General features: G+C 44.3%; 64 protein-coding genes (2 of these 64 only partly in view). 30 read left to right on the forward strand and 34 right to left on the reverse strand.

Going from position 1 to position 54,747, the window contains the following annotated elements; translation table 11 throughout:
• Nucleotides 1-309, forward strand: partial view of a hypothetical protein gene (locus AZI86_RS05280; RefSeq protein ID WP_061834023.1) — the 3' portion only. The gene continues 642 nt to the left of window position 1, outside the view; 309 of the gene's 951 nt are visible here — the last part of the coding sequence; its start codon lies beyond the left edge, outside the window; the stop codon is at nt 307-309.
• Between the two features lie 51 nt (nt 310-360).
• Here the strand turns inward: AZI86_RS05280 and AZI86_RS05285 are convergent, their stop codons facing one another.
• Nucleotides 361-1,110 carry an SDR family oxidoreductase gene (locus tag AZI86_RS05285; protein WP_061834024.1) on the reverse strand — a complete coding sequence of 250 codons (750 nt, stop codon included), beginning with the start codon at nt 1,108-1,110 and terminating at the stop codon, nt 361-363.
• 104 nt (nt 1,111-1,214) lie between these two features.
• Between AZI86_RS05285 and AZI86_RS05290 the strand changes: the two genes are divergently transcribed.
• A complete protein-coding gene (locus AZI86_RS05290) occupies nt 1,215-1,871 on the forward strand; it encodes a TetR/AcrR family transcriptional regulator (protein ID WP_172797997.1) in 657 nt (218 codons plus the stop codon).
• 104 nt (nt 1,872-1,975) lie between these two features.
• On the opposite strand, the gene AZI86_RS05295 is transcribed toward AZI86_RS05290, so the two are convergent.
• Together AZI86_RS05295 and AZI86_RS05300 are read right to left on the reverse strand one after the other, a co-directional pair.
• Nucleotides 1,976-2,677 (reverse strand): VIT1/CCC1 transporter family protein, encoded by a 702-nt coding sequence (locus AZI86_RS05295; RefSeq protein ID WP_061834026.1) that lies wholly within the window; start codon nt 2,675-2,677, stop codon nt 1,976-1,978.
• Nucleotides 2,678-2,680: 3 nt separating this feature from the next.
• Nucleotides 2,681-2,938, reverse strand: a complete 258-nt coding sequence (locus AZI86_RS05300) for a PepSY domain-containing protein (protein ID WP_061834027.1) — start codon at nt 2,936-2,938, stop codon at nt 2,681-2,683.
• 90 nt (nt 2,939-3,028) lie between these two features.
• Between AZI86_RS05300 and AZI86_RS05305 the strand changes: the two genes are divergently transcribed.
• Nucleotides 3,029-3,724 (forward strand): cytochrome b/b6 domain-containing protein, encoded by a 696-nt coding sequence (locus AZI86_RS05305; protein ID WP_061834028.1) that lies wholly within the window; start codon nt 3,029-3,031, stop codon nt 3,722-3,724.
• Nucleotides 3,725-3,763: 39 nt separating this feature from the next.
• On the opposite strand, the gene AZI86_RS05310 is transcribed toward AZI86_RS05305, so the two are convergent.
• Entirely contained in the window at nt 3,764-4,141 is a 378-nt protein-coding gene (locus AZI86_RS05310; RefSeq protein WP_061834029.1) for a VOC family protein, read from the reverse strand.
• A gap of 51 nt (nt 4,142-4,192) precedes the next feature.
• The gene (locus AZI86_RS05315; RefSeq protein ID WP_061834030.1) at nt 4,193-4,990 is read right to left on the reverse strand and encodes an SDR family oxidoreductase; all 798 of its coding nucleotides are present in this window, start codon (nt 4,988-4,990) and stop codon (nt 4,193-4,195) included.
• 142 nt (nt 4,991-5,132) lie between these two features.
• On the opposite strand from AZI86_RS05315, the gene AZI86_RS05320 reads away from it, so the two are divergent.
• A complete protein-coding gene (locus AZI86_RS05320; RefSeq protein ID WP_061834031.1) occupies nt 5,133-5,741 on the forward strand; it encodes a TetR/AcrR family transcriptional regulator in 609 nt (202 codons plus the stop codon).
• An 11-nt stretch (nt 5,742-5,752) separates the two neighbouring features.
• Here the strand turns inward: AZI86_RS05320 and AZI86_RS05325 are convergent, their stop codons facing one another.
• Nucleotides 5,753-6,580: an SDR family oxidoreductase gene (locus AZI86_RS05325; protein WP_061834032.1), complete on the reverse strand. Its 828-nt coding sequence runs from the start codon at nt 6,578-6,580 to the stop codon at nt 5,753-5,755.
• Nucleotides 6,581-6,682: 102 nt separating this feature from the next.
• Between AZI86_RS05325 and AZI86_RS05330 the strand changes: the two genes are divergently transcribed.
• On the forward strand, nt 6,683-7,591 hold the full coding sequence (locus AZI86_RS05330) for a LysR family transcriptional regulator (protein ID WP_061834033.1): 909 nt from the start codon (nt 6,683-6,685) through the stop codon (nt 7,589-7,591).
• A 30-nt stretch (nt 7,592-7,621) separates the two neighbouring features.
• On the opposite strand, the gene AZI86_RS05335 is transcribed toward AZI86_RS05330, so the two are convergent.
• The 3 genes from AZI86_RS05335 to AZI86_RS05345 form a co-directional block, all read right to left on the reverse strand.
• Nucleotides 7,622-8,767, reverse strand: coding sequence for an AI-2E family transporter (locus tag AZI86_RS05335; protein WP_061834034.1), 1,146 nt, complete (start codon nt 8,765-8,767; stop codon nt 7,622-7,624).
• Between the two features lie 43 nt (nt 8,768-8,810).
• A complete protein-coding gene (gene katG / locus AZI86_RS05340; protein WP_061834035.1) occupies nt 8,811-11,000 on the reverse strand; it encodes a catalase/peroxidase HPI in 2,190 nt (729 codons plus the stop codon).
• Nucleotides 11,001-11,094: 94 nt separating this feature from the next.
• The gene (locus tag AZI86_RS05345) at nt 11,095-12,015 is read right to left on the reverse strand and encodes a LysR family transcriptional regulator (protein ID WP_061834036.1); all 921 of its coding nucleotides are present in this window, start codon (nt 12,013-12,015) and stop codon (nt 11,095-11,097) included.
• Between the two features lie 83 nt (nt 12,016-12,098).
• On the opposite strand from AZI86_RS05345, the gene AZI86_RS05350 reads away from it, so the two are divergent.
• The 3 genes from AZI86_RS05350 (at nt 12,099) to AZI86_RS05360 (ending at nt 14,659) form a co-directional block, all read left to right on the forward strand.
• Nucleotides 12,099-12,791, forward strand: a complete 693-nt coding sequence (locus AZI86_RS05350) for a type 1 glutamine amidotransferase domain-containing protein (RefSeq protein WP_061834037.1) — start codon at nt 12,099-12,101, stop codon at nt 12,789-12,791.
• 9 nt (nt 12,792-12,800) lie between these two features.
• Nucleotides 12,801-13,595, forward strand: coding sequence for an SDR family NAD(P)-dependent oxidoreductase (locus tag AZI86_RS05355; protein WP_061834038.1), 795 nt, complete (start codon nt 12,801-12,803; stop codon nt 13,593-13,595).
• A 146-nt stretch (nt 13,596-13,741) separates the two neighbouring features.
• Nucleotides 13,742-14,659: a PAS domain-containing protein gene (locus AZI86_RS05360; protein ID WP_081111861.1), complete on the forward strand. Its 918-nt coding sequence runs from the start codon at nt 13,742-13,744 to the stop codon at nt 14,657-14,659.
• Between the two features lie 143 nt (nt 14,660-14,802).
• Here AZI86_RS05360 and AZI86_RS05365 read toward each other — a convergent pair whose 3' ends face one another.
• Nucleotides 14,803-15,552, reverse strand: a complete 750-nt coding sequence (locus tag AZI86_RS05365; RefSeq protein WP_061834040.1) for an SDR family NAD(P)-dependent oxidoreductase — start codon at nt 15,550-15,552, stop codon at nt 14,803-14,805.
• Nucleotides 15,553-15,747: 195 nt separating this feature from the next.
• Nucleotides 15,748-16,047, reverse strand: a complete 300-nt coding sequence (locus AZI86_RS05370; RefSeq protein ID WP_061834041.1) for an ArsR/SmtB family transcription factor — start codon at nt 16,045-16,047, stop codon at nt 15,748-15,750.
• Between the two features lie 239 nt (nt 16,048-16,286).
• Here AZI86_RS05370 and AZI86_RS05375 point away from each other — a divergent pair, with 239 nt between their 5' ends.
• Both AZI86_RS05375 and AZI86_RS05380 read left to right on the forward strand, forming a co-directional pair.
• Nucleotides 16,287-17,162 carry a hypothetical protein gene (locus AZI86_RS05375; protein ID WP_216635888.1) on the forward strand — a complete coding sequence of 292 codons (876 nt, stop codon included), beginning with the start codon at nt 16,287-16,289 and terminating at the stop codon, nt 17,160-17,162.
• Between the two features lie 75 nt (nt 17,163-17,237).
• Entirely contained in the window at nt 17,238-18,608 is a 1,371-nt protein-coding gene (locus tag AZI86_RS05380) for an acyl-CoA dehydrogenase family protein (RefSeq protein WP_061834043.1), read from the forward strand.
• A gap of 2 nt (nt 18,609-18,610) precedes the next feature.
• On the opposite strand, the gene AZI86_RS05385 is transcribed toward AZI86_RS05380, so the two are convergent.
• Complete coding sequence (locus AZI86_RS05385; RefSeq protein ID WP_061834044.1) at nt 18,611-19,690, reverse strand: Rieske 2Fe-2S domain-containing protein; 1,080 nt, start codon at nt 19,688-19,690, stop codon at nt 18,611-18,613.
• A gap of 100 nt (nt 19,691-19,790) precedes the next feature.
• Between AZI86_RS05385 and AZI86_RS05390 the strand changes: the two genes are divergently transcribed.
• The gene (locus tag AZI86_RS05390; RefSeq protein ID WP_061834045.1) at nt 19,791-20,285 is read left to right on the forward strand and encodes a hypothetical protein; all 495 of its coding nucleotides are present in this window, start codon (nt 19,791-19,793) and stop codon (nt 20,283-20,285) included.
• Here AZI86_RS05390 and AZI86_RS05395 read toward each other — a convergent pair.
• Nucleotides 20,282-20,872 carry a YdeI/OmpD-associated family protein gene (locus tag AZI86_RS05395; RefSeq protein ID WP_061834046.1) on the reverse strand — a complete coding sequence of 197 codons (591 nt, stop codon included), beginning with the start codon at nt 20,870-20,872 and terminating at the stop codon, nt 20,282-20,284. The genes AZI86_RS05390 and AZI86_RS05395 overlap by 4 nt on opposite strands.
• 194 nt (nt 20,873-21,066) lie before the next feature.
• On the opposite strand from AZI86_RS05395, the gene AZI86_RS19440 reads away from it, so the two are divergent.
• The 4 genes from AZI86_RS19440 to AZI86_RS05410 are packed head-to-tail and all read left to right on the forward strand — an operon-like array spanning nt 21,067 to nt 24,576.
• Nucleotides 21,067-21,195: a hypothetical protein gene (locus AZI86_RS19440; RefSeq protein WP_301335741.1), complete on the forward strand. Its 129-nt coding sequence runs from the start codon at nt 21,067-21,069 to the stop codon at nt 21,193-21,195.
• Nucleotides 21,196-21,250: 55 nt separating this feature from the next.
• The gene (locus AZI86_RS05400) at nt 21,251-22,123 is read left to right on the forward strand and encodes an aKG-HExxH-type peptide beta-hydroxylase (protein WP_061834047.1); all 873 of its coding nucleotides are present in this window, start codon (nt 21,251-21,253) and stop codon (nt 22,121-22,123) included.
• Between the two features lies 1 nt (nt 22,124).
• Nucleotides 22,125-23,213, forward strand: coding sequence for a hypothetical protein (locus AZI86_RS05405; protein WP_061834048.1), 1,089 nt, complete (start codon nt 22,125-22,127; stop codon nt 23,211-23,213).
• Complete coding sequence (locus AZI86_RS05410) at nt 23,200-24,576, forward strand: hypothetical protein (protein ID WP_061834049.1); 1,377 nt, start codon at nt 23,200-23,202, stop codon at nt 24,574-24,576. Before AZI86_RS05405 ends, AZI86_RS05410 begins: the two co-directional genes overlap by 14 nt.
• Before the next feature lie 34 nt (nt 24,577-24,610).
• Here AZI86_RS05410 and AZI86_RS05415 read toward each other — a convergent pair whose 3' ends face one another.
• Together AZI86_RS05415 and AZI86_RS05420 are read right to left on the reverse strand one after the other, a co-directional pair.
• A complete protein-coding gene (locus tag AZI86_RS05415; RefSeq protein ID WP_061834050.1) occupies nt 24,611-25,150 on the reverse strand; it encodes a carboxymuconolactone decarboxylase family protein in 540 nt (179 codons plus the stop codon).
• 10 nt (nt 25,151-25,160) lie between these two features.
• Nucleotides 25,161-25,637 carry a peroxiredoxin family protein gene (locus AZI86_RS05420; protein ID WP_061834051.1) on the reverse strand — a complete coding sequence of 159 codons (477 nt, stop codon included), beginning with the start codon at nt 25,635-25,637 and terminating at the stop codon, nt 25,161-25,163.
• A gap of 102 nt (nt 25,638-25,739) precedes the next feature.
• Between AZI86_RS05420 and AZI86_RS05425 the strand changes: the two genes are divergently transcribed.
• The 4 genes from AZI86_RS05425 (at nt 25,740) to AZI86_RS05440 (ending at nt 29,824) form a co-directional block, all read left to right on the forward strand.
• Complete coding sequence (locus AZI86_RS05425; protein WP_061834052.1) at nt 25,740-26,054, forward strand: winged helix-turn-helix transcriptional regulator; 315 nt, start codon at nt 25,740-25,742, stop codon at nt 26,052-26,054.
• 162 nt (nt 26,055-26,216) lie between these two features.
• Complete coding sequence (locus AZI86_RS05430) at nt 26,217-27,281, forward strand: serine hydrolase (RefSeq protein WP_061834053.1); 1,065 nt, start codon at nt 26,217-26,219, stop codon at nt 27,279-27,281.
• 53 nt (nt 27,282-27,334) lie between these two features.
• Complete coding sequence (locus AZI86_RS05435; RefSeq protein ID WP_157684636.1) at nt 27,335-28,303, forward strand: hypothetical protein; 969 nt, start codon at nt 27,335-27,337, stop codon at nt 28,301-28,303.
• A 111-nt stretch (nt 28,304-28,414) separates the two neighbouring features.
• The gene (locus AZI86_RS05440) at nt 28,415-29,824 is read left to right on the forward strand and encodes a CotH kinase family protein (RefSeq protein ID WP_061834055.1); all 1,410 of its coding nucleotides are present in this window, start codon (nt 28,415-28,417) and stop codon (nt 29,822-29,824) included.
• Here AZI86_RS05440 and AZI86_RS05445 read toward each other — a convergent pair.
• Complete coding sequence (locus tag AZI86_RS05445; RefSeq protein WP_061834056.1) at nt 29,821-31,176, reverse strand: UdgX family uracil-DNA binding protein; 1,356 nt, start codon at nt 31,174-31,176, stop codon at nt 29,821-29,823. The two genes, AZI86_RS05440 and AZI86_RS05445, sit on opposite strands and share 4 nt — an antisense overlap.
• Complete coding sequence (locus AZI86_RS05450) at nt 31,173-32,447, reverse strand: putative DNA modification/repair radical SAM protein (RefSeq protein WP_061834057.1); 1,275 nt, start codon at nt 32,445-32,447, stop codon at nt 31,173-31,175. Before AZI86_RS05450 ends, AZI86_RS05445 begins: the two co-directional genes overlap by 4 nt.
• 198 nt (nt 32,448-32,645) lie before the next feature.
• Between AZI86_RS05450 and AZI86_RS19175 the strand changes: the two genes are divergently transcribed.
• Nucleotides 32,646-32,804 (forward strand): hypothetical protein, encoded by a 159-nt coding sequence (locus AZI86_RS19175; RefSeq protein WP_157684637.1) that lies wholly within the window; start codon nt 32,646-32,648, stop codon nt 32,802-32,804.
• Here the strand turns inward: AZI86_RS19175 and AZI86_RS05455 are convergent.
• Entirely contained in the window at nt 32,801-33,127 is a 327-nt protein-coding gene (locus AZI86_RS05455) for a hypothetical protein (protein WP_061834058.1), read from the reverse strand. The genes AZI86_RS19175 and AZI86_RS05455 overlap by 4 nt on opposite strands.
• A gap of 65 nt (nt 33,128-33,192) precedes the next feature.
• Here AZI86_RS05455 and AZI86_RS05460 point away from each other — a divergent pair, with 65 nt between their 5' ends.
• The gene (locus AZI86_RS05460) at nt 33,193-33,462 is read left to right on the forward strand and encodes a DUF2945 domain-containing protein (protein ID WP_061834059.1); all 270 of its coding nucleotides are present in this window, start codon (nt 33,193-33,195) and stop codon (nt 33,460-33,462) included.
• Here the strand turns inward: AZI86_RS05460 and AZI86_RS05465 are convergent.
• Together AZI86_RS05465 and AZI86_RS05470 are read right to left on the reverse strand one after the other, a co-directional pair.
• Nucleotides 33,459-35,009 (reverse strand): glucoamylase family protein, encoded by a 1,551-nt coding sequence (locus AZI86_RS05465; RefSeq protein WP_061834060.1) that lies wholly within the window; start codon nt 35,007-35,009, stop codon nt 33,459-33,461. The two genes, AZI86_RS05460 and AZI86_RS05465, sit on opposite strands and share 4 nt — an antisense overlap.
• A 44-nt stretch (nt 35,010-35,053) precedes the next feature.
• Complete coding sequence (locus tag AZI86_RS05470; RefSeq protein ID WP_061834061.1) at nt 35,054-36,796, reverse strand: MFS transporter; 1,743 nt, start codon at nt 36,794-36,796, stop codon at nt 35,054-35,056.
• A 91-nt stretch (nt 36,797-36,887) separates the two neighbouring features.
• Here AZI86_RS05470 and AZI86_RS05475 point away from each other — a divergent pair, with 91 nt between their 5' ends.
• Nucleotides 36,888-37,364: a GNAT family N-acetyltransferase gene (locus AZI86_RS05475; RefSeq protein ID WP_061834062.1), complete on the forward strand. Its 477-nt coding sequence runs from the start codon at nt 36,888-36,890 to the stop codon at nt 37,362-37,364.
• On the opposite strand, the gene AZI86_RS19370 is transcribed toward AZI86_RS05475, so the two are convergent.
• The 4 genes from AZI86_RS19370 to AZI86_RS05490 form a co-directional block, all read right to left on the reverse strand.
• The gene (locus AZI86_RS19370; protein ID WP_216635900.1) at nt 37,361-37,672 is read right to left on the reverse strand and encodes a dihydrofolate reductase family protein; all 312 of its coding nucleotides are present in this window, start codon (nt 37,670-37,672) and stop codon (nt 37,361-37,363) included. The genes AZI86_RS05475 and AZI86_RS19370 overlap by 4 nt on opposite strands.
• The gene (locus tag AZI86_RS19375; RefSeq protein ID WP_216635889.1) at nt 37,642-38,019 is read right to left on the reverse strand and encodes a dihydrofolate reductase family protein; all 378 of its coding nucleotides are present in this window, start codon (nt 38,017-38,019) and stop codon (nt 37,642-37,644) included. The genes AZI86_RS19370 and AZI86_RS19375 overlap by 31 nt, the downstream gene beginning before the upstream one ends.
• Nucleotides 38,020-38,092: 73 nt before the next feature.
• Nucleotides 38,093-38,695: a thioredoxin family protein gene (locus tag AZI86_RS05485; RefSeq protein ID WP_061834063.1), complete on the reverse strand. Its 603-nt coding sequence runs from the start codon at nt 38,693-38,695 to the stop codon at nt 38,093-38,095.
• A complete protein-coding gene (locus tag AZI86_RS05490; protein WP_157684638.1) occupies nt 38,692-40,713 on the reverse strand; it encodes a protein-disulfide reductase DsbD family protein in 2,022 nt (673 codons plus the stop codon). The genes AZI86_RS05485 and AZI86_RS05490 overlap by 4 nt, the downstream gene beginning before the upstream one ends.
• Nucleotides 40,714-40,834: 121 nt before the next feature.
• On the opposite strand from AZI86_RS05490, the gene AZI86_RS05495 reads away from it, so the two are divergent.
• The 3 genes from AZI86_RS05495 to AZI86_RS05505 all read left to right on the forward strand — a co-directional run bounded on the left by AZI86_RS05495 (nt 40,835) and on the right by AZI86_RS05505 (nt 42,552).
• Nucleotides 40,835-41,593, forward strand: a complete 759-nt coding sequence (locus AZI86_RS05495) for a phytanoyl-CoA dioxygenase family protein (protein WP_061834065.1) — start codon at nt 40,835-40,837, stop codon at nt 41,591-41,593.
• Between the two features lie 85 nt (nt 41,594-41,678).
• Nucleotides 41,679-42,050: a DUF1428 domain-containing protein gene (locus AZI86_RS05500; RefSeq protein WP_061834066.1), complete on the forward strand. Its 372-nt coding sequence runs from the start codon at nt 41,679-41,681 to the stop codon at nt 42,048-42,050.
• Nucleotides 42,051-42,054: 4 nt separating this feature from the next.
• The gene (locus AZI86_RS05505; protein WP_061834067.1) at nt 42,055-42,552 is read left to right on the forward strand and encodes an FBP domain-containing protein; all 498 of its coding nucleotides are present in this window, start codon (nt 42,055-42,057) and stop codon (nt 42,550-42,552) included.
• On the opposite strand, the gene AZI86_RS05510 is transcribed toward AZI86_RS05505, so the two are convergent.
• Nucleotides 42,553-42,888 carry a winged helix-turn-helix transcriptional regulator gene (locus AZI86_RS05510; RefSeq protein WP_061834068.1) on the reverse strand — a complete coding sequence of 112 codons (336 nt, stop codon included), beginning with the start codon at nt 42,886-42,888 and terminating at the stop codon, nt 42,553-42,555.
• A gap of 132 nt (nt 42,889-43,020) precedes the next feature.
• On the opposite strand from AZI86_RS05510, the gene AZI86_RS05515 reads away from it, so the two are divergent.
• Nucleotides 43,021-43,869, forward strand: coding sequence for an SDR family oxidoreductase (locus AZI86_RS05515; RefSeq protein ID WP_061834069.1), 849 nt, complete (start codon nt 43,021-43,023; stop codon nt 43,867-43,869).
• 2 nt (nt 43,870-43,871) lie between these two features.
• Here AZI86_RS05515 and AZI86_RS05520 read toward each other — a convergent pair whose 3' ends face one another.
• The 3 genes from AZI86_RS05520 to AZI86_RS05530 are packed head-to-tail and all read right to left on the reverse strand — an operon-like array spanning nt 43,872 to nt 45,908.
• A complete protein-coding gene (locus AZI86_RS05520; RefSeq protein WP_061834070.1) occupies nt 43,872-44,486 on the reverse strand; it encodes an HAD family hydrolase in 615 nt (204 codons plus the stop codon).
• Between the two features lie 9 nt (nt 44,487-44,495).
• A complete protein-coding gene (locus AZI86_RS05525; RefSeq protein WP_061835073.1) occupies nt 44,496-45,269 on the reverse strand; it encodes an exodeoxyribonuclease III in 774 nt (257 codons plus the stop codon).
• A 60-nt stretch (nt 45,270-45,329) separates the two neighbouring features.
• On the reverse strand, nt 45,330-45,908 hold the full coding sequence (locus AZI86_RS05530; protein WP_061834071.1) for a YdeI/OmpD-associated family protein: 579 nt from the start codon (nt 45,906-45,908) through the stop codon (nt 45,330-45,332).
• Between the two features lie 17 nt (nt 45,909-45,925).
• Here AZI86_RS05530 and AZI86_RS05535 point away from each other — a divergent pair, with 17 nt between their 5' ends.
• Complete coding sequence (locus AZI86_RS05535; RefSeq protein ID WP_061834072.1) at nt 45,926-46,117, forward strand: CPXCG motif-containing cysteine-rich protein; 192 nt, start codon at nt 45,926-45,928, stop codon at nt 46,115-46,117.
• A gap of 31 nt (nt 46,118-46,148) precedes the next feature.
• Here the strand turns inward: AZI86_RS05535 and AZI86_RS05540 are convergent, their stop codons facing one another.
• The 4 genes from AZI86_RS05540 to AZI86_RS05555 form a co-directional block, all read right to left on the reverse strand.
• The gene (locus AZI86_RS05540; protein WP_061834073.1) at nt 46,149-47,297 is read right to left on the reverse strand and encodes a TIGR02147 family protein; all 1,149 of its coding nucleotides are present in this window, start codon (nt 47,295-47,297) and stop codon (nt 46,149-46,151) included.
• A 101-nt stretch (nt 47,298-47,398) separates the two neighbouring features.
• A complete protein-coding gene (locus AZI86_RS05545; protein ID WP_061834074.1) occupies nt 47,399-47,941 on the reverse strand; it encodes a DUF1176 domain-containing protein in 543 nt (180 codons plus the stop codon).
• 148 nt (nt 47,942-48,089) lie between these two features.
• The gene (locus tag AZI86_RS05550) at nt 48,090-48,986 is read right to left on the reverse strand and encodes a hypothetical protein (protein WP_061834075.1); all 897 of its coding nucleotides are present in this window, start codon (nt 48,984-48,986) and stop codon (nt 48,090-48,092) included.
• A 190-nt stretch (nt 48,987-49,176) separates the two neighbouring features.
• Nucleotides 49,177-50,583, reverse strand: coding sequence for a hypothetical protein (locus AZI86_RS05555; protein ID WP_061834076.1), 1,407 nt, complete (start codon nt 50,581-50,583; stop codon nt 49,177-49,179).
• A 170-nt stretch (nt 50,584-50,753) separates the two neighbouring features.
• Between AZI86_RS05555 and AZI86_RS05560 the strand changes: the two genes are divergently transcribed.
• A complete protein-coding gene (locus AZI86_RS05560; RefSeq protein WP_253715775.1) occupies nt 50,754-51,401 on the forward strand; it encodes a phosphatase PAP2 family protein in 648 nt (215 codons plus the stop codon).
• On the opposite strand, the gene AZI86_RS05565 is transcribed toward AZI86_RS05560, so the two are convergent.
• A complete protein-coding gene (locus tag AZI86_RS05565; RefSeq protein WP_061834078.1) occupies nt 51,398-52,153 on the reverse strand; it encodes a M48 family metallopeptidase in 756 nt (251 codons plus the stop codon). The genes AZI86_RS05560 and AZI86_RS05565 overlap by 4 nt on opposite strands.
• 62 nt (nt 52,154-52,215) lie before the next feature.
• On the opposite strand from AZI86_RS05565, the gene AZI86_RS05570 reads away from it, so the two are divergent.
• Nucleotides 52,216-53,190 carry a serine/threonine protein kinase gene (locus AZI86_RS05570; RefSeq protein ID WP_061834079.1) on the forward strand — a complete coding sequence of 325 codons (975 nt, stop codon included), beginning with the start codon at nt 52,216-52,218 and terminating at the stop codon, nt 53,188-53,190.
• Between the two features lie 598 nt (nt 53,191-53,788).
• Nucleotides 53,789-54,088, forward strand: a complete 300-nt coding sequence (locus AZI86_RS05575; RefSeq protein WP_061834080.1) for a hypothetical protein — start codon at nt 53,789-53,791, stop codon at nt 54,086-54,088.
• Nucleotides 54,089-54,124: 36 nt separating this feature from the next.
• Here the strand turns inward: AZI86_RS05575 and AZI86_RS05580 are convergent, their stop codons facing one another.
• On the reverse strand, nt 54,125-54,747 hold the 3' end of the coding sequence (locus tag AZI86_RS05580; RefSeq protein ID WP_061834081.1) for a GAF domain-containing hybrid sensor histidine kinase/response regulator. 1,438 nt of this gene lie beyond the right edge of the window; 623 of the gene's 2,061 nt are visible here — the last part of the coding sequence; its start codon lies beyond the right edge, outside the window; the stop codon is at nt 54,125-54,127.

The following is a 54,747-nucleotide window of genomic DNA, read 5'->3' on the forward strand; positions in this document are numbered from 1 at the left end:
GCGCATGAAGCGCAACATTTCGCAGATTACAAATCTTTTCCAAAACTTCAACAGACAGATCTTGAGTACAGAGCAAAATTAACTGAATTGGCTGTTACGAAGACGCCAAAAAAATTCATTCAGAAGTTAAAGTCTGAGTCTAAGAATGATCGCCAGTTGCCGCATTGTTTTGCAGCTTTTAAAATTATATCGGAACTAAAACCGGGACAGCCCCCGGCATCCTTAAATAAATTTGGGCATGAGTTGTTGTCCATACACACCAAAGCTCTAAAAAAGGCCGGAGCTAAAACAGTGAGATCCGTTATTTAAAGATGGAGGGAGTCTCGATAACTCGCGACTCGCCTCCACCCGAAACAATCACTACTTCATCCCCACTTTTTCAGCCCACATCACCGCGTCAGCTCCCGCGGGGATTTTCATCGGGCTTGTGGGTTCAGTGACCGCCACAAAAATCGCCTCTGCCACGTCCCGTGCGTGTGTCACTGGGCCTGGATTTTGAAAACCAGCAAGCACATTATCGAACGTCGGTTTGTAAGCATCTGGGACAGGCGCCATTTTTGCGAATGCGTTTTCACTGAACTTCGTCGTGGGTGCAAGCCCCGGAAGAACAATGCGCATACGCACCCCGAACGGCTCAAGCTCTAACGCCACCGATTCAGTGAATGCATTCACCGCTGATTTACTTGCGGTATAGACTGCTAGCAAAGGAAGCGGAACAAGGGTCACCGTCGAAGTGACGTTGACAACCACGCCGGATTTTTTTGCGCGGAACTGCGGCAATACGGCTTGGGTCATGGCGATAGTGCCGATGGTGTTGGTCTCGAAAACTTCGCGAATGGCCGCGACACTCACGCCCTCTAAGGCATTTAAAAGTCCGATGCCGGCGTTATTTACTAACGCATCAATCGGCCCGGCTTCAGCGATCGCCTGGCGGATGCTGTCTTCATTTGTTACATCAAGGGCTATGACGCGAAGGTTTTCGTGTTTTGGTAAAATGCCTTCTTTAGGACTTCGCATGGTCGCGATGACTTTCCAGCCCTTTTCAAGAAAGAATTTTGCGGTTTCGTGTCCAAAGCCAGATGAGCATCCAGTGATTAAAACGGTTTTCATGTGATAACTCCTTTAAAGTTTGTCCGTGATATGAGATTATTAAACTACATAGTTTCGAAACTATCAAGTTCCGAAACTAATGAGTTCCCAAATGGATGGCAGATATGAGCAAAATCAATAAGTTAGCTACCAAAAAAAATGAGACGACAGGTCCGACCAAGGCCGTTGTAGGCCGAAAAAGAGATGATTCTTTGGACGCCGTCATAATGGATGCCGCCCTCTCTGCCCTGGCGGAGGTCGGCTATGACCGCATGACCATGGACCTTGTGGCGGAAAAAGCAAAAACCGGCAAGGCCACGATGTACCGCAGATGGTCTTCAAAAACCGAACTTGTGCGCGATGCCTTAGTCTCAATGAATTCTCAATCCGTGAATTTGACATCTTTGCCTGATACCGGATCATTGCGGGAAGACCTACTGACTGTGGTTAAGCCGAAATCAGCGCAACAAAGCGAGCGTAAGTTGAAAGTCTTGTCGGGACTTGGATCTTTCTTCGCCGAATATCGAAAAATATCTGAAGATATTTCTGCGCAAATTTTTGGAGGTTGGGAAAAAGCGAATGCCCAGCTTTTCAAAAGAGCTCAAGAGCGCGGAGAGATTTCGAAAACCGCAAATATCAATGAAGCCTGCCGCGTGATTTCGGCCATGACCGCTTACATGACAACACTGCAGCTAAGGCACTTCAACAAAGAAGCTTACGAAGAACTTTTGGACGGAATCGTGTTGCCGGCTCTGGGAGCTAAGGTTAAGTCAAAAAAATAGCCATAAGACTTTAGATTTTAATTTGGCCATCAGCACTTATAAGCGGACGGCCTTTTATTTTTCTAAAAATTCAAAAGCCAACGGCCGAAAGACGAAACCCAAAATCAAACAGCTATACCAAACAAACTGCCGACGATCGCGGTAAGAGCCATAGCGAGAGCCCCCCAGAAACCCACTCTCCAGGCTCCTCTCCAGATATTAGCACCACCAGCATGAGCAGCCACAGCACCCAGCGTGACCAAGAAAACTAAAGAAGCTAACGAAACGGTAAAAATAAGATTTTCTGGGGGAGAAATAATAACCATTATTAACGGAAGAACAGCGCCCACTGAAAAGGCACTTGCGGAAGACAACGCTGCCAGGACGGGGCGAGCGCTTAAGACTTCATTTATTCCCAGCTCGTCCCTTGCATGTGCTCCGAGCGCATCATGCGCCATTAACTGCTCAGCAACTTGAGAAGCAAGTCTGGGCTCAAGGCCCCGCCCAACATAAATTTGCGCAAGTTCGTCACGCTCAAAATCAACGTTTGATTCGAGCTCTGATTTTTCTCGTTCTAAGTCCGCATTTTCGGTATCTGCCTGAGAACTAACTGATACATATTCTCCTGCCGCCATAGACATTGCTCCTGCGACAAGACCGGCTACACCTGTAAGAAGAATGCTCTTAGTTGAAGAGTTAGCAGCAGCAACTCCCACAATAAGACTAGCGGTTGACACAATTCCGTCGTTAGCCCCAAGCACAGCCGCACGAAGCCATCCAATGCGTTCTGAGCGGTGGGATTCTGGCGGCATCTGATTTGATTTCATCAATTACTTTTGCTTCACAATGGAGCCATCAACTGGATTAAAATAGATTTCAACCTTTTTACCATCTTTGTCGGTTCCATAGATTTCGTAGCACGAACCCGGCTGTTTAAATTTCGATATTTTGTAACCTTCAGCCTCAACCTTTTTTTTAAAATACGCCTCTTGCATCCACTTTTCCTTTGGTGCGTCGGTACAATTTTTTTTTGCAAAAGCTGAAATGGAAACCCCAGAAAATAAAGCCATCAAAATAATCGCTTTCATGAAGAAACTCCTTTTTATAACTATGACCCAATTGTAAATTAAACGAACAGCAGATCTCTCGTATTATTGCTTACAACAGGAGCTCCGGCAATGAGAACAAAAATGGTATATGACCTCCCCACCAGAATTTTTCACTGGAGCTTTGTCTTTTTATTTTTATCTTCATTCATAATTGCAAAAAATGTGGACGATGAGTCCATAGTCTTTGCATTCCATATGCTGTCTGGTCTTTTGCTTGGATTTCTGGTTATTTGGCGAATTTTTTGGGGATTTTTTGGATCAGAGCACGCACGCTTTATTGATTTTAGTCTTAATCCGAAAGATTTAGTTCAATACACCCTGGGGGTATTTACTAATTCAAAAAAGCGATGGCCGGGCCATAACCCTGCTTCCAGTTGGTCCACGATTGTTATGCTAATTTTAGCATTTGGCTTAGCTTTGACAGGCTATCTTATGGGATCCGGCCTTAAGGAAGAGATTGAGGACATACATGAGCTCATGGCAAATTCTTTTCTTATCGTTGTCGTTATGCATGTCATCGGCGTTGCAATTCACTCATTTCAGCATAGAGACTCAATAGCTCTTAGCATGCTGGATGGTAAAAAAGATTTAAGCTCTGAAGTGAGCTCCATACCCAACAGCAGAGGAATCGCAGCCACCTTTCTTGTGGTTTTCATGATTGTCGTGGCTAGTTACTTGATCTCGAATTTTGATTCAAATAAAGGAACTCTTGATTTTTTTGGAAGGACCTTAACTTTAGGTGAGGGGAGTGGCGCACCTGAATAGACTTGGCGCTTCAGGTGCGATAAAAATCGTCGTCTGCGTTTACGTTTCTTCCTTCGCGTAACACACGGCTTCGATATTATGCCCATCAAGGTCATAGATAAAGGCAGCATAGTAACTGTCCCCATGCTCAGGTCTTAACCCAGGCTCACCGTTGGACTTAGCCCCCAGGCTTAAAGCTGTTTCATAAAATTTACGAACCTGGGATCTAGAAGCTGCGGATAAAGCCACATGAACCCGGGTGCTGATGTTCCCACCCTCCGCTTGCTTCAACCAAAAAGGAACATGGCCCGCACGTCCAAACCCTGCATAGGGACCTCCCTCGTGAATAAGGGAATGCCCTAAAGCTGTAAGTAATTTTTCATAAAAAGACTGGCTCGTTTTTTTGTCTTTAACCATCAACATTAAATGATCGATCATGGAAACCTCCGTATAGAATATCGTTTGATATTAAAAATATTTATTTTGCGTTTAAACCACGGGTACTGTGCCGCCATCTATGACGTATTCAGCTCCGTTGATAGATGCCGCTTTATCCGACGAAAGAAACGCGATCAGTTCCGCCACTTCTTCAGGTTTTGCCGGTCGTCCAATGGGAATTCCGCCTAAGGCGTCCATCACACTTTGCCGAGCTTGTTCCACCGTGATGTTGTTCTTTCTTGAAATTTCGCCAAGAAATTCAATCGAGGCATCCGTTTCAACCCAACCCGGAGAAACGCTATTCACGCGCACCCCTTTAGGACTAATTTCTTTAGATAAGCTTTTACTGTAATTTGCGAGCGCTGCTTTGGCGGCCGCATAAGGAATAGTGGATTCGTATAAGGGAAGACTTCTTTGAATACTGACAACGTGAACAATCGAGCCGCGGCCTTGCTTTAACATTTCCGGTACAAGCAATCGATTTAAACGAACTGCCGGAAACAAATTTAGATTCAAAGATTTTTGCCAGTCTTCATCAGACAACGCACTAAACCCACCGGCCGGGGAACTTGAGCCCCCCACGACATGAGCGATGATATCAATGCCGCCTAATTGTGAAAGCACCTGTTCCGCAATAAGTTTGGTTCCTTCCACCGTGGCAAGATCTGATTTTACGAAAATGACCCCTTCAGGCAGCTGATCTGTTGTTTCTCGCGCAGTGGTTAAAACCTTGGCTCCGGCTAAGGCGAAACGTTTGACGGTGGCAAGGCCGACACCCGAGGTGCCTCCTGTCACTAAAACTCTTTTGCCTTTAAACTCGGACGGGCTCACTTCGTATGGGTAGCTCATTATTCCTCCTAGTGGATGTTCTTTAATATTTTTAATACAATGTTGTATTAAAAGCAATGTGTTAATTTTATATCTCATAAGTATTTGAAATTGCTTGTATAATACGTCTTGTTTTAATGCTATTTTGTATTATAATAAATTTATGAAGACCAAAAAGGGCGAAAAGGAAAAGCTAAGACGTGTGATTTTGGAAAATGCGATTTCGTATTTTAAAAAGAATGGTCGTAGCGGATCTGCTTCTGAAGATCTTATGAAAAATATGGGACTTACGCGGGGTGCGCTTTACAGTCACTTCAAATCAAAAGATGATTTGTTCGCCCACGCTGTCAGCCATGATTTGACTCGCTTAGAAGAAATCACTGAACTGATAATCAACCGCGATGGGCCCAAAGCCTTACGCACAATGATTGAAGCACATCTTTCTGAAAATAGTCTGACCGATATTGAAAACAGCTGCGCATTCACGTCCCTAAGCAGTGATATGAACAGAAGTAAGGCGGCTCACCGGGCGATTTATGAAGATCATATGGATCGCATTTACGCGCTCTTTGCGAAGGCCCTTCATCAGCAGTTTCCGGAAGATACTCCCGAACAAAGCTATTTTAAGGCGCAGAATCTTTATTCGGGATTGGTCGGCACGCTGTCAATGGCGCGAACGATGAAAGATCGCGCCAAGGCTTTACAGATATTAGAGTCAGGCCGGCAATTTCTGATCTCTCAGTTCACAAGATCAGAAACGCCACGGGCCTGAACCACCGGCTTCTATCTGCCAATTTTAAAACTGTCCTGCATCAACGATATATAACTCTCTTCGTTTGACTCGCGTCTGGCTGTCACCCAAGGTAAAATATCTTTCGTTGGCAAATAGCGCAGTCGGTAACTTGAATCATTGGCCGCTTCAAAAATAGACTCTGCGACTTGCTCTTCTGTTCCTCGCCGTTCAAGGCGCATATTCGCAAATAACTGAGCGGTCTTTTCTTCATAACTTTTATAAGATTCAATTCCAACAGCCAATGCCTCTTTGGCAACTCTGGCACCAAACTGAGTCGATACAACGCCTCCGGGCTCTACCAATTTGACCTTAATTCCTTGAGAAGCCAGCTCATACGAAAGAGACTCTGAAAAGCCTTCCACCGCAAATTTACTTGCACAGTATAACGAAGACGACGGCAGCCCAAATATGCCAGCACCAGAAGTGATATTGATGATGGTGCCACTTCCCTGCTTACGCATGTACGGCAAAACGGCTCGTGTTACGTCCATAAGACCAAATACATTTACCGAAAATTGCTCTTTGATTTTTTCAGGCGGAGTACTTTCAAACACTCCAAAAAGTCCAAACCCCGCATTATTCACCAAGACATCAATGCTGCCAAACATGGCGACACCTTGCTCTAGGGCTGTCGTTATGGACTGTCGATCTTCGACATCAAGTCGTAAAATCTGGATCCCCGAAATGTCTTTCAAAAATGTGTCCTTTTCCGGGTTTCGCATGGTTGCGATGACGTTCCATCCTTTATTGGCGAAATAGATCGCGGTCGTTCGACCAAAGCCAGAAGAGCAACCGGTAATAAGCACTGTCTTTTTCATTTTGAACCTCCATTACAAGTTCAATATTACGCCTCCTTGATGTATTATATAAGCGAATAGTATTGCACAGATTATGCAATAAATTCGAACAATGGAGATCCCATGTATTCTATCCCCGAGTTATTAGGCTTACGCATGGTTGCTAAACGTCGCAACTTTAGGAAGGCCGCCGCAGAGCTAAATATTTCAGCCTCAACCCTTTCGCATCAGATAAATCAGCTTGAGAAACAACTGGGAGTGCGTTTATTAAATCGCACAACTCGAAGTGTCGCCCTGACTGAAGCCGGAACTTCTTTCTTACAACGAATCGAGCCCGCACTTGATGAGATTGCAAAAGCCTTTGAGTCTGCCAACGATTTCAAAGAAACACCCAGCGGGCAACTTCGCTTTAATATTTCTGCAGCTGCGGCAACTTATGTGCTGATGCCATATATTAAAAAATTTATTAAACTTTACCCGCAAGTCACCATTGATATTACTTCGGACTCACGCCTAGTTGACATCGTGAAGGATGGATATGATTTCGGTGTGAGGGGTTCCGATCTGGTCGCCAAAGACATGGTCGCATTGCCTATCGGCCCCAACACTCTTAGTTTTGCCGTGGTAGGAAGTCCGCAATACATGAAACTTCACGGCACACCAAAGCACCCTAAAGATCTGCTTAATCACCAGTGCTTAAGATATCGACTTGGATCTGGCGCGATTTACCAATGGGAGTTTGAGTCGCGGGGGAAAGATATTAAAATTGATGTCCCCGGTTCAGTTATTATTGACGATGACATGATCTCATTAAGTGCGGCATTATCAGGTATTGGCCTAAGTTACCAAAGCGAGTGGTCCGTCGCTAAATTCATCAAGCAGGGACTTCTTGTTCGTTGTCTGGAAAACTGGACTCCGGCGTATCCTGCCTTAAGCCTTTATTATCCTAGCTCCAGAAATAAATCCGCCGCGGCAAAAGCATTTGTGAAAATGGTGAGAGAATTCCCGGGCCTTGAGCCCGCAACTATATAACCCAAATCATTAAAGCCCGCTTTCCGTTCTTTAGATTGTTTTGTCCGTTGGAAGTCTTCGCCCAGCTCCCAGTTTTAAAATTCTGTCCGGTTGCTCACTCATCAGCGCGGCAATCCAATGCAGCCATGGGTAACCGGACTCTTCAAAAATAATTTTGATGGTGGCAGTTATGGGAATACCTAAAAGGATGCCAACGGGACCCCAGAGTTCTCCCCACACGATGATGGCAATGGTGGACACCACGGCATTCAGATCTACTTTTGAACCTAACACTCGCGGGGTAATAAAGTTTGCGATGATAAAATGAATCAAAATACACAAACCAAACAACAAGAGCGTCATGGCAAGACTTCCATTTTGGGAAATCAAATCCAGCGTCGGTAAAAAACCCGCAAGTACCGCTCCTAAAAAAGGCACAAGATTAAACACACTTGATAGAGCTGCCATGGTCAGCGGGGATTTTAAAGAAAAGGCAAAGAACAGGACCGTGAACAATGGAAAGCTGACTGCCGCCAGAACTAGATTTCCTAAAAAGAAGGCTCGATTGGCAGCAATAATTTTTAGCCACATATTCTGGGCACGTTGAGGTTCGGCAAAAGCAAGGGGTACAATAAGTGCAAAAGTTTGTCTGGAGAGCATTAAGAACAAGGTCAAAATGGGCACTAATATTGTGTATGTTAATACCGTCACCGCACTGCCTAAGCCATGCATCAGGGTGGTACCCATTTCACCGCCTAAAATGGAACCTTCAATCACTTCCACCTTTTGAATTTTAGGTCCCACGGTCGGTTGCGTCGGTGAAACGTCTTTCGTAATACTGCTAAACGTTTCGATATAATGCTTAATATTATCATTTAAAGAATTATAGTACTGAATCAGGGCGCGTTTTGACTCCTGTAATTCATATAAAATTCCGGCTGAAAAATATCCTAAGATTGTGATCAGTAACACAAATGCGAGTACTGAGACCACAATCAGCGCTGACGCCGCTATGGGCCCGGGGACTTTATGGCTTTTCAAATAATCAAACCACGGATCTAGCAGCGCAAATAAAAGCAGGGAACAAATAACCCACAAAAACACCCCGGGGGCGGCGTGAATCAATGTCCCTACCGATAAAAATGCTAAGATCCAAAGAGGCAGTATAAGATATTTTGCAGGCGAATTTTCAGTCATGACCGATTCTTCGCCTTATCTTAAAAACTCTCAAGACATTTAATTATAGACCCAAATCATAACGATCCGCGTGCATAACTTTGGCCCAGGCGCCAATAAAGGTATGGATAAACTTTTCTTCGCCATCATCCGCCGCATAAACCTCGGATAATGAACGCAATTCAGAGTTTGATCCAAAAACTAAGTCCACTCGCGTTCCCGACCATTTTTCTTTTCCGGTCTTACGATCAATTCCAATGTATTCACCCGGAACAGATGATGGCTTCCACTCAGTTCCCATATCCAGCAACTTCACAAAGAAGGCATTTGTCAGCGTTGCTGGCTTAGAGTCAAAATTTCCATGTTTCACTTTTTTATGATTCGTATTTAAAGCACGCATCCCGCCGATCAAAGCCGTCATCTCAGGCGCTGTTAAATTCATCAATTGGGCCCGATCGATAAGCATTTCAGCAGCGTGCTCTCCGGCACCTTCTTTTGAGAAGTTACGGAAGCCGTCGGCTGAAGGCTCTAGGGCGGCAAATGACTCAATATCCGTTTGTTCTTGCGTGGCATCCACACGTCCAGGAATAAAGGGAACCTTCACCTTGTATCCATTTTTTTTGGCAGCTTCTTCGATGGCGGCACATCCGCCCAAGACTATCAGATCGGCCATGGAAACTTTGGTTTTACCTTTGTTGAAAGCTGTTTGCACTTCTTCAAGTTTAGTTAAAACTTTATTTAACTCTTTAGGTTCGTTCACTTCCCAATCTTTCTGCGGGGCTAAACGAATACGCGCACCGTTAGCACCTCCACGCATATCTGATTGACGAAACGTGGACGCCGAAGCCCAAGCTGTTGTGACCAACTGATCAATGCTTAATCCTGATTTAAGGATTTTCTTTTTTAAAACTTCAACATCTTTTGCCGTCAGTTTAGGGCCTTTGGCCTTGGGCAACGGGTCTTGCCAAATAAGATCTTCTTTCGGCACTTCCGGCCCAAGATAACGAGTTGAAGGTCCCATATCACGATGGGTCAGTTTAAACCAAGCTCGAGCAAATGCATCTGCAAAAGCCTTAGGATCTTTATGGTAACGGCGAGAGATCGCTTCGTATTTTTTATCAAACTTTAAAGCAAGATCGGCTGTCGTCATCATCGGGCGATGTTTTTTCCCTTTAACATGAGCGTCAGGGATCATATCTTTTTCTTCACAGTTTTTTGCCGCCCACTGATGAGCGCCCGCGGGGCTTTTAACAAGCTCCCAATCATATTTAAACATCATATCAAAGTAGCCGTTATCCCATTTCGTGGGATTTGGTTTCCAAGCTCCTTCAATACCACTGGTTGTCGTATGCGCCCCTTTGCCCGTTTCAAAATTATTAATCCATCCAAAACCCATGTGATGAAGTTCAGCACCTTCAGGTTCCGCGCCCACTTTTTTTGGATCCCCGGCGCCATGCGCTTTACCAAAAGTATGCCCCCCGGCGATCAGGGCAACAGTTTCTTCATCGTTCATCGCCATACGAAAGAAAGTTTCACGAATATCGCGCGCGGATGCGACAGGATCTGGCTTCCCATTCGGTCCCTCAGGATTGACGTAAATAAGACCCATTTGGACAGCCGCAAGCGGATTATCTAATTCACGATCTCCTTTATATCGTTTATCTCCTAACCATTCCGTTTCAGATCCCCAAAAAATATCCTCACCTGGTTCCCAGGTATCAACGCGGCCCCCAGAAAAACCAAAAGTTTTAAAACCCATAGATTCTAAAGCGACGTTTCCCGCAAGAATCATTAAATCCGCCCAAGAAATCTTTCGACCGTATTTCTTTTTAATCGGCCAAAGTAATCGACGTGCTTTATCGAGGTTTCCGTTATCAGGCCAACTGTTTAAAGGAGCAAAACGCTGACCACCTGAGCGTGATCCCCCTCGACCATCAAAAGTACGATACGTGCCCGCACTATGCCACGCCATACGGATGAACAAACCTCCGTAATGCCCCCAGTCCGCGGGCCACCAGTCTTGGGAATCGGTCATAAGTTTGTGTAAGTCTTTTTTTAGCGCTTTATAATCAATTTTTTTAAATTCTGCCGCGTAATCAAACTCTGTATCCATGGGGTTTGATTTTGCAGAATGCTGATGCAAAATTCTTAAATTTAATTGTTTCGGCCACCAATGACGGTTGGATTGAGAACTGTTCACGGCATTGGCAACTCGTCCCGTGGAAAACGGGCACTTAGGTTTTTCTGTTTCCATTTCAATCTCCTTAAGTTTATACAATTAAAAACTAAGGGAGATTTCTGTTCTTCGCCAAAGAAATGTGGAGTCTGCTGGCGAGCGCAATATTACATTATCGCAAGCTAGAGAGCTCCGCACATACCTGCTTAATCAATCCGCGAAACCAGACTTGCGCTTCGTCTTTATGATTGCGGGCATGCCATGCCTGCACAATAGAGATTTTCTCTAACTGAAATGGCAGTTCTTTGATTTCAATTGGCAAATACACCTGAAAACTTTCTGCCAGTTTTCGCGGACAAGTTAATAACAAATCTGTTCTGGTAAGAATCCAACCCGGGGCATTGAAACTTGAAACCCCCGCAGCGAACTGCTGATCAAGTCCTTGTTTTTTTAATAGTGCTTGAGCGCGAGACTTCATATCCCCGTCCATGGATATCAAGACATGCTTGGCGCTTGCGTATTTCTTCAAACTTAAAGGTCCTTTAAAAAGCGTATGTCCCCGTCTTGCAGCACAGACAAAGTTGTCATCGATAATATTCTGCTTATAAAAGTTGTCAGGCATGTCCCGATAAAATCCCGCAATAGCGATGTCAATACGGCCCTCTTCCATTTCAGCCTTAGGAAGTGATCCGTAAGTGGGGCGCGTGATCACCGTGCAACCAGGAGCTTCATCTTCCAATCTCGCTAAAAGACCCGGCAGAATTAATTGCTCCATGTAGTCCGTCGTAGCAATTCTAAATGTCAGTTTAGACTCTTTCGGATTAAACGCCTTGGGTTTATCAAAAAGGTGTTCGGCATTTTTAATCAGCTCAACAATCTGCGGTTCCAGTTCCAGCGCACGTCTTGTCGGAACTAATCCGCGTGATGCACGAACCATCAATGGGTCCCCAAAGACTTCGCGCAGTCTTTTTAAGGCGTGGCTGACGGCCGGTTGACTTAAACCCAGCTTTTCCCCGACTCGCACGGTGTTCTTTTCTAATAAAAGCTCTCTTAAGACTAATAACAGATTGAGGTCGATGTTTCTGATATTCATATCATGAATAGGTTATATTATTAGAAGCGATTTAACAAATATCTCTTAACGACGTACATTAAGTCCATAAGGAGAAACCATTTATGATCGCCACTACAGCCCTAAAAGTTCTTATCGTCGTTACAAGCCACTCTCAATTAGGACATACCGGGAAACCAACCGGCTATTATCTTTCTGAAGTTACACATCCGGCCCATGTCTTAGAACAAGCCGGATACACGGTTGATATTTCTAGTCCTCAAGGCGGAAAAGCGCCTATGGATCCCAGCAGCCTAGATCTTAAAGACCCGGTGAATAAAGCCATGCTGGAAAATCCCGAATTTAAAAGAAAGCTAGATAACACTCTAAAACTCGCCAACGTGGATTCTGCAAAATATGCCGCCATCTTATTTTCAGGTGGTCATGGAACCATGTGGGATTTTAAAGATGAACCCGCAATTTCTAAAGTGGCCGCAGCTATTTACGAAAGCAAAGGGGTGGTCGCGGCAGTTTGTCATGGACCAGCGGCTTTAATTAACCTTAAGCTTTCTAACGGAAAATATTTGATCGCTGGCAAAAATGTCGCCGGATTTAGCAACGACGAAGAAAAAGCGGTAGAGTTAACCAAAATTGTTCCGTTTTCATTAGAAGATGAACTTGTTAAACGCGGTGGTAAGTATTCCAAAACCAAGCTTTGGGGTAATCACGTCGTTGTTGATGAAAGATTAGTGACCGGGCAAAATCCCGCATCAGCGACATCCGTTGGCGAAGCTATCGTGAAACTATTAAAAAAATAAAGAGGACTTATGAATATCTCACTTAAAGGAAAATCAGCATTAGTCACAGGATCAACACTAGGTATTGGCTTTGCCATCGCTAAGGGTTTGGCCGCCTCGGGTGCAAAAACTTATGTCAATGGCCGAACCGCTGACCGGGTCGCAGAGGCCGTGAAACTTATTAAACAAGAAATCCCAGATGCTGACGTAAAAGGCATTGTTGCCGATCTTCAAGATAAAAAAGGGGCTGATAAGTTATTTGCTGAACTTAAGGAGGTGGATATCCTTGTGAATAACTTAGGTATCTTCGAAGCCAAGCCCTTTTTTGAAATCACCGATGAAGACTGGCAAAAGTTTTATGACGTGAACGTCATGAGCGCTATTCGTATGTCGCGCTTTTATACACCTAAGATGGTGGATAAAAAATGGGGACGCGTTCTTTTTATCGCCAGCGAATCGGCCATCCAAATTCCCACAGAGATGGTTCATTACGGAATGACAAAAACGGCGATGTTGGCTATCTCTCGCGGACTGGCCCAAACCGTTGCTGGCAGCGGTGTAACCGTAAACACTGTTCTGCCAGGTCCCACTAAGACTGAAGGTGTGGAAGTTTTTGTAAAAAGCCTTTCGTCGACCCCGGAAGCTCCTTTTGCTGTTCAAGAACAAGAGTTCTTCAAGGTGGCGCGTCCAGGATCTTTGATAAAACGATTTATTAAAACCGAAGAGGTGGCCAGTATGGTGACATATCTTTCTTCAGATCTTGCTTCGGCGACAACGGGCGCCGGTCTAAGAGTCGATGGCGGGGTTGCTCCTTTTATTCTTTAGTCTTTTGAAATCCGGATCGACCATGAGATCCCTTGAATCGGTCCGGGTTTTCGATATGATCCAATGATAGAAAGAGGCTTTCATTGGGGCAAAACGCGAAAAAAAAGACGCTAGAATATTTCAGCTTTTGGCGGCTTCAAAACAAAATGACATTGTATTGTCTGTTTGGAATTTTATTTCTTTCCACTCTCTATGCCGGAGCAAGCATCATGTTGCCCGCACTAACCACCACACACACCATTCTTTATATCATCTTAGCACCCTCTTTAGCTTGTTTCGGCATCGCGACAAGTCATGCCTCCAACTTAGAATCGGAAAAAGCGAAAAATGAATACGAAAGAATCCAAGCAAGGCTAAGCGAAGTTGAAAGCTCGCAGATAACCTTGGATCGTTTTTTTTCTATCTCAAGTGATCTCATGGCGGTCGCCGGCAGCGATGGCTTCTTAAAAAAAGTAAGCGCATCACTTATTAAAGCCCTAGGCCACAGTGAAGAAACTCTTCTAACCACGCCTTTTTTTGACTTTATCCATCCCGATGATCAGGAATCTACTCGTAAGTGCATTGAAGCGCTGAATCTAGGACTACGCCAAGTAGGTTTTGAAAACCGCTACCGCACTAAAGATGGCAGTTATAGAACACTAAGTTGGAGTGCAGCTGCGGATCGGGAACTAGGGGTCCGATTTGCTTCGGCTCGTGATATCACTTTTGAAAGAGACTTTCGCACGTTAGTCGAACAAATCATAGATGCCACTCCTTTTTATTTATTGGTGCAGGATCAAGATGGAAAAATCTCTAAGTGCAATAACAAATTTGCGCACACTTTCGGTGTCTCTAAAGAATCACTTATCGGAAAAAATGCCGAGGATTATCTTCCTAAAGATTTAGTGGTCCTTGTGAAGGAAAAAATGAAAGAATTCGAGATAACGACATCGCCGCAACCATTTGAAAGCAAAGACCACACCTTTAAAATTTTTCCTATCTTTGACAATGCCGACAATCTTATCTCGGTAGGAATATTTTCTTCTACTATTGATATGAAAGCTAACAAATCTTTAGAAGGTTGATTTTTTTAAACCAGGACATCACTTGTAAAAAACCGCGCCGGAAAAGGTCCAAGCCTGAAAATGCGGCTAATAAAAGCACCACCATATTTTCACTGACAAAATGCTCCACTTGGACCTCTCCTTTCTAAAAATTTTTTGAAGTATTAACGAAGACCGCCAGAGCCTTGAATGCGTTCACCGGTCACCCAAGCGGAATCATCAGAGGCCAAGAAAGTTGCGATTTTTGCGATATCTTGAGGCTGTCCGATACGACCCAACGGAGTTTGGGCGACGATTTGTTTTTCCATATCGCTGCCGATCATCCCTAAGGTTTTTGCACCTTCGGTATCGACTCCACCCGGAGCAATGTTGTTGACGCGAATTTTACGACCCGCAAGTTCGCGAGAAAGTCCGATGGTCAAGGTATCAACGGCACCTTTGGTGGCAGCATAAATCGCGGTCCCCGGCATCGGGCTTGTGCTGACTACCGAGCTTACATTGATGATACTTCCGCCTTCAGCAGAAAAGTGTTTAACCGCTTCACGAGTTGAAAGTAAAATGCCTAATACGTTGGTGTTAAACTGACGATGGAATTCTTCTTCGGTGACTTCTTCGATAGTGCCAAACTTATAAATGCCCGCGTTATTAACTAGAACATCAAGCTTTCCGAAAGCTTTTTTGGTTTCTGCAAAAATGCGTTTTACATCTTCTTCTTTGGCTACACTGCCTTGAACGGCAATGGCCTTGCCATCAGCGGCGATAATTTCTTTTACTACTTTGTCGGCGTCTTCTTTACTGGATGAGTAATTGACCACAACGGCCGCCCCTTGAGAGGCGTATTCTTTTGCAATCGCGGCCCCAATACCTTTAGAGGCCCCAGTCACCACTGCGACTTTTCCGTTTAACTTCTTCATCTTAAGCTCCTTAGTTTGCTTGATGTCTGCAAGCGTTATGTTTGACACTTAGACAAATATCGAAATGAAAATAAAGATGTCAATGTGACACTTAGATAATTATCTAAGTATCTAAATATAAGGTTTTAAAGCCAATAGGTTCGCTATAAACGCCGATTCGGCAGCTAAGCATGAGATTTTGGGGACTATGGAAATTTAGATTTTTGAAAGTTTATCTAGGTACGCGTGCAAGACCTCGCGTTGAACAGATAAACGCATAGACTTGCCCTCACGAGTGATTTCCACTAAACCCGCGTGTTCAAGTTCCTTAATATGATGAGACATAGTGGCGGCACTGATGTTGTGCTCTTCCTGAAGGGCGCTGCAGGGCATAGGAGAGTCCCCTTTGCACGCCCCGATTTGTTTTAAAATCATATAACGACGAGGCTCGGCCAAAGCCTTTCCAATGAGTTCAAATTGTTTATCCGTCAAGCGGACTGTTTTTGACGTCGCCATGAACCCACTTTACACCTTATTACGTGAGCTGTCTAGAATTCGACGTCCCCAGCACTCCGGATGAACAAAAGTTATTCAGTCCATGGTAGAGAAAAACCTTTTTAAGTTTTCAATTTTCCTGCCGCGGGACAAAATATCCTCGGAGCTACATTGGGGGTACAATGGATCGTTATGGTACTTTTTTAATTTCCTTATTTTTTTCTATCATAGTTTATGCCACTCCAAACCGATTTGGATTCATGCCATTACCAGAAGCTACAGCGACCGGAGACGTTGTTGTCGTTCTAACATCTGGCACATCGACATGGACAGTTCCGGCAAACTTTTCCTCCACAAATAAAGTTGAAGTGATCGGTGGCGGTGGTGGATCTCTTCAGACCTCGACCGGTTCTGCCACTTCGTATGCGGGCGGAGGTGGTGCCTATGCAAGCTCAACAGGATTTGTTCTTACTCCAGGATCTTCCGTCAATTACAGCGTTGGCGCAGCGGGAACTAGTGGCGCGAGTGCGACCGCCGGCGGAGATACTTGGTTTGTCAGTTCCACAACTTTAATGGCTAAAGGCGGTAATGGAGCCACATCCTCTGCAAGAGGAACGGGAGGGGCTTCGGGAAGTTCCTATGGAACAACAAAATATTCCGGCGGCAATGGCGGTAATGCTGGCACCGGATCCGGGGGCGGCGGAGGTGGCGCCGCTGGTCCGAACGGTGCGGGTGCTGCCGGAGGAAATGGCGCCTCGGGTGCCGGCGGTGGTGGTGGAGCTGCGAACTCAGGAAGCGCAGGATCAGCAGCGTCGTCTGGAGTCGGCGGAGCCGGTGGTGCAAATCGTTTAGGAACGGGCGGAGGATCTGGCGGTACCGGAGCAAGCTGCACTGCCGGAACAGGTGGCGGCGGTGGTGGTGGCTGTAACGGTGCTGGGAGCGCGGGAAGCCAAGAAACTGTCTGGACCGTATCAGGTGTAAATTATGGACCTGGAAGTGGTGGCGGAGGTGGTGGCAGCAGCTCCAGTGCAGGAGGCAACGCAGGTGGATATGGTGCTGCATGTGGCGCGGGTCGTACTGCCGGCGGAAACTCCTCAGGGGGCCTCATCGTAATTACCTACACTCCCGCATTCTAACAAAGACTAAACTCTTGAGTCTCTTCCACCCAAAGAGGAGACTCAATAGATATATCTATTTCATAAGAGGTCTAAATGGAAAATTTTTGGGAATCACTTTCAGAAAAAATGAAAGACGCCTTTGAACAGGCAGAGAAAAAAAGAAAATCTGATTTATTTAAACTAGGAAGCCTGCCCCACGTCTTATCATTCATTCGCGACATGGGTCCTGAAGATATTTTACTTCTTTTAGATCAAGCCCGAAAAATTAAAAAAAGAAAAAACCCCAAGCGTCCGCCTATCAATGCTGACTTTTACGACGTCAAAGATCTTCTGACACCCGACGAACAAAAAACCTTGGATGAAGTTCGCGCATTTATGACTTCAAAAGTAGAGCCCCTGACGACGGAATACTGGATGAACGGGGAATTTCCGTTTGAGATCATCGAAGGATTTAAAAAATTAAATATCTGCGGCATGACCTTAGATAAAAAATTTGGCGGCCAAGAAAGATCCAATATTTTAGAGGGCATGGTCGGTGCTGAAATTGCGCGCGTGGATGTTTCGACTTGTACTTTCTTTGGTGTGCATAGCGGACTGGCGATGAACTCTATTGACATCTGCGGCTCTGACGAACAACGTAAAGAATTTCTTCCGCCCATGGCAAGATTAGAAAAAATCGGCGCTTTTGCTCTGACAGAACCTGATGTGGGCTCCGCCGCATCCTCAAGTCTTAAAACGACTTGCAAACGCCAGGGCGATACTTGGGTTATCAATGGTGAAAAGAAGTGGATCGGAAATGCCACGTTTGCTGATTACATTATTGTTTGGGCCCGCGACGAAGAAGACAATCAAGTGAAAGGATTTATCGTTGATCGTTTAACACCCGGGCTGACGACCGAGAAAATCGAAGATAAAATGGCCTTACGAATTGTGCAAAATGCTTTGATCACGTTAAAAGATGTCAAAGTCAAAGAAGAGCGTCGCTTGCAAAAAGCAGATTCATTCCGTAACACCGCCGAAGTTTTAAAGAAAACTCGCGCCGGCGTGGCGTGGCAAGCCGTGGGTTGCGCGCGCGGAGCCTATGAAAGCACTTTGGATTATACTTTAAAGCGGGAGCAATTTGGACGCCCGATCGCGGGCTTTCAAATGACTCAAGATATGCTAGCGCAGATGCTTTCACAAATAACGGCGATGCAGTGTATGGTGTCGCGTTTAAGTCAGTTGCAAGATCAAGGTCAGCTTTCTGATGAGCGCGCTTCATTAGCTAAGGTTTTCTGTACCGTGAGCTGTCGGCAAGTGACCAGCATGTCGCGAGAACTGATGGGTGCAAATGGCATCTTGATTTCTAATAAAGTCGCGCGATTCCTGGGGGATGCTGAGGCTTTGTACTCTTACGAAGGCACAAAGCAAATTAACAGTCTTGTTGTTGGACGCGCGATCACCGGGATGAGCGCGTTTACATAATTTTAAATTAAATTTAAGGTCCGTCGCGAAAGATCGACGGATCTTTGCAGAAGTTCATAAGATTGGTTATGCAAGTATTCACTCTTTTGCACGATATCCATGTTCGCTTCCATGTCTTCTGACGACCATCCCAAAGAATGCGCCACAAATGGAAATGGGGGAGAGATAAATCCTAACTCTCCAAAGAACATCAACATATGACCGGCCACGGCCTGAATATTATCTTGCCCACCGGTGATAATAAACCCCGCCACTTTATCTTTTATAAGCACTCGATCGCGTAAAGTGATTTGGTTTTGAACGGCATTTAGGCGCTCTGCCATTTTATAGTACAGCGAACTTGCGGATCCCCAACGAATGGGGCTTGCAAGCAAAACTACATCGGCCCAATGAACAAGGCCTTCATAGATTTTTACCATTTCATCTTTCGGATCCATCTTCGTGATCGAACAGGGCCACGTGCAGGCTTTTTCTGATTTTGAATAAAACCCTTCACAATGCCTGAAGTTAAGCTCCGACAAAGCTAAGAATTGAGTTTCCAACCCTAATTCTGTCTCGGCTTTCTTTAGCGTGCTTTTTAATAGCTCTTCAGAAGTTGAATAGCGTGGATGTTCTTTATCCATCGCCGTTGTTGAAATTCCCAAAACGCGAATCGGCCCCGGCGCGCGTTTCGGCTCGCGAGCCACATCTTGCATCGGATTATAATGCGGTTTGATTCTTTCAGTTTCCCCGGCCACATTGATGTACAAAATTCCTGATTCAATTTTCAACGGATAAGTGGAAAGTTTTCCACCGTGGGAAGCAAGAGGCTCGTGAGCACGATTCATTGCCTCACCGGATTGATGATGAAATTCCCAATAATGCCATGGGCACTCCATGCAGCCTTTTTTCAGTTTGCCTTTTGCTAAAGGCCCACCCATATGATTGCAACGCGCGTGGACAGCTCCGAATTGACCTTCATGGTAAGAAATAACGATTCTTTTTTCCTGCAAGGTCACTTCTTTAAGAAAACCCGTGGTCTCAAGCTCTTTTACCAATTCTTCAGTATTTCCAAGGGAAATCCAGTCCGCAGAACCAAACATGCTCATTCCTTTTTTAAGAGCCTTAAACCTACACCAAAAAAGCGCTTGAATGAAGTGTGTATTATGATGAAATAACCGAACATCAGAAGTGAGGACTAAAATGAATATGACTGACGCAAACTTTTGGAAGAAGTGCAGCACCTGCAAAAAACCCATCGGCTTTGGCGCTAGATATTATGTTTGCAGCGTTTCTACCTGCAATGGTGAACGCACCGGTTACGTATTCTGCAGCATTTCGTGCTTTGATGCCCACTTACCTGGCGCCCGACATCGTCAAGCGGGTGCTATTGAAAAAATGGCTCCAAAATCAGCCACCGAAACATCTTCACGCACTTTGATTAAGCCTGCGCCCGTTGCAGGAGCTTCGACATCGACTTTTTCTGGGGCAAAGCCCGTTCCTAAAGATGTTTTGATTATTGCTTCAAGATTAAAAGAGTATGTGACGGCAAGATCTGATTTTAATACCTCTGCCTCGGTGATGGATGTCTTATCTGAATACGTTCGCGTGGTCACAGATCGCGCGATTGACAATGCTCGAGCGGATGGTCGCAAAACCGTTTTAGATCGAGACTTTGATTTTCTTCACAAAACCTAATCGTTCATTCCTAAACCTTTAAGGATCTTCGGAATATACTTTTCAATTCTTGAAACTCGAGTCGTTGCTTGTTTTGCTGATGCAAAATGCATCAAATACAAACGCTGACGGCCCGGTGTTAGTCCCTCAAAAGCCGCTTTTAATTTCTTATTGTTTGCAAGCTTCGTTTTAAACTCGACCGGGATATCTTGTTTCCTTGGCGCTTTTTTTTCGGTCTTTGCCGCAGGCGACGATTCAGCCTTCACCGCTTCTTTGATATAGGCTTTAATTGTGGTCTTTAGTTTTGAAATTTCCGCAGCACTTGTGAATTCAAATCTTCGAGCCGTTTGTGAGTTTTCACCCGGAGCCTTTAATAGGCCCTTAGAATCTTTTAAAAGATGTCCTTTAAAAAACATCAGCGCACAAAAGTTTTTAAAGTTCTGGATGATCGCGATGTTTTGCCCATCATGCGAGTAACAAGGCAGACTCCATTTAAAGTCTTCTTGCAGTCCACTATCTAAAGCAATTTGTCTTAGTGATTTGATTTCGGCAGTCCATGCCTTTTGGCTCTTAATAAACGCGTCTACTTTAGGATTTGTGTCGCTCATACCTGTCGCTCCTTAAGGTCTAACGATAAACGAAGCTTTAGGATGAAGTCAGCCCCCGTGTCCGATTTCCGAGAAACCGGATCAGAATTTAGCCCCAAACCCCATTTAATTCGTTTATAGGTCAGAATTTTCTGGTCCTGGATTTGAACTATGTGTCCGCGAGCCCAAATTTCTGGGTCCACAAAGGAGTAACCATGAACATTCAGAAAATCGTTCGTTCAGTAACGAAAAAGCAAATCAAGTCGACTCAAAAGAAAGCCCAAGGCCATTTTGAATTGGGTGGAGTTGGCAATACTCAAATGAACATGATCGCATTTGATTAGTTTTTTCTTCGGGGGCGCCAGCCTCCCCGGGGGCGCACCCTTTAAAGGAGTTTTTATGTACGGAATGTTTGGAATCGAAACAAGTATTGAAAATATCTATAAACTTGCAGCTCCGTTTGTTGGTGATACCGACATCGAAAAGATGCAAGATCTAAAGCCCTCTTACGTAAACTATTTAAAATCTGTTCATTCTGAATTCCCGATTTTAAATGACCCCGAAATCGTGGTTCGCGATTTAACTCGTTCTAACCAATTTGCCTCTGCTTTTTCCGCAAGCATTATCGATGACCTTAATCAAGAGCGTATGGTTGGAGACAATTACTCGAAAGATCTGCTTTTGGCTAACGCGGAACTAGTTCAGCGCAGTTTAGCACAACTTAAAATCATCCGCCCAGATCTAGCTGAACTTTTTGACTTAGCTGTTCATGCCGTTGTCCTTTGTAATTCAAATCGCAACTCTGAAGGATTTAGCGCCCACGGAGGTACAACCAATCGTTGCATTGGTCTGATCTGGCTTAACCTACGTCCCGAAATTTCAGAACAAAATGTTTTAGAAATGTTGATTCATGAACTCACCCACACTCTAGTGTTTTTAGATGAACTTAATAACGAACATTTTAACTATTACAATATCACTAAACAAGAATTTTGGGCCCAATCTTCCATCTTAAAACGTCAACGCCCTATGGATAAAGTCATTCACAGCATTATCGTTTCCATGGAGCTGTTATACACGCGAAAAGAGTTCTTACCCACTGAACCGGGGCAAAAACTTTTACATCCAAGTTCTCAAGAACTGGTGAAAAATATCTCAGCCTCTATTCAGTCTGTCTTAGAACACCCTCGCCTTCATGAGGTCTGCAAACCTCGGGCAATCGAGCTGGTTCAGTTAGCAAAAGAGCAATTAAAGATTTATGAGGCTATGTAAAATGGAAAAGTTATATAAAGAAATCGAATCGACCATGTCCCGCATTGAAAGCAAATGGCAAAAGATCAATTATTCCACTGACCATTTTCCCGAAGTTGTTTGGAAAGAAACAAGCTCTTTAGATCTTTCTGCTTTGGGCGAAGTCTCTAACCAGCTTAAGCTTTTAGATATGCCGGGTGTTCGCTTTCAACAGCAACGCTCTACATTTTCAGATCTGTATGTCCAAATCTTTCATAATGGCCGATTCATGATCGAGATCCTAAATTGGTGGGGTGGCCACGTGAATGTGCACGACCATGATTTTTCTGCCGTTCAATTTCAGCTTAAGGGTGATGCCTTAAACGTCGTTTATGATTTCAAAGCAGAACAAGAAACCGGTGCATTGCGATTTGGAAGTCTTAACGTGCGTGAGTCTGAAATCTGGAAAGAAGGCGGACGATCTATCGTGCGTCCCGGCGACGTAGATCCCCACAGTGTTTTCCACATTGGTGAACCGACGACAAGTCTTCTGATCCGCACGATTGCAACACCACGATACGGAGCTCAATCAAACTATTTCCCAACCCTAGCGGCTCATTACTATGTGTCTAACGATATCCAGCGCAAAAAACTAACCGCCTTGGGCCTTTTATCCAGAAAAGCTTCTAAAGAATTTCGCATGAACTTAGAAAAGTTCTTAGACACGCAAAGCTTAAGTGAAAATTTCTTTATGCTTATAAAACTTGGCTCTTTGCTTTTACAAGAAGACTATAGCGATATTCTTCAGAACTACGCAGACAAAGGCTCTTTAGAAAAGAAGCTTGTAGACAGTGTTGTCCTAAACAACGGTATTGATTTCTTTAAGACAAAAGCAAATGAAACCTCCGACTTAAATTACGATGAAAAGCTCGCCGCCTTTGCAGTTTCTGCAAGCTGCAATCTAGGCAATTTACAAAAAGTGATTTCTCAATTAGGAAATACCGTAAATCCAGAAAGAATCAGTAGCGGCCTTAAGTCGTTTTTAACAAAACTTGATTCTGGTGACCAAGCAGTGGCGGAAGGTTATCTAGATATTTTTGGAATGGCGGAGTTCGCAAATGAAAAGGTTTAATATTTATTCATGCCTTTTAAATCGTGATGCCGTGATTTCGACAGTTTGGTCTGTTTTACAGCAACTGGTCGTTGCGGCTTCAACATATCTGATTGTTAAATCAATCCAGATGGTGACCGCAGGCGACCTGCAGCAAGGAATTCAGTATATCAGCGCTTTTGTGATCAGCTTGGTTTTGGTGTATCTGCCAAACACACTGTCCATGGCGTACTTGCAAAGATGGCGCTTAAGTTCGATCGAAAAATTTGTAAATTCATTTATCGATCACAACAAAGGAAGGACCACCTGGGGTCATGCCAGGAATAAGGTCACTAAGGAATCTTGGCTAACTAATGAAAGTTTTGCGGTATTTGATGGGGCAACGGGTTTACTTTATCAGCTTATCTCGACACTTTTGAACTCGCTTTTCAATATCATGGTCATTGCCTGGGCTTTGGATTCTCGCATTATGGGATGGTACGCCGCCGCGGGTGCCATACTGGTGGGAGTCAATTATCTCTCACGCGGATTTATCAGCAAGTCTTCTTTAGCTATGCAGGACAGCCGCAACGCCTTATCAAGTTCGATGTTGTCAGCGTGGCAGAATATTTTTATCGGAAATAGATTTAATTTTGAAAATTGGCATCAGCTTTTTTCAGAGCGCTTTCGTCAATCACGAAAGGCCGCTGCAAGTTATGATATCACTCGTTCAGTGATTTCTAGCATCACCGTATGCGTAGCCCTTTTAATTGTGGCCCTAGGAAATGGCATCTTTTTGTGGGAAAACCAGCAAAACATCCCCGCGATTGCGGCTTTATTTATCACTATGCCTCGCCAGCTTCAGATCATCCAAAGCATCTTTTCCTTTTTTAACTTAACTCTAAGTTGGAATGGTGTGCGCAATCAGTTGAAAACCCTAGAGGAAACCTTACTTTCAAATAGTGGCACAAAAGATTCCTTAAGCTATGTACAAATTCCAGAGCTTTCCTTAACTGAAAGGAAAAACGAAATCCCACTATCTACGGCTGATTTCTTTTTCAAAAATATTCAAGACTCCGCTAAAGGTCGTCGTACTTTGCGTGGACCTAATGGAGCTGGAAAGTCGACTTTGCTTTCTGTCTTGAAAGAAAAAACAGGAGATAGCTCTTTTATGTTGCCGACAAACTATGAAGACCTTTCGTTCTCCATTGATTTCTTAGATCATTCTGATGGCAATCGCTTGCTCGCCGTATTTCAAAAGATCGAAAAACTCGATTCCGTGAAATACATCATTTTAGATGAATGGGACGCAAACCTTGATGGAAAGAATCTTTCTTTAATCAATGATGCCATCGAGCGTTTAGCCGAAACTAAAGTCATTATCGAATCCCGACATCGCGGGTAATAAAAAAGGGAGGTTTTGCACCTCCCCTTTTTATTTATTTTCTTAACGGCACCGCCGGGAAATCCACCGGCACATCAAACGCCACATTGGTGTAGTTTGTGAATGTGTTTAATGCCACGTGCGCCAAGATCTCTGCGATTTCTTCTTCTGAAAAACCGGCTGCTTTTACGTCAGCGATGTCAGATTTAGAAACCTGACCGCGAGCTTTCACAAGACGAGCTGCAAAGTTTAACGCCGCTTGAGTGCGTGGGTCACTCGACTCACCGGCTTGTGCGGCGGTCATTTCGGCTGCGGTATTACCGGCACCCTGGCCAAGCACGGTGTGCGCAGCTAAGCAGTATTCACAGCGATTGATATCTGCAACAAGCACCGCAATCTTTTCACCCAGCTTCGCTCCCAATTTCCCTTTGCTCAAAGCCCCGAATGATGCCCACATGCTTTCAAGAGCAGCGGGGGAATTTCCGATCGCTAAGAACATGTTCGGCACTTTACCGAAGCCTTTTTCAATCTGGTCGAACATTTTTTTGTGCGAGCCCGTTGTTTCTTGCGGTGATTTTAGGTTGATATAAGACATAATGACCTCCTTAGGCCTGTTTGGTTGTTTGAGTCTGGGTTGCTAAACTACTCACAAACTCGATTAATTTTTCTGTATCTAAAATTCCAAAATGCTGCAGAACGATTTCACCGTTTTGATCAATGATGATCGTCGTCGGCGTGCCTTGCATGTCGTAAGCTTTCATCGTCAGCGGCATCCACTCGCCTTCGCGGTGTTCATCCACTCCGACCGGAAATGGAATTCGCCATTCTTTGATAAAAACTTTTAAAGCCTCTGGCCCCATCGCATGATGGTTTTCAAAAACTGTGTGCAGACCCACTACGTCGACAGATAAACCTTTAAGTCGTTCAAAAATTTCCATGGTTTGTGGCACCCCGTGATATACACAGCCCGGACACAACATCTGAAAGGCATGAATGACTTTGATTCTTGGCGCCTCAACATCCAGGTGATAATCTGGTGAAGTGTTGAGCCACTGGCTTACTTGTAGTTGTTGAGCTTTCATTGGCTCCTCCTTTGTTGTGTTTGATTATTTCAAAATAACAAACGATAACAAGTGGTTACAAAATGGTGTGGTAGGTACTTAACGGTACATCTTGGAGATCTTATGGACGAAAAAAAATATGACGTGAAGTTTCTAGTCGAGGATATCGTGGGCTGCAAATGGTCCATGTCGATATTAGATATGATCGATAAAGGTATTAATCGTCCCGGCGCGATGGTGCGAGAACAAGACGGATTAACCACAAAAGTTTTAAATGAAAGACTTCGCAAACTGCAGAAATATCAAGTCATCGATAAAGTGGAACATCCGGAAGTTCCACCACGAGTGGAATATGTCTATACTGAATTTGGAAAAAAGTTTTTAGATATCGTTAAGGCCATTCGCAATCTTGAAGACGAAATGGACATCAAAAAATAATCTGTCACTAGTGATTCTCATTTTTTAACCACCGTAAGATCCGCACCCCGAGCCAGTTTCCTGGCTCTATGTCTAAGATTTGGTCCAGAAAATACTGCTTAGGCCCCGCATTGCTTTTGCGTCATCTAGTATATGTCGAAAAGCAAATAAACGAGGTGCCTGATGGCTAGAGCCACCCGACTTCTGTCTCTTTTCGTATTTACTCTTTCTGTATCGGTGATCGGTTGCGGAAAAAACTTTGAAGTCCCTACCGATGAATTAACTCAAATTGAAAACGGCAACGATAATACTGACCAAGGAACAAACAATCCAACCCCGACAGATCCCGACGCAGAAGATCCGGTGGGCCTAAATCCCGTTGATTATTCTAATCCTGTTTTAGATTCTCAGTTTTCTAAACTACCTAACGGAAAAGATCTTAGTAGCATTTCCGTCAATGGTACAAAGCTGACTCTCACGCGCGGATCCGGCAATACTTTTACCGCCGCCTTGAAAGCAGACTATCAAGCTTTAAAGACAGCCACTCAAACAGATCCGAAACACAAAGTGCAATGGACTTTGATGGATTTAAGTTCTCATCAAGTCATTGCTAAAAGTCTTTCGTCTCATAAAAAACTTTTCGGCGCTTCCAGTTCTAAAATCTATGTGGGATCAGCCCTAGTTGATAAACAAAACGGCAGCATTTCAAGTTCACAGCTGCAATTGATGGCGGATATGTTAGTGGTATCTTCAAACACCGCATGGACCAATCTGCAGTCGCAGATCGGCGGCGGGGATTCAAACAAAGGACGCGAGTACATCCATAACTTTACTCAGCGTATGGGTTATAAGCTGACTCGTGGGTACCAAGGTTACTGGGGCAGTACACATGGCAATGAACTTGTGCCTGACGAAGCCGTGGAAACTCTTTACGATCTTTACCGAAATGCCTTCCCCGGTGCTTCGATCGTGTGGAAGCTGATGCATACATGCCGCACGGGTTCCTCTCGTGGACTTAAGTACATCCCCTCAAGTATTTATGTGGGCGGAAAAACCGGAACCTATGATGGTCCCACGGAAAATCCCGAAACCGGCGCTTCTTATAACGTCGCGATTCGTAATCACCTGATGGTGTTTTACGCTGGCAGACGCCAATACGGTCTGGCGATCTTATCAAATTCTGGATCAGACCAATCGGCGGCTTTACTAGCGGGTGGATTGATTCGTGAATATGCGGGCGTTAAATAATCTAGACTAGTCGGGGATACCCGCCTCGCTCTTGGGATTATATACTTTATTAAGTGAAACACCCCAGACGCATGATATTACTTGCCACTCTTGTCGTTTTACTTCTATTTCTCCTCGACCGAGAAATAGAAGTCTCCGTCGCTACGGGGCACGCGTCAAACAAGGCTGACTGGCCCGCAAACTTACAGACTGCGGTAACATCTCTGCCAGTAACTCAAAAGAACAGTCCCCCAAAGAGCAACAACGATATTAATAAAGACGACAACGAATCTGAAATTACATCCGATCAAATCGAATTGCTTTGCAAGTTAAGATCCGCGAAAACATCGGTTCCGATGAGCGGAAAAATCCAAGTGTTTGTTAGTAAGATCAGTCCCTTCTTAGGGATGAATGAAAAAAATGTGGCTTGGATAAAGTCCCCCTCCTGCCCCGATGGATATTATTCGATTGTTCACTATTCTGATGAGGGTGATGTCACAAAAGAAATCGATTGTCGTCGTGCCAGCCTAACGGAGCTAGGAACATTTAGTGGCGAGCAAGGAAATATCATCGATGCACCAGCGGACGAAAACACGGCCAACCTTGCGATTTCGGGGGCAGGATATTTTGTTTTACAGTGCCCTGATAGTAAGTTGATGCTAACCAGAAATGGAAAGTTTAAAAGATCTGCCCGTGGTATTTTAAGCAACGGCGGCGACTGCACCTTGCTAGATACTCAAGGACGTCCCTTCATCGACGAAAAAATAAATTTTGAGGGCTGTAATACGCAAGGTGCTTGTGTCGCCACTCTTGATCCGTCCCTTGATGAAACTGAAGGCTTGGAATACGTAAATTCATATACTTTTCAGGCAGACGCCGCCATAACTCCAGAGCTATCCGTCACCAAAAAAGGTTCCCAGCTGTTTAGGCCAAATTTCTTTTTAAATTCGCTTGAAAACATTCATGATTCAGACCGAGGAATGACCAGTGTTTCTTGGATTAATCATCCGTCTGTAGACCTTGATAGGCTTGAGTGTCCCTAGCTTCCAAATTCGTTCCATAATTCAAAAAACTAGAACTAATCACTGCGTCAACATTGCGATTGGTGCGGTTTTCAGATTTACTTAGTCTCGATGCAAATAAAGGGGAACACGATGAGTAAATCTGTTGTAACGCTTTCTTTTTTAATTTTTGCTTTCCTAATGTCACCGGCATTCGTTTCAGCGTCGGTAGAAGCATGGGCCATCGCAAAGCCTGAATATGATATCGTTTTTCCTGACGACCAGATCGTTGATTTTAAAATCATCATCCAACCACAAGATTGGGAGGCGATGCAGGATAATATGCGCAAGCTTTATGGCGAACCAGGGAAACCTCTTCCTCGCCCGAATCCGGGCGATAAGCCCGTCGCCCCTGGGTTCTCAAAAGAAAAACCAATGTGGGTGAATGCCAAAATTGAATTTAACGGCCAGACATGGAATAACGTTGCCGTTCGTTATAAAGGCAACTCTTCATTGATGTTTCCTTGGATGCGCGGAAGTCATAAATTGCCTTTTAAAATCGACTTTTCAAAATTTGAAAAGAAAAGAAAGTTTTACGGGTTTACCGAACTTTCCCTTTCAAATAACTTTGCTGACAACACCTTGATGCGTGAGCCCTTGGCTTATCGTTTATTAAGCGACATGGGTTTGCCTGCTTCACACACCGCCCTTTACCGTATGACGGTGGATTATGGCAACGGCGCCAAAGATTACGGCATTTATACTTCTATTGAAGTGACGAACGACACCGTGGTGGGAAATTTCTTTGGCGAAGACAAAGGTAACATCTATGAAGGTGACGGCCGAGGTGTCACCTTAGCCAAAGGTGTTACAATCGATCAAATTAAGACCGCTTTTCAAAAAGAAAATAACAAAAAAGAAAACGATTTCAGCGATATCATCGGACTTTATAATACACTTCACAGCCCAGATCGTTTAGCGCGGCCGACCGCATGGCGCGCCGATCTTGAGTCGCGCTTTGAAGTTAAAGAATTTCTAAAATGGCTGGCGATGAGTGCCGTTCTTGAGCACTGGGACACTTATGGCAACATGACTCACAACTTTTATCTTTATAACAAAGACGGAAAATTACACTGGATTAGCTGGGATCATAATCTGATCTTGGGTGCGGGATTCGGGGCCCCGCCCAACAATCCGCCCAAAGATCCACCGCCGATGCCAAATCCTGCTCCCCCTCCGGGTGGTGGTGGCAAACCCCCGGGCAGCTATTTTAAGATCTCCGTCACCTTTGATCGCGCAGAAGTAAAAGATAAATGGCCTTTGATCCGATTTATTTTAGATGATGCCGTTTACGGACAGGAATATAAAAATCAGCTGAAGGATATGAAGAGCCGTTATTTCAACGCTGCCAAAATTGAAATGGACCTTCGCCACCGAGCTAAGACGATTAAAACTACGGTGGCGCCCGGTGATCAGAACGATTTTGAAAAATCGGTTGATGATTTAGTTAAAAAAATCTTTGAACGCGAACAAAAGCTTTCAGAGCACATTCAAAAAATCTAAAGAGCACTGAGCTTAAATGCTCTTAGCAAATCACTTCTTAGCTCCGCGATCTTCTGATCGCGGTCTTCTTGATTAAATGCTCTTAAAATTGATGACGGATGCCAGGACACGATCACGTTTTCAGCTAAAGCGTTGTTCGTGATATTTCGCTCCCTCTCCTCGCCGATTTTCACCAGACGACCTAAAATAGAAGTTGCCGCCGTCACCCCTAAAGCAATGATCACTTTAGGCCGGATCGCTGCAATTTCTGCTTCTAGCCAGGGCTTACAGGCATGCATATCACCACCACTTGGTTTTTTATGAATACGTGCCTTGCCGTCATCACTCGGCGTCCACTTAAAATGTTTCACGGCGTTTGTGATATAAATTTCCTCGCGCTTAATTCCCAGATCATTCAGGATATCTGCCAACACTTTTCCGGCGGGACCGATAAAGGCATGTCCTGCTAGGTCCTCTTCTGATCCGGGTTGTTCACCGACGACCATCAGCCTTGCCTGTGAATCTCCTTCGCCGAATACGGTTTGCGTTGAGCTTTTAGCCCAGGGACATGTCGTGCAATTAGAGGCCAAAGATTTTAAATCACGTAAACCAAGTTTTGCCGGAACTTCCGCCCGCACCTGCGGGGCGGCCGCCATCTTTTGTAAGCGCTGTGGGGTTTCGCGCACCAGTTCATGGATTAAAGCCGTCTCAGGCATGCTGGACCAGTATTTCGGCGACATCTCTTGTCGCATCATCTTAAGGTTTAAGCGTGCGGGATTAAAAATAGATTTATAATAGGTTTTCCAAACTTCGTCGAATTCATCTTGATGAGTGAATTCATGTTCAGCCATGCCGGGACCAAATGTTAATTCTTTTAGATCCCAGTGGGCTGAAGCATCTGGCGAAAAGATAGACCACGGTTTATCCCCAAATCGTCGGGCAAAAAAAGGAGTGCCCAGTTCAATAGTCAGGTGTTCTGGTTTATGCCAGGCGATATAGGTTTCTTGTCCGTCGATGTCTATTTTTTTAAATCGCACAAAAGCGTGCATCTTATGGATGTCTTTACGGACGGATTTTACTAAATCCATCGCGCGCTTAACATCGTTATCGACGGTCACATTTAGTAAATGAATGGATTCGTGATTTAAGCGATAAACAATTCGGTAAAGCAAATCCCAACGATCGGGATCCCGGGCAGCCGCAATTAACGGACCGATTTCTAAAAATTCCTTGGGTATCGTCGGCTTTTCTAACGGCTTTCTTTCCAAAACTGAAAACTGAAACTCCGGCGAATCATTCCATACGGCTTCCGCCGGGGCGACACCCTCATTAAGAAGTTTGCGGGCCTTTTCCCGCCATTCATTCCAATTCACAGATCTCCTGAGACCGCAGAAACCTTCAAATCAAATAGGGACATCTGCTTTTCTTCAGGCTTGATACGATCTTTAAGATTATTGGCATCAAGCAAGAACACATCGGGATTATGATCAGAAGTAATAATAAAATATTTTGCGCGCTTTAAAGGAATACGCAGTTTTGCAATGTCCATTAATGAAATTTTGCGATACGGCCGCATCTGTAAAATTCGCTCGACATTTTTTACACCAAAGCCCGGGATACGCAAAAGTTCCTCTCGCGAAGCTGTATTCACGTTTATCGGAAACGAGCTGCGATTGCGCAAAGCCCACGCCGTCTTCGGATCAATATCTAACGGTAAGTTCGGCGCCTCGGTGCTTGTTAATTCCTTAGCATCAAATTTATAAAAGCGGACCAGCCAATCTGCTTGATACAGTCGATTTTCTCGCACCAGTGATGGCTCGCCTCGAGGCAAAAAAGCATCGGCATGCGGAATTGGACTATAAGCAGAATAATACACACGACGTAAAGAATATTTCTGATACAGATCTTGCGATTGTTTTAAGATCACCGAATCCGTGCTTTCCGTCGCGCCCACAATCATCTGCGTCGTTTGTCCCGCAGGCGCAAACTTGGGTGCTTTAAATGGAGAATATTTTTGATCTTCTTTCGCCTCATCCACACGATCCGCAATTTGTTCCATTGACGTCGTAGCTTCTTGAATGGTTTTGGCGGGCGCAAGCAGGTTGAGGTCTTCTTGCACGGGCATTTCAATATTCGCACTGACACGATCGGCCCACTCCCCGGCTTTTAAAATCAATTCTTTTGAAGAACCGGCGACGACTTTTAAATGAATGTATCCTTGGAATTTATGATCTAAGCGTAAAGATTTCGCCACTTGGATAAGTTGCTCCATCGTTTCGTCAGAGCTATTGATGATGCCGGAACTTAAAAACAAACCCTCAATATAATTGCGGCGATAGAATTCTAAAGTAAGCTGAACAATTTCTTCAGGCGTAAAGCGCGCACGCTTCACGTCGCTAGAAACACGGTTGATACAATATTTGCAATCAAAGATGCAGTAGTTGGTCATCAGGATTTTTAATAAACTAATACAGCGACCATCCGGAGCATAGCTGTGACAAATCCCCATGCCTTCAACATTTCCCATCCCGTCTTTTTCGCGCTTTCTTTGCGAGCCACTGCTTGAGCAAGAGGCGTCGTATTTAGCCGCATCGGCCAGAATAGAAAGCTTGGATTTGAGATTTTCCCATTTGACTGCAGTCATTATTTACATATAATTTACATATCTATTTTAGTCAATCCGACTGGACTTAAAAGGACGAAAAACCTTTGAGGCTTTTTTCCCAAAGCATGGGCAATTCTCCAGCTCTTTGAGGAATCAATTCTTTTATATAAGCCCTTGAACCCAAAATACCCTTGTACATCCTTTGCAATGACGATCCCTCAACAAAAGGAATGAACGATGATGACAAGAAAAACGATGGCATTAACGGCGGTGATTTTAGTGGTGGTGTTCGGAATTACGGTCGTTGTGTACCCGCTGATTTTTAATCCTAATACGGCGGTTGCTCCTGACGCCTCTCCGGCAAATATGCCTGTGGTACCAGCGACCGGCCCTTAATCTTCTTCTATTTCTGAGCCTTCATCTAATCCCAAAATGCTGGCGCATTCATTCATGCGTAAGTTTATTTCGCGCACCTTTTTTTGTAAGGCTTGGATATCGTATTCATCTAAATCTTTTTCTAACGCCGCCACAACCATCGGAAGCTTTTTTAGCCACTGCCCTTGTCTTGAAGCATAAGTCGGAGGAATACCGGATCGTAAGGCGGCTTGGGTGGCATTGCGGTCTTCCAAAAATTCGACGATGAATTTTAATGTTTCTAACGTTAGAATATGGCGGTGAGCTTTTAATCTTGAAGAAAAACCCATCTGGCGAATTCTCATGCGAAGTCCTTATGTAAAAATACTTAAATGCTCACGCTTGATCCTATATTAAGATATAAAGAGTTATGGCGTCACACTTTAAAAAACATGACAAAGTCCAATGGAATTATTTAGGCAGAGCCGTCTTAGGCACAGTCGAAGAGGTCTATAAAGAATCCATCACGAAAACGATCAAAGGCAAAAAGATCACGCGTCACGGGTCCGCCGAAAAGCCCGCGTATTTAGTAAAATCCGAAGCCGGAAATATCGCTTTAAAACTTGAATCCGAAATTAAAAAAATCACTCGATCAAAAACAAGCGCGCCAAAGATGTTTGGCGGCTTAAAAGACACTTAGTTCGAAGCAGGTTTGCGCTCTTTATCCGTCTTTGGGTCAGGCGTGTTTGTGGTCATCGTTGAAGATGAGGCAACGCCCGTATTTTTTTTCTCTGCACCCAGCCAGCCACCAGTAAAACCCGCTCTTTGTAAGCCAAGCTTTATGTATTTATTTTTGCGCATCACTTCCCACACAAAACCTGTGCGATAGTTTTCGGTCATTGCTAAGATCGGACCTTGATCAATACCAATATAGTCCTTTGCAATCCAGCCCACATCCGGAATCACCTTACCGGTCTTGGAAGTTACCGGAAATTGAAAGGTGGGATTGTAAGCGTCCAAAAACCCATAATCTGTATACAGATATTTACCGTATTTTTCATACGTAGTTTGAATCGCGGGCATCACAATTTCAGGAGCAAAAGGCAACGAGCCTAAAAGAGCCGTCGGCGCCAAAGTTCCATCGTCGTAAGCATAGTTGATCCCAACACCACGGGCGAAATAACCTTTAAACTCACGCTTTTTGCCATTCACTACTTTAGAAAACTTACCCGGCCCATCGCTAGCCGTTAAGCCCCACTGATTTTCACCGTACCCATCCCAACCTGCTTTGTTGGTGATCGCGTACTGTCTTTGCGCATAGGCCGCCTTTTTAGAGTTTAAGAAATAATTGCTGTTCTTACTCTTCATGAAATCATCTTGAATATCGCGGAAATCAACCCACACATGCGTATATTGATGACCAAACATTGCATAGAACGTCAGGTATTCAATTCCGTTATCCATGCCCCAATCATCTTTATAATGATCCGTCCATGCATGCCACGAGTCTGGCTTTAAAGGAAACGTCGGCGAACCTAAACCCAAAATATAAACTAGCATCGCTTCGTTGTATCCAACCCAGTCATAGGCGATAAAACCTTTTTCACCGGGGAACCAACCAAGACTGATCACTGGATGACGATGCTGAGCCCACTGCCAATTGACTCGTTTATAAATTTTATCGGCAAGGTTACGAATCTCAGTCTCTTTTTTATTCGCTTTGCTGTAATAACTTTGCGCAAATAAAACACCACCTAAAAGCAAGGCCGTGTCCACTGTGGAAAGTTCAATCTCCCATTCCGTGGCGCGAGTTCCATCTTTCATGGAAAGAAAATGATAATAAAAACCTTGATAGCCGGCCACGCCTGTTTTTTGTGGGCCCATTGGAAGCTTCCAAAAGAAACGCAATGTCGCCAGCGTTCTATCAACGGCTTGCTTGCGGGTGATGTATTCGTTTTCAACGCCAATAGCGTAAGCCGTCAGGGCGAAACCAACTGCGGCAATACTAGCCGGAGAACTTGAAGGAAAACGATCCGGAGCCAAACCCGTCTTCGCGTCCGTGGTTTCCCAGAAATATCTAAATGTATCACGGGATAAACGATCTAAAGTCAGCGGTCTATTCACAGGAGTCAAAAGCGGAGTTCGGCCCACAACAGTCATTTCTGCTGTCTTTCCATAACCTGTCGTTGATGACAAAACCATCGCCAGAGAAACTAAACTGCTAAGGAACGCTCGCTTTAAACTCATGTAGAGCCAACAATCTAGCTCATCCCCAAGCATCTTTCAAAAGTTTAATGGCTTGGCTGCGGGAGCCCGGCGTTCCTTTTTTTAAGCGCCTCTTGAATTTCTTCGCAACGCTGATTGGTCAGTGGATATTTTAAAGCGAATAAAAGAGAGATGAGACTTAAAATTATCGGAAGCGATATTTCGATAAGGCGCATCATGAACAGACTTTGCGGAGTTTGTTGGGTTAGTTGCGCTAAAGACACATCTACAGAGGGGGGAATTCTTTCGATTCTCTGCATCGCGTTCAAATTTTTTAGCTCATTCTGAATATTATCCACATTCTGCAACAAAAGTTCTCTGTGCGTACTTGAAGACTCGCCACCTTGAAACTCCGTCGCTAAATGTTGCTTTAGCGCCTCAGCTTTCTGCTCTGCCTTAACTAAAAATTCTTGCAGGGGTTTGCTTGGCTCTGCCTTTCCAAGTTCCGCCCGAATTTCATTTACACTGCCCCGCAAATCATCCACACGCGTCACTTGAGCTTCATCAAATTGGGTAAAAATAATCAGCAATCCCGTCACCAGACTCGCAAAAGCCGATCCCATTTTTATGAACCACCAATAAACTGAATAATAAGAACCTTCCGCTCTTTTGCCAGATCTCAAATCATCTTCGTCACAGATATCCGCAAGCATTGAAGTGCTCAGCGTAAAGAAAAATAACATTCCGGCAGAAAGCAGAATTGTCGGAATCACCATCAGGTATGGATATTCTTTGCTGTAACAAAAAATCTTCGCCACTTGCGCTAACACCATCAATGCAATCGAAAGGATCAATGTATTGCGCTTACCCATTTTGGGCGACAGCCAATTGAGCGGGAACACGGCAAGTAAACCCGTGATCGCCCAGATTGTGCCATTGATCCCCAATAAAGGACCCGCCGCCGCCTTATCACCACCGTAAATATAAAATATCGAGATATAATAATTCAAAAGACTGACGAAGTTAAAGCCCATCGCCAAGGTGAAAACAGTCACAACCAAGTAAATGAAGTTTTTATTTTGCACGATGTACTTCATGTCCGCCCAAAAACTGGAACGTTTTTCGTTAGACACAGTTTTAATTTCAACGTTTTCAGGTTCTTTCAAATCCAAGAACCACCAAATCGAGGCCGGAATCAAAAAGATCGCGATCAGAATAGAAACATAGCGCATGCCATCGGCTTCTGAACCGCCCGGACCTTTGAAAATTTCCATTCCCGCTAAAGCGAACAACCAAGGGGTTGCCATCGCAAAAAGATTTCCGAAAAAGCTTTTAGCACTGAATAAACGCGTGCGTTCATGAGAATTCGGAGTGATCTCCATCCCCAGAGCACCATGCGGAATTTCAAAAACCGTACAAGCCGAAAAGAAAATTAAAACAGAAACTAAAATGTATGAAAGTTGAAACCATTGAAAAGCACCCTCGCTCGGAAACCAAGAAATCACCGACTCGTGTTTGGGCACCCACCACATCATCACAAAACTCAAAGCAACTGAGATTCCACCGACTAAAACGTAAGGACGTCTGCGTCCCCAGCGAGTGCGCGTGTTGTCCGAAAGATGGCCTACGATAGGATCAGAAACCGCATCCCAAACTCTGGGAATAATTAAAATCACACCCAGCCAGAAAGCGCTTAAACCTAAACTGATATTTCCAATAAGACCAATAAGCTGTCCGGCAATATTGAATAACGCAATGGGGATCAAACCCCCCGCACCAAACACGATAAGCTGTCTTAAGGGAACGCGGTCATTTAATTCTGATTTCATTCCTCAGCTTTAAGATGTTCCGCGTTGTAATGCACCTTAAATAGTCAAAAACATGGGGCATCAAAGGCCGAAATCGTTTAAAAATAGATCCATGATTGAAAGCATTGTTGTGCGCGAACCTTCAGAGCAAGAATTTTTAGATCTAGCCCGATTTTCATATGAGAACTTCATCCTTGGAATGGCGAAATCATCAGGTCAATCAGCTGAAGAACTTAGAAAACAAATGGGCGGTCCACCTATTCTCCGGTCTGAGGCAGATCATTGGTTGATGGTCACACAGAACAATAAAAAAGTGGGCTTCGTTTGGTTCCAACTGAATAACGACAATAAATCGGCCTTCGGGATGGATATTTTTTTAGAGCCTGAATTCCGCAACCAAGGGATCGGTCGTCACGTCCTGAATCTATGCGCGCAGCGCTTGGCTGAGCTCGGTATAAAAACCGCAAAAATCTGCGTCTTTGAAGACAACGCCATCGCAAGATCTCTTTACAAATCTTTAGGCTTTGAAACCGAAAGCTTTGATGAGGCTCGACGTCAGTTCACGCTATCCATGGATTTAAAGGTCTAACCTTCCTGCGCCCAACGTTCACGACGTTTAAGCTCTGCTTCACTGGGTGTATCTTCTAAGAAAGTACCAACAGGAACATTTCCGGAAGGTTCATAAGTCGCAATGGTCACACCTGTCGTTGAGACTTCAGAGTTCACCATCTTCATTGCAAAAGGTGGCGTGCCTTCACCAAAAAGACGTCGTCCTTTTCCTAAAACCACAGGGAAAGTCAGAATCGTTAAACGATCTACTAAATTTTCAGCGAAAAGCTGTGGATAAAGGGTTGAGCTTCCTTGAATTAAAAGATCTGGCCCGCTGCCAGATTTGATTTTTTTAGCTCTTCGATACTTGCCACACGATGGCTATTATTCCAATCAAGCGTGTCGTTACTCGAGGTTAAAACATATTTCTTGGTGCGATTAAACGGACGCGCCACCGGATTATCATCGCCAAAGTAGGGCCAGTAAGCCGCAAAAATTTCGTAAGTCTTTTTTCCCAAAAGAAGATCATATTCACCCATGATAATTTTCCCAATGGCATTACCGGTGATATCGTCAGAATGTGGCGGAATCCATCCACCAAATTTAAATCCTCCCCTTGGATCTTCAGTAGGACCTCCTGGAGCTTGCATAACGCCGTCGAGTGATAAAAAAACTGAGCCGATAATTCTTCTCATGGAGGCCTCCTGGTAAGGCCGACAAGATTTCCTTATCGGCTTTCATGTGTTAACAGTGACACTATTCTTTATTCTACTGATATTTTACCGAGCAACCATAAGGGCGCGCTGAAGATACTTCGATCTTTTTATTGGCCATGCCCGCATCAAGTGCGGCCGAAACATAGTTTGTCGAAGCTGGGATCACTTTAGGATCTGAAGAATCATTATTATCAATTCCACCGGCATAAACGACATTTCCGCTTGGGTCGATCACGTACATGTGCGGAGTTGTTTTAGCTCCGTAAGCTTTCCCCATCACACCTGATTCATCAAGCAAGATAGCCGAAGCGGCCGCCTTTTTTTCAGTCGCCGTTTTTAAAGTATCTGCTGGTGATTGGTGACCTTGTTTGCCTTTTGCTGAAGAAACGACCGTATACCAAATAACGCCCTTACCGGTGTAGTTCTTTTGTAAGCCCTGCATGTTGTTGCTGTCGTAATGCTTTTTTACGTAAGGGCAGTCTTTGTTAAACCATTCAAGGACAACCCATTTGCCTTTGTTTTCAGACAGGGTGCGCGTTTTGCCGTTAGCATCTTTGACTTCAAATGCAGGGGCTGGCTTACCAGGAATGGCTTCGGCATGTGCTAAGCCCATTGGCATCAACGCTAAAATCGCTAGTGTGATTAGTTTTTTCATTTTTCCTCCTTCAAGGGAATTAAATCATGGATCATATCAATCGTTAAAATTTGGGGAAGCAAGCGGGTCTTAGCATCTTTGCCAGAATAAAAGGCGTAAACCGGGACAGAATTCCGCCCCAGCTTTGATAATGCGGCCGTTATAGCCGGATCTTGCTTTGTCCAGTCAGCACGCATACGTAAAATATTTCCTTTTTTAAAAATCTCGTCTGCGGTGGCGGTTTCTAAGACCGCTTTTTTATTTACCTGGCAAGTAATACACCATGCGGCCGTAAAATCGATAAATACCGGCTGCCCGCTTTGCAAGGCCGATTGCAATTTGTTTTCATCGTAAGAAGTCCACGCAGAATTGCTAGAAACTTCTGCAGAGGCTTCAGCTGTCTGCACCTGTTTTCCCGAATAGGTAAGCGCGGAGATGGCTAATATCCACGCGATGACTTTCCATAAAGATTTTCTTCCGTGTCCCAACCACAATGCAAAAGAAAGAATTAAAAGTGCAGCACCAGTCGCAAGCCATCCTTGGGATCCCGTTTGCAAACCTAAAACCCACAACAACCACAGAACTGTCGCAAATAGTGGAAATGCAAAAAACTGCTTCACCGTTTCCATCCACGCGCCCGGCTTAGGCATTTTTTGCGCAAGCTTTTGACTTAAGGTTAAAGCCAAATATGGAAGTGCTAAACCCATGCCTAAAAATATAAATACCAGCATTGCTTGCCAGCCCGGCATGGTCGCGGTCGCACCCAAAGCCGTGCCCATAAAGGGTCCCGTGCAAGGAGCGGCAATGAATACCGACAGCACACCCGTCGCAAATGACCCCTGCCAACGAATACGGCCCGTGGAATTCATAATCGCCGTGCCGAATTCAAAAACGCCTAAAAAATTGAGCGCCATCATCCAGAACAGAACAATCAAGCCAAACACGACAAGTGGAGATTGCAATTGAAAGCCCCATCCGACCGAGGCACCAAGGCTGCGTAAAATTAGAAATCCCGCACCCAACCCCGCAAAAGTTGTCAAAACCCCGGCAGCATAAAGCCATCCATCTTTTCTGCGCTCTTGAGCATTTTCATTTTTTAAAAGTGAAACAGCTTTGATCGAGATAACCGGAAAAACACAAGGCATAAGATTTAACAACATGCCACCCAGAAGGGCTGAGCCCAAAATCACCGCCAGAACTGCAAAGCTGACGGGCTCTGTAGTTGCCGTCAAAGCGCCAATTTGTAGGCCCGAAAACTTATAAGCCTTCTTATCCGCCACCAATAAAAAACCTAAACTTGCGGGCTTTTGCGCCGTGGCTGATTTTTGAAAAGCGACTTCAAATCCAGAATCAGTTTTTGTGATTTTTGGCTGAGCTGGTTGAACATATTCAGGATCTACCGGGAAAAGGTCGACCTCTGATGGCAGATTGGCTTTAGATGATACGAAGACCTTTAAACCACCTTCCGGAAGTTCTGAAACCGCTAAGCGATAGGGAGAATCCAATCCTGCAGATGGAATTTTATTTTCAAAAGAATTTAATTTTGATTGGATCTCTTTCGCAAATACCGTCTCAGTTCCCTTTATATCTCGAGATAAGGATAATACTCCAAATCCAGGGACGCATTCTTCTTGGCAGACCAACCATTCTAAATTCACCTCCATCTTAAGTGATGCCGCCATACCCGTTTTTACTTTCAACAGATAGGCAACGTCCCCTTCATAACCAAAGTTCGTCAAATGCGCGATCGGAAGTCTTGCAGGGTACGGCCAAAGGATCTCACCCACTTCAGCATTTTTGGATTTGATTTGAAATTTAGGCGCAGAGCCTGAATCCCCAGGATTTTTCCAATACACATGCCAATGTGGATCCGGGCGAAAGCGAATGCCGATAACAGTTTCAGAATTTTCAGCAAAAATTTGCGGCGCCAACCAATCAATTTGAATATGCGGACCTTTCAAAGTTTCTGATGCAAATGAAACTTGAAACGTCATGAAAACTAAGGCGAACACGCTGACAAGGCGAAGCATTTTTCTCATAAAAGAAATGCTAAAGGCGACGCCTAGAAAATACAAGTTTACGGTCTTTGTTTTTCTTTAGTCTGGCTTACTAAAATGAACATGACTTGACCGAGTTTTATGAACGCGTTGAAATGGACAAATGGCGAAATTATCTAACGAGGATAAATCATTATTTTTGAAACATGGAATTATTCGCCTGCGACGACGAGTTCCCTTAAAGCTTTTACAGAAAATCCAAAGCTCTATCCGGACCGAGTTAGAGCGATTAAATATCATCTCTCAAGGAAAAATTTCTTCCGCCAAAATACAAAATCTTTCCGTCTTTCAACAAACGGGACGATTGGGGCAGCTTGTAAAAATCGGGCGCGAACTTGATCAAATAATCTCAACCGATTTAATAGACGACATGAACTTTCTTGCAGGCAAAAAGTTAAAGCCTGTTCAATTATCACCTCAACTGTTACTCTCGTTACCTCACCGAAAAGACTGGTCTTTAGATCATCTGAATTGGCATTTGGATTTGGAAATCCCCTATCATGACGTAATTCCGGGGATTCAAGCCTTTGTGTTGATTGACGACCTTAAAGTCCACGGCGGAGCCACCTTAGCGATTGCCGGATCTCACAAGCTTCCTTACTCCAATAAACCAGAATCTGAAAGCGCCCAAAAGTTGCTTCGTCAAGACGAAATATTCAGGCCCCTTTTTGATGGCGCAATTCAGAATCCGGAGAGATATTTCAGGCCTAAAAATATGTCAGGAATTGAAGTATTCCTGGTTGAGATGCATGGAAGCGCTGGAGATGTCTATTTGATGGACTTGCGTGTTTTACATTCTCCTTCGATTAATGCGACCAAGAATATTCGGATGATGGCAACCAACCGTTTCGTTTTAACATGATTTAGATCTTTCTAATAAAAAACAAATTACCTCTGCCGAATGATCAATGTTAGTATTTAAGTATACACCTCGCTAAGGAGATCCCATGGCACAGTATGTAGATGGTTTTGTTATCCCGGTACCTAAAAAGAATTTAGCCAAATATAAAAAAATGGCCAAACTAGGTCGTAAAGTTTGGATGGAATACGGTGCTTTGGATTATGTGGAATGTGTTGGCGAATCTATTGACGGCCCCTGGGGAACTCCATTTACCAAGCTATGCAAATTAAAATCGGATGAAGTTTTGATCTTTGCTTACATCGTTTACAAATCAAAATCTGCAAGAAACGCGATCAACAAAAAAGTCATGAGTGATCCGCGAATGAATCCTGAGCACCATGAAAACATCTTTAATATGAAAAGATTCTCTGCCGGCGGATTCCAAGTCATCGTTCAGGCCAAAAAAGGAAAAAAATAGCAAGATGCATACGCAATCAAATAATTTTCTGAAAGAAAACTTGTTCACGATTAATTCTGAAGAGGAACTCGTGAATTCTTTTCGCGCGCGAGATCAGAAAAAACTAGTTCTGCCAGAAAAAGTAAACTTTCCGCTACACGCTCGGTCGTACTTTACATGGAAAGAATCTTCGGGTGTTTACACTTATCTAGTTATTAAACTTCCTAATTGGGATATGCCACGCGGGGTGGTTTTTAAAAGAACTCCCTCAACAGGAGAGCCCACTGGCGGCCTTTGCAGTTGGTGTAATGCGTATGGCAGTTCGGAAGATATTGGCATGTTGTCAGTCGCAATGAATAACAACGTCAGCTTTTCTTATTTCATCTGCCAAGACTTAAGCTGCATCGAGAAAATCGAAGATGCGGCAAACTTGTCAGGAAAAGATCCTGAGAAATATATTGCTGAACTTTATTTTCGCATCGGCAAAATGTTTGAAAAGATCAGCGGGTACAAGCCGGAATAACTAGCGGTGCTCCATTCCCCACTTAGCCATCATATCTAAAATAGAATTTAAGGTTTTCCCTTTATTCGTTAATGAATATTCCACGCGCGGAGGAATCTGTTCGAATACTTCGCGCTTAATAATTTTATCATCTTCAAGTTCACGCAATTGCAACGTCAGCACCCGCGCGGAAGGCCCCCCGGAAAGACGTTGTAATTCGTTAAAGCGTTTGGCTCCGGACATAAGGTGATACAAGACCATGGGCTTCCATTTACCACCAATAACCTGCATCGTTTTCGTCACCGGACACGGGGCCACTTTGGTCATTTTCTCGACTTTGACCTTTTCTTTAAGCATTTGTAACTCCTCATGTTTTTAAAATACTTTACAGTAACAAAATAGTGCGTACTTACAAAAGTAAAGTGACAGGTTTAGTATAGCATAAGTTCTTTCTTTTTAAAGAAGGCATATTACTTAAAGGAGCTATTTATGATCGCAGTTACAGGAGCCACCGGACATTTAGGCCAACACGTCATTAAAGAACTATTAAAACAAGGAACCAATCCTAAAGAAATCATCGCTATCGTCAGAGATAAGAACAAGGCTCAAGAATTTGCCTCAAAAGGAATCGAAGTCCGCGAAGCCAATTATACTTCCGCCGACTCTTTAGATAAAGCGCTTAAAAACGTTGATAAGTTGCTTTTAATTTCAGGCAACGAATTGGGTCAACGACTTACTCAACACACAAATGTTATTAACGCGGCAAAAAGAGCCAACGTAAAACTCGTCGCTTACACAAGCATTCTTAAAGCGGATACCAGCAAAATGATTTTAGCCGCTGAACACTTAGGAACAGAAAAAGTTCTGCAAGCTTCCGGCATTCCTTATGTTATTTTAAGAAATGGCTGGTACATCGAAAACTACACCGATCAACTTCAGAATATTCTTGCCCATGGCGTGATCGCTGGCAGCGCCCAAAATGGAAAAGTAAGCGGTGCCGCCAGAGCCGACTATGCCGCTGCGGCGGCAGCCGCTTTACTCGGAAAAGCTAAGACTAATTCAATCTATGAATTAGCGGGATCTCCATTTACCATGGCTGAACTTGCCGCCACCATCACCAAAGCTTCCGGTAAAAAAGTCGAATACAAAGACATGCCCGCCCCGGATTATCAAAAAATGCTTTTAGGCTTTGGCTTACCTGCACCCGTGGCAGAAATGCTAGCCGATTCGGACGTGGGGATTGTGAGAGGAGATTTATACTCTGACAGAGACGACCTAAAAAATCTTATCGGTCGCCCCGCAAGCACGGTCGATTCAGTTTTAAAAACCTTATTATAAGACTATTTCGGTTGATGAATGACCATAAGTTCGTGGCGTTCATCAACCTTTAAACAAGCCATCCCGGCACTGGTGGCTGATTGAATGCCCAGATCAGCATCTTCAAAGGCAAGACAATCTTTAGGATCAACACCCAAGCGTTCCGCGCCCAATAAAAAGCAATCCGGAGCTGGCTTACCGTGTACGTAGTCTTCAGCACAAATCAGTTCGTTAAAATATTTTGCGAGACCTAATTGGTTTAACGTCGTTTCAACCGGCTTACGACGACTCCCCGTCACCACTGCCATAGGTAAAATTCCATGATAGTGCCGAATGATTTCCACCACCGAAACGACTTCTTTGACCTCTTTGATCGAAGCAAAATAAGAAACTTCTTTGGCCTTTAAAAATTCATCCACTGGGATTTCGATTTTGTGCATCTCGTTTAACATCTGCACAATCATCCTTGTGGGGCGACCTGCCCAAGCCATGTGCTGTTCGCGACTTAAAGTAAGGTTATAAATCGCCAGGCCTTCGTTCCAAGCACGCAAGTGCGCACCCATTGTATCTGCGACGGTGCCATCAAAATCAAAAAGAAGAGCCTTAAATTCGCGCTCGGGGAAATATTTTTTTAACATCTTTTACCGCTATTTCTTTAAAGTTAATCGCACGGGGCAGTGATCAGATCCAAACACCATAGGCAAATGAGCCGCCGCCTTCAAACGATCCGAAGCCTCTTTATTGACCAAGAAATAATCGAGTCGCCAACCCACGTTCTTTTCACGCACTCCCGGACGATAGCTCCACCAGGTGTAGTGATCCGGGCCTTGTTCAAATTTACGGAAAGAATCCACCCATTCAAGCTTGTCGATAAACTTGGTCATCCATGCACGTTCTTCAGGTAAGAATCCCGCATTCTTGGCATTCGACTTAGGATTTCTTAAATCGATTTCCTTATGGGCGATATTAAAATCCCCACAAATCATCACCTCACGGCCTTTTTTGCGCAAAGCCTGCAAACGCTTTTCAGCCGCCGCACAGAATTCCAATTTAAATGGCAACCGAGCGTGGTCCCGCTGACTGTTTGGGAAATAACTATTCACAACAGTGATGGGCCCAAAATCCGCTTCTAACCAACGACCTTCACGGTCAAATTTCTCAATGCCCAACCCCACCCGCACGTCATCGGGCTCTTTTTTAGAATAAAGGGCGAGGCCAGAATACCCCGCCTTTTCGGCAAAAGCCCAAGAGGAATTGTATTTAGCCGGATGATAAAACGTTTCGTCTTTTTTGATCGCTTCATCGGTGATCTTGATTTCTTGCAAGCACACGACGTCTGCTTTTTCTTCCTCAAACCATTCACGAAAGTTTTTGCGTTGAACCGAGCGAAGACCATTCACATTCCAAGAGATTAATTTCATGCACTTAAGATAGTCCTGAAGCATCAAAAACTCAAGGCCAGCACCTTAACGGGGGCTCGCCTAATGAATCTTTTTTCCGGAGGCAAACATCTTAATGAATTGCTCTATTCGCCTTTTACGAGTTTCCTCTTTTTTTGATTGATGAAGACGCCACGCTATCGCGAAAGTATTGGTTTTATTTAAGGTCTTAAAAAATGAGTAGGCCTTTTTATTCTTTTTAATTTCCTTTAAAAAGTCAGGCGGCACCTTCATATCTTTCGGTGATTGATAAGTACGCTCCCAACGTCCGTCCTCTTTAGCTTTTTGGATTTCCACCAAACCCGAGGCATGCATGCGTTTGGACTTAATAAGCTTTGCCACAATCTTGGTATTGCGTTCAGACCATACACTGCGCGATCTGCGAGGCGTGTATTTTTGCAACCAAGAATCTTCATCGTAAGGCTTTGCCTGGCCATCAATCCAGCCAAAACACAAGACTTCCTCTAACGCTTCTTCACGAGAAATCGTCTTCTTACCCGAAGCCTTATTAAAAAATCGAAGCCAAAGGCCTGCGGCTTTTTTATGGGATTTAAGGAGCCATTGCCTAAATTGTTTCCCGTCTTTAAAGGATTTAATCTGGTAGTCTTTTTTTTCCGCCATATAGTAAGATCATACCCATGGAAGAGGTCGAAAAGCACTTTAAGTGTCCATATTGTTTTGAAAGAATCTCGATGCTGCTAGATCCCAGCATCAGCGACGTGCAGTCCTATGTCGAAGACTGCGAGGTCTGCTGCAACCCCATCCAAATTACTTTTGAAGTTATCGAAGATAAAATTAAGCAATTCCAGGCGCAGAAGGCTTATGGATAAAACAAAGGCCGCTTTCGCGGCCTTTAAAAGCTTATCTAAACAAATCCGCCGCAGAGGCCGCATTCGCGGCTAAAGAACTCACGTTCTTTTTCGCGTCTTTGCCATCAGCAACATTTGCTGGTTGAGCCGGGGCCGCTTGCATCACCACTTCCGCAGCCGGAGCCATTGGAGTCGCCGGTTTAACAACCGGCGTTTCGGTTTCCACCAACTCGGTTTCGGGTTTTAAATCCAAAGCCGATTCCATCACTGCTGAGGCTTGAGCTGACACACCGGCAGAGTTTGTCACCGGGAACAATTGAATGTTCAATTGGTACACTCTTTCGCCTTTGGATTTCATACGCGCGATAGAGTTGTCTTTATGAATACCTTTACGCATTTGGCGAAGTTTGAATTTGATCTCTTCAAATTCCGCTTTCGTTAATGACATCGTCAAAGTGCCAAATTCACGCTCTGTCGGTTGATCTTGGTAAAGGGACTCTAAGCCCAAGTACATCAATTGAGACTGAAGCTTGCGCACCAATGCCACAGGGATGTCTTCGGGGGACTCAATCAAGCTGCGATTTTTCTTTAATTCGCCGGTCACTTCGTCACGACGAAGCTCGCCAGAGTTTAGCAATGTTGACAGCGCCGTCTCGATTTCATCTTCCGACGCTTTACCACGAAGAAGTTGCTTTAAAGCGGCCGTATCAAAAGAAACACCGTCTTGGTCGACCATCGCATAAATGATCCAAGTCACCCAGTTTGGAACCTTTTCCCAAGTTTTGCGATCGATTTCGCCGGATTTAAGTTTTCCGGCAACACGATGCTCACTTAGCTTTTTTAGATACATATTACGTTCGGCCGGATCGGTGGCTTGCGTGAAATGAACAAGCAAACGGAACTCGTCCGTTTGTTCCTTCATAAAGCTAAGCGCTTTACCGAATTTGCCAATCATATCGTCAGAAAGATTTCTTTTTCCTTCGATGATCATTTTTAAATAGTTTGGAGATTTGATATTCGCCGCTGCAGAGAACACGGCATAGTTGTAGGCTCTTAAGGCGCCTTTTGAAGACTTTCTTTTGAAAGTATAAAAGTCCGCTAAGAACTGGCGATAGTTCATGTAATCAGAAAGAAGAGGAGCTGCCGCCGAACTTGTTGAAATTTCTTTGCCTTTGCCGAACTGAGCTTGAGAGTTTTGCATAGAAATGTTCTCCTTATTTACCCAAATAGTTCACCTGATTTGAATCTTCAAAACAAGCGTAATTGGAATAAAGAGCGCAAACTTACCGCAAGGCGCAAAATTTAAGGATTAAAAACGGGCTTCCAAGATTCTTCGGGATCTCGGCAATCATCTTTTTTCAGCAAAGTCTTTACTTGAAAGGTTTGATATCCCGGATGCCATTTAAATTCAGCTCGGCTGCCGCATAAGGAACTTCCATTCATATAATACTGGCTGCGCAAAACCTGATTGGCTGAATCCCAGTCAATATTATGAATCACATCACGCGCCACAATACCTTCATAAGGATGATAATTAACAAATCGAATGGCCTTGGTTAGAAAACCATCGGGATGTGAGGACTCTTTGATCGTCACAAAAACACTCCACGCCAGATTCGCGCTCCAATAAGCGCAAGGCACCAACCAAAGGGTGGCGCCTTCATCAAGAGTGACCTTTTTGATTCCATAGTTTTCAGAAAGTTCTGGCCAACGAGTTTCGCAGACCCCTTGTTTCATTTGAATCGCTTGAATTTCTAGGATCGGGGCCGGCAAGATTTCTGTCGCCTTAGCAAAAGCCAAGGATTCAAAAAGCATACAAATGATTAAAAGACGGAATACTTTCATCACGTCATTTTAAAGCATTTTTGATATCAAAGAGATCCCCAAACCACATTTAGTAAGGAATCGTCGAATGACTAAACTTCAGACAAAAAAATGGGACCCCAAAATGGAGTCCCATCAATGACCTTGGGGAAGGTGCAGTTTTTAGAAACTAACGAACTAAGCGAATCGTCACACGGAAAATGTCTACATCTCCGCGAGTGTTGATCGCAATGCTATCGCCGCCATAACCAATTGTCGCGTTATAAGGGCGGAAGCTTACCAGGCGACGGAAGCGATCCACTGACATAGTTTGACCTTGATTGTATCCATTAATCAAAAGATCCAGTAGAGCATTATTGAACGCCGCTTGAGCTTCGACATCCACCGATTCGATACGATATCCACGGTAACGATACATATCGATGTAAGGAGCAAGCTCTAAACGGCTGATACCCATCATACGACGATTGATACTGATGTTAATCATCTCCGGGTATCCAGGGCCAGGACCTGGGTTTGGATTGTAACCACCACCGCGATCTACCAAGTTCACCGTGATGTTACCGATATCAACAACGCCACGGACAGAAAGAATTAAGTTTGTAAAATCACGACCGATCACATCGCCAAAGCGAGGACGTAAAAGGATACGACCTTGTGGATTGTAAATCGTGTCACCTTGGCGACCATCAGTAACCAAACTAATTTGCGTGCTTTGATCATAACCACGAAGCTCAACAACAACAGACTCAACAGAATATCCGCGGTAGTCATCACCAATACGACCTAACTGGCGCAATGGAAGATCCGTGTTACCCACTCGCTGACCGATAAAGATGTTGCGAGACTCTTGGCGACCATAACCGGGACCTGGGTTTCCGGGAGCCGGATATCCTGGGCCTGGTGCCGGATTGCCAGGAAAACTTGGAATCGGAGCCGGTCCCCCACCACCAGGTCCATGACCCGGGCCGCGACCTGGGCGTCTGTCACCCGGGAAGGCGCCCGCACTGACCGACATGAAAGTAATTGCTGCAAATGAAAGTAAAATGAATTTTTGTAGAGCCATTGTGTCTCCCCTTAATATGAAACTTAAAACCCCAAAACGGCTTAAGCAACCATTATACCAACTACTTTGCAGTCAAAATGACACCAAATCCCAAGAAAGGAACGCCCATCACCGTTCGCAAAAAAGAAAAAGACCGTGGTTTCTAGCCACGGCCTTTTTTCAAATCACTTTATTTTCACGAAAGACAGAACTATTTCAAATTCTCGTCGTTCAATTCAACTAAAGGTTTAATACGTCTCATGAACGTGATCGCGAATTGATCTTGGGTAAAGTCCGCGCGTTTTCGCATTTTAAATTTCACGCGAACTTGGCCCAAACCGTTATTAGCAACTAGGCGCGCATCAGCGATAAAGTTTTGGTATCTTAAGCTTGTTGAGTTGGTATCAATCAAATCTAAAGAGTCTTCTTTATCTTGTGCCAAGCGCGAAAGAACAATGTTCACTCCCGTTCCCGCTTCCGGAGCCAATAAAGGACCAGCAAAAGCCAGAAGTTCATTGTTATAAGCCTTCATAGAAAGCGTCACGCCTGACCGGCCATTCACCACTTCCCAAGAATTCATTGTAGCGTAACGAAGACGATTGGCAGAGTTGATGTTTCTTTTAATCGTATTGATCGCAAGTTCGTACAAACGCAAATATTCTGGATTCCCTGATGATTCACCCGGAAGACTGAACCAAAGATCCATTTTCGAGTTTCTGAAAACCACGTTGATGATCGCACTGTCGTCACCACCACCGATTTTCGCGCGAACGAAAACATTTTCACAACCACCATCAAAATCCACACACTTCCAGGTGCCTTCCATCAACCGTGAGCCTGTCGTTTTTTCGCCGTTGCCAGCACGAACAAGTCTTAATGGATTGGCAGGACCCGAAGCTGATGAACCCGCTAAGTTATATACAACATCTTTGCCGTATTCTTTAACTTTCAAAGTCACGATACCGTCACCCGAAAGGCTGTCCACAGACATTTTAGCAAATGTCACAGACGCCGCCGCTTCAATATTCAAACGACGATAACGTTCGCCCACACGACTGTTACGCGCGCGAAGGAAGTTTAATAATTCATCTGTTGAAGACGACGTATATAAAAGACCATCCGCCGCCACGCCACCAGTATAACGTTTACCGTAATTATCGTTTTCGACGTTATTGGCATCGTTAACAACGTAATCGCGAGGAACTTCTTGCGGAGTTGTTGGAACCGGTTCTGTTTCTACCACGGGTGGTGGAAGATTAGGACGAGTCGATGGACGACTTGAATGTCCTGATCCCTTATTAGAACCAGAATTAGAGTTATCCGGAAGTGGAGTCGGCTCGTATTGATCACCTTCTTCTTCACCTACTTCATTATCATCACCTGGTTTATAATCAGTATCTGCACCACCATTAGGGTCTGGAAGTCCGCCTCCCATCTTACCATTGGTATCGCCTTGATCAGAGTTTGGAACTTTTGGCGCCGGTTTATCACCTGTTTGGGTTTGCGTATCTTGCGGAGGTGCCGCAATAACATCTTTCTTTTTACCACACGCAGAAATGCTCAACGTCGCGAGTAACGCGGCGGTAATCACGGTGTGCTTCTTAAGCATCGGTAACATCAATACCTCCAAATATTTCTATCCATCGCCCCCAGGAGCAAGCTTTGTGCCCGATTTCGTCACCCCTCATCAGGGCTTGTATTGTCGTTCAGTTGAGTTTAAGACTATGTTTTGGAAGGAATTACATGCCTGTACAACAATTCGGCGCACTCATATCAGACACAAAAAAATTGAAACGACATATTCTTATTGTTTTAGGAACTGCATTCGCGTGTGCTGCCGTGCTGGGATTTTTCTTCGATCAAAAGATTGCACTCTATTTTGGGCAACAAGAAATCCGTGACGTGATTTGGCTTGCCGCCAGAGAAATCACCAACGTCGGCCTTTCAGAACACTACTTTGCCATTGCGATTGGCACGTGGGCCTTTTGCGCTTGGGTTGCTCCCAAGATGAATCTTTTTAAAAAGAACCTTAAAGAGGTCGACTTCTTTCGCCGCTGGGGTTTGAACTTTTTGGTAGCTTTGATCGTCAGTGGAGTTTTAACTCATCTGTTTAAATTCTTATTCGGCCGCCAAAGACCGCACAAAACGCCGGACTTTGAGCCCTTCACTTTCAATCCGTTTACTACTCATTGGGATTTCCATTCGTTTTCTTCGGGCCATTCCCAAGTGATGTGGACGGTGGCGACTATGTTTACCGTGGCCTTTCCTAAATTTCGCTGGTTGTGGGTTTTATTTGCGATTTCTATTTGCTCTACCCGGGCGATCATTCATGATCATTTTTTAAGTGATATTATCTTTGGCTCTGCCTTAGGTTACGTGGGCAGCCTGCTTGCGATGAAAATCATGAAAGAAAAAACAAAAAACGGGCTTTATTAAGATTTTTCAGAAAGGAATTCCACCAAGTATTGGGATTCCTTTAAAGCTTTCATGCGGGCTTTATAATCTTCGATATGTGCTTCCACCAAAGACCAAAAGCGGCTGGAATGGTCCATATGCTGCAAATGCGCTAACTCGTGCACGATCACGTAATCAATAATTTCTTGATTAAAAACAATCAAACGCCAATTCAAGTTAATAACCTTGCGTGAAGAGCAACTGCCCCAACGAGTGCGCTGTTCACGGTACTTCACTTGGGTGGGGCTTAGTTTCATTTGCGCTGACCAATGACGAACGCGCTCATCTAAAAGCTGAACGGCTTCGCGCTTATAAAAATGCCTGATTTCTTTTAACGCCGTCGGGTGCTCTTGAATCAGCGAATTCGCGCTCCACTCATTGCGCGGAATATGTAAAAGCAGATGTTCATCCGTGACCGAAACAAAGGCTTTCTTATGTAAGGTGATGACGACTTTAAGTTTGCGCGTGCGCCCCAGAAACGGAAAGTCTTCATAGGCTTGAATCTTTTTATCAGGGAATTTTTCAGCGATTTCTTCAAACTTCGCAAAATTCTTTTCAATCCAGTCTTTTTTGGACATCAAAAAATCAATAATGACCTTGTGCTGGGTTGTTTGCGCCGCCACAACTTTGATGGGCTTATTAGGGTACAGATAAATAGACACCGAACGACGAAAAGCTCGTCGGTGAATTTCAACTGGCCATTTAGCAAAGAGAAAAGTTTCTTTCGCACCCATCCAAGTCAGAGAATGACTTAAGGCTTCTTCAATGGCAAGCTGGTAAAAGAGCCTTGAGGTTTATGGACAAAAACGCTTCCTTTTACACTTTAGAACCTGAAAAAGTTTTGCGAGCCGCAGAAAATGCCGGACTTTATCCGACAGGCGAATTCACCCAGTTGAATTCTTATGAAAATCGCGTTTTTGATATCAAATTGGAAGAACCTTGCACCCCGGGGGCCCTCAACAAAAATGTCATCGCTAAATTCTATCGACCCCATCGATGGAGCAAAGACGCGATTTTAGAGGAACATGAATTTCTGCTTTCCTTAAAAAATGAAGGCATTCCGGCTGTCGCCCCCTTAATAATGGGCCACGATCAAACCGTGGCCGAGGTTGACGGCATGTACGTCACCTTTTTCCCTAAAGTCTTAGGTCGCATGCCACAAGAATTCCTAGAGGGCGAGCTCAACAAAGTCGGCCGTCTCATGGCGCAAGTTCATAATGTGGGCGCCAGAAAAACGGCGCCCCATCGCCCAACCTTAGATACTTCTTACTATGGCGGTTGGGATACATTGGATTTCTTGCAAGACTGGATCACCCCCGAGTTGCGCGAACGTTACACCGTGGCTTCAGAAGATATTCTTTACGCCATTGAAGACAGCTTTAATCCCGCCGAATTCATCCGTATTCACGGCGATTGCCATAAGGGAAATCTTTTGAACAACGGAAAAGAATTTTTCTTGGTCGATTTCGATGATTTCGTCAATGGCCCGGTGATTCAGGATTTCTGGATGCTACTCTCAGGCGATGCCGACATGTTAGAGGATGAAAAAGCACAGATCATTTCTGGCTATGAAGAGCTGCGCGAATTTCCGGACCATCAGTGGGCGTGGATTCCACTTTTACGTGGTTTAAGAATTATTTCTTATGCCGGGTGGATTGCGAAACGCTGGACAGACCCAAGCTTCCCCAGATTATTTCCAGAGTTTAACACTTACACTTATTGGGCAGAAGAAGTGGAAGCAATTGAACGCATTGCTTGGCAGATTCGCTAGCTGACACGTCGTATAGTTCCACCTTTTAGTTCCGAAGTGGAACTGATGGTTCATTCACGAAACCACTTTGAAAATTTAAAATGCATTAAACCTATTTAAACTTGTTTCCAGAATAGGAAGCCCTGGTCCACCGCTTGCATCGCGGCTTTGCGACCGACGTCCTTTGAGAACTTCTTAAAGCAAAAGTTGAGTTTTTAAAAAATAAAAAAACTTTTCGTTTACTTTGCTGAGAGATTCTTGGATATTGGTAATAACTCTATGAAAGGAGGCCATCATGATTATGATGCAAATTCAAAAAACACATACACCACAATCCCTCATGTCTGGGGATGATATGGCCTCCGCAAACGCCGCCTTCTAGCGCAGATCATATTTAAAGTTCAAATCCGTTACATTCGAACTTGTTAGACATAAGCAAAGATAATTCTGTGCTTTCCGCTGTGACTAAAAATCATTGCGGTAAATATTAACCCAAATAATTTTTAAAAAAAGTCTTAAGTCGTTTCGGCTTAAGCATCAACTCTCGCGGATACGTGCGTTCAATGGCCTTTGATCGTCGCTTTCTGCGAGCATTATCAATCCTGAGGAGGAAGCTTTTATGAACGCTTTAATGCGCAAAAAGAAGATATGGGAATACCAAAACGAGCGATACTTTTTGAAACTCGTTGAGACCTCAGCTGATGTGTCTGTTGAAAGTGTGAAAAAGGCCGGTTTAATAACAAGCTTCCTCGTGTACTTATTGTACAAAGCCTTAGGAGGCGTGCTCGCACTGACGTTTGCGACTTTTATTGGACCGAAGTTGATTCGCACAACAGCACCTGGAGAACTTCCTGAAGAAGTAGAAATTCCAGAGCATCATCTGCAATCCCGAATAAAGAATCCGTTAGTCTGGCGGTAATTCTTTTGGGGGGACCCGTCGGGTCCCCTGTTTTAACTAGAAATTTTTTTGATCAATAACTTTCTGAATTTTAGCTGCTAATAATTTCGGCTGAATCGGCTTGCTTAAATAGTCGTTCATGCCCGCCGCTAAACATTTTTCTTCATCTTCACGCATGGCATTCGCGGTTAGCGCGATGATGGCCGGCTGATTTTCTAATTTCATTTTTCTAATGTTATCAGTCGCTTCCAAACCTGACATCTCAGGCATCTGAACGTCCATCAAAACAATGTCGTAAGCTTTCTTATTTACGGCCTCGATCGCTTCGATGCCGTTGGTCGCGGTGTCGGCGCTAAAACCCATCTTTTGCAATAGACCCACGGCCAAGAGACGATTGATGGCATTGTCATCCACAACCAATATCGTTAAATTTGAAGCAGCTTCAGGGCTGAAAGTTAAAACCGAAACATCTTTTTTCTTTATCAAAGATTCGTCAGCTTCGCACTTAAGCTTAACCGTGAAAGAAAACGTCGTACCAACGCCCACTTCACTTTGAACCTTAATACTTCCGCCCATAAGCTCACACAGATTTTTAGAAATAGCTAAGCCCAATCCCGTACCACCATAATGACGGCTCGTCGAAGAGTCCACTTGGCTAAATGATTTAAACAACCGATCCA

The sequence above is a fragment of the Bdellovibrio bacteriovorus genome (assembly GCF_001592735.1).
Lineage (GTDB): Bacteria > Bdellovibrionota > Bdellovibrionia > Bdellovibrionales > Bdellovibrionaceae > Bdellovibrio > Bdellovibrio bacteriovorus_D.

Coding starts and splice junctions, on each gene's coding strand:
- AZI86_RS05285 (WP_061834024.1), bottom strand. CDS start 1,110: ATGAAAACCGTTTTAATCACTGGATGCTCATCTGGCTTTGGACACGAA.
- AZI86_RS05290 (WP_172797997.1), top strand. CDS start 1,215: ATGAGCAAAATCAATAAGTTAGCTACCAAAAAAAATGAGACGACAGGT.
- AZI86_RS05295 (WP_061834026.1), bottom strand. CDS start 2,677: ATGAAATCAAATCAGATGCCGCCAGAATCCCACCGCTCAGAACGCATT.
- AZI86_RS05300 (WP_061834027.1), bottom strand. CDS start 2,938: ATGAAAGCGATTATTTTGATGGCTTTATTTTCTGGGGTTTCCATTTCA.
- AZI86_RS05305 (WP_061834028.1), top strand. CDS start 3,029: ATGAGAACAAAAATGGTATATGACCTCCCCACCAGAATTTTTCACTGG.
- AZI86_RS05310 (WP_061834029.1), bottom strand. CDS start 4,141: ATGATCGATCATTTAATGTTGATGGTTAAAGACAAAAAAACGAGCCAG.
- AZI86_RS05315 (WP_061834030.1), bottom strand. CDS start 4,990: ATGAGCTACCCATACGAAGTGAGCCCGTCCGAGTTTAAAGGCAAAAGA.
- AZI86_RS05320 (WP_061834031.1), top strand. CDS start 5,133: ATGAAGACCAAAAAGGGCGAAAAGGAAAAGCTAAGACGTGTGATTTTG.
- AZI86_RS05325 (WP_061834032.1), bottom strand. CDS start 6,580: ATGAAAAAGACAGTGCTTATTACCGGTTGCTCTTCTGGCTTTGGTCGA.
- AZI86_RS05330 (WP_061834033.1), top strand. CDS start 6,683: ATGTATTCTATCCCCGAGTTATTAGGCTTACGCATGGTTGCTAAACGT.
- AZI86_RS05335 (WP_061834034.1), bottom strand. CDS start 8,767: ATGACTGAAAATTCGCCTGCAAAATATCTTATACTGCCTCTTTGGATC.
- katG (WP_061834035.1), bottom strand. CDS start 11,000: ATGGAAACAGAAAAACCTAAGTGCCCGTTTTCCACGGGACGAGTTGCC.
- AZI86_RS05345 (WP_061834036.1), bottom strand. CDS start 12,015: ATGAATATCAGAAACATCGACCTCAATCTGTTATTAGTCTTAAGAGAG.
- AZI86_RS05350 (WP_061834037.1), top strand. CDS start 12,099: ATGATCGCCACTACAGCCCTAAAAGTTCTTATCGTCGTTACAAGCCAC.
- AZI86_RS05355 (WP_061834038.1), top strand. CDS start 12,801: ATGAATATCTCACTTAAAGGAAAATCAGCATTAGTCACAGGATCAACA.
- AZI86_RS05360 (WP_081111861.1), top strand. CDS start 13,742: ATGACATTGTATTGTCTGTTTGGAATTTTATTTCTTTCCACTCTCTAT.
- AZI86_RS05365 (WP_061834040.1), bottom strand. CDS start 15,552: ATGAAGAAGTTAAACGGAAAAGTCGCAGTGGTGACTGGGGCCTCTAAA.
- AZI86_RS05370 (WP_061834041.1), bottom strand. CDS start 16,047: ATGGCGACGTCAAAAACAGTCCGCTTGACGGATAAACAATTTGAACTC.
- AZI86_RS05375 (WP_216635888.1), top strand. CDS start 16,287: ATGCCATTACCAGAAGCTACAGCGACCGGAGACGTTGTTGTCGTTCTA.
- AZI86_RS05380 (WP_061834043.1), top strand. CDS start 17,238: ATGGAAAATTTTTGGGAATCACTTTCAGAAAAAATGAAAGACGCCTTT.
- AZI86_RS05385 (WP_061834044.1), bottom strand. CDS start 19,690: ATGTTTGGTTCTGCGGACTGGATTTCCCTTGGAAATACTGAAGAATTG.
- AZI86_RS05390 (WP_061834045.1), top strand. CDS start 19,791: ATGAATATGACTGACGCAAACTTTTGGAAGAAGTGCAGCACCTGCAAA.
- AZI86_RS05395 (WP_061834046.1), bottom strand. CDS start 20,872: ATGAGCGACACAAATCCTAAAGTAGACGCGTTTATTAAGAGCCAAAAG.
- AZI86_RS19440 (WP_301335741.1), top strand. CDS start 21,067: ATGAACATTCAGAAAATCGTTCGTTCAGTAACGAAAAAGCAAATCAAG.
- AZI86_RS05400 (WP_061834047.1), top strand. CDS start 21,251: ATGTACGGAATGTTTGGAATCGAAACAAGTATTGAAAATATCTATAAA.
- AZI86_RS05405 (WP_061834048.1), top strand. CDS start 22,125: ATGGAAAAGTTATATAAAGAAATCGAATCGACCATGTCCCGCATTGAA.
- AZI86_RS05410 (WP_061834049.1), top strand. CDS start 23,200: ATGAAAAGGTTTAATATTTATTCATGCCTTTTAAATCGTGATGCCGTG.
- AZI86_RS05415 (WP_061834050.1), bottom strand. CDS start 25,150: ATGTCTTATATCAACCTAAAATCACCGCAAGAAACAACGGGCTCGCAC.
- AZI86_RS05420 (WP_061834051.1), bottom strand. CDS start 25,637: ATGAAAGCTCAACAACTACAAGTAAGCCAGTGGCTCAACACTTCACCA.
- AZI86_RS05425 (WP_061834052.1), top strand. CDS start 25,740: ATGGACGAAAAAAAATATGACGTGAAGTTTCTAGTCGAGGATATCGTG.
- AZI86_RS05430 (WP_061834053.1), top strand. CDS start 26,217: ATGGCTAGAGCCACCCGACTTCTGTCTCTTTTCGTATTTACTCTTTCT.
- AZI86_RS05440 (WP_061834055.1), top strand. CDS start 28,415: ATGAGTAAATCTGTTGTAACGCTTTCTTTTTTAATTTTTGCTTTCCTA.
- AZI86_RS05450 (WP_061834057.1), bottom strand. CDS start 32,447: ATGACTGCAGTCAAATGGGAAAATCTCAAATCCAAGCTTTCTATTCTG.
- AZI86_RS19175 (WP_157684637.1), top strand. CDS start 32,646: ATGATGACAAGAAAAACGATGGCATTAACGGCGGTGATTTTAGTGGTG.
- AZI86_RS05455 (WP_061834058.1), bottom strand. CDS start 33,127: ATGAGAATTCGCCAGATGGGTTTTTCTTCAAGATTAAAAGCTCACCGC.
- AZI86_RS05460 (WP_061834059.1), top strand. CDS start 33,193: ATGGCGTCACACTTTAAAAAACATGACAAAGTCCAATGGAATTATTTA.
- AZI86_RS05465 (WP_061834060.1), bottom strand. CDS start 35,009: ATGAGTTTAAAGCGAGCGTTCCTTAGCAGTTTAGTTTCTCTGGCGATG.
- AZI86_RS05470 (WP_061834061.1), bottom strand. CDS start 36,796: ATGAAATCAGAATTAAATGACCGCGTTCCCTTAAGACAGCTTATCGTG.
- AZI86_RS05475 (WP_061834062.1), top strand. CDS start 36,888: ATGATTGAAAGCATTGTTGTGCGCGAACCTTCAGAGCAAGAATTTTTA.
- AZI86_RS19375 (WP_216635889.1), bottom strand. CDS start 38,019: ATGAGAAGAATTATCGGCTCAGTTTTTTTATCACTCGACGGCGTTATG.
- AZI86_RS05485 (WP_061834063.1), bottom strand. CDS start 38,695: ATGAAAAAACTAATCACACTAGCGATTTTAGCGTTGATGCCAATGGGC.
- AZI86_RS05490 (WP_157684638.1), bottom strand. CDS start 40,713: ATGAGAAAAATGCTTCGCCTTGTCAGCGTGTTCGCCTTAGTTTTCATG.
- AZI86_RS05495 (WP_061834065.1), top strand. CDS start 40,835: ATGGCGAAATTATCTAACGAGGATAAATCATTATTTTTGAAACATGGA.
- AZI86_RS05500 (WP_061834066.1), top strand. CDS start 41,679: ATGGCACAGTATGTAGATGGTTTTGTTATCCCGGTACCTAAAAAGAAT.
- AZI86_RS05505 (WP_061834067.1), top strand. CDS start 42,055: ATGCATACGCAATCAAATAATTTTCTGAAAGAAAACTTGTTCACGATT.
- AZI86_RS05510 (WP_061834068.1), bottom strand. CDS start 42,888: ATGCTTAAAGAAAAGGTCAAAGTCGAGAAAATGACCAAAGTGGCCCCG.
- AZI86_RS05515 (WP_061834069.1), top strand. CDS start 43,021: ATGATCGCAGTTACAGGAGCCACCGGACATTTAGGCCAACACGTCATT.
- AZI86_RS05520 (WP_061834070.1), bottom strand. CDS start 44,486: ATGTTAAAAAAATATTTCCCCGAGCGCGAATTTAAGGCTCTTCTTTTT.
- AZI86_RS05525 (WP_061835073.1), bottom strand. CDS start 45,269: ATGAAATTAATCTCTTGGAATGTGAATGGTCTTCGCTCGGTTCAACGC.
- AZI86_RS05530 (WP_061834071.1), bottom strand. CDS start 45,908: ATGGCGGAAAAAAAAGACTACCAGATTAAATCCTTTAAAGACGGGAAA.
- AZI86_RS05535 (WP_061834072.1), top strand. CDS start 45,926: ATGGAAGAGGTCGAAAAGCACTTTAAGTGTCCATATTGTTTTGAAAGA.
- AZI86_RS05540 (WP_061834073.1), bottom strand. CDS start 47,297: ATGCAAAACTCTCAAGCTCAGTTCGGCAAAGGCAAAGAAATTTCAACA.
- AZI86_RS05545 (WP_061834074.1), bottom strand. CDS start 47,941: ATGAAAGTATTCCGTCTTTTAATCATTTGTATGCTTTTTGAATCCTTG.
- AZI86_RS05550 (WP_061834075.1), bottom strand. CDS start 48,986: ATGGCTCTACAAAAATTCATTTTACTTTCATTTGCAGCAATTACTTTC.
- AZI86_RS05555 (WP_061834076.1), bottom strand. CDS start 50,583: ATGTTACCGATGCTTAAGAAGCACACCGTGATTACCGCCGCGTTACTC.
- AZI86_RS05565 (WP_061834078.1), bottom strand. CDS start 52,153: ATGGGTGCGAAAGAAACTTTTCTCTTTGCTAAATGGCCAGTTGAAATT.
- AZI86_RS05570 (WP_061834079.1), top strand. CDS start 52,216: ATGGACAAAAACGCTTCCTTTTACACTTTAGAACCTGAAAAAGTTTTG.
- AZI86_RS05575 (WP_061834080.1), top strand. CDS start 53,789: ATGAACGCTTTAATGCGCAAAAAGAAGATATGGGAATACCAAAACGAG.